Annotated in this window: 33 protein-coding genes (1 of these 33 cut by a window edge); 11 read left to right on the top strand and 22 right to left on the bottom strand. The window is 72.0% G+C overall.

Annotated features, from left to right (window positions below; translation table 11 throughout):
* Positions 1 to 271 precede the first annotated feature (271 nt).
* Both C7456_RS12410 and C7456_RS12405 read right to left on the bottom strand, forming a co-directional pair.
* On the bottom strand, positions 272 to 1,111 hold the full coding sequence (locus C7456_RS12410; RefSeq protein WP_139942860.1) for a hypothetical protein: 840 nt from the start codon (positions 1,109 to 1,111) through the stop codon (positions 272 to 274).
* A gap of 742 nt (positions 1,112 to 1,853) precedes the next feature.
* Positions 1,854 to 3,077 carry a DUF3667 domain-containing protein gene (locus C7456_RS12405; RefSeq protein WP_109724066.1) on the bottom strand — a complete coding sequence of 408 codons (1,224 nt, stop codon included), beginning with the start codon at positions 3,075 to 3,077 and terminating at the stop codon, positions 1,854 to 1,856.
* A gap of 105 nt (positions 3,078 to 3,182) precedes the next feature.
* Between C7456_RS12405 and C7456_RS12400 the strand changes: the two genes are divergently transcribed.
* Positions 3,183 to 4,604: an MATE family efflux transporter gene (locus tag C7456_RS12400; RefSeq protein WP_109724065.1), complete on the top strand. Its 1,422-nt coding sequence runs from the start codon at positions 3,183 to 3,185 to the stop codon at positions 4,602 to 4,604.
* 9 nt (positions 4,605 to 4,613) lie between these two features.
* Positions 4,614 to 6,494, top strand: coding sequence for a signal peptide peptidase SppA (gene sppA / locus C7456_RS12395; RefSeq protein ID WP_109724064.1), 1,881 nt, complete (start codon positions 4,614 to 4,616; stop codon positions 6,492 to 6,494).
* A gap of 20 nt (positions 6,495 to 6,514) precedes the next feature.
* Here sppA and C7456_RS12390 read toward each other — a convergent pair whose 3' ends face one another.
* The 6 genes from C7456_RS12390 to C7456_RS12365 all read right to left on the bottom strand — a co-directional run bounded on the left by C7456_RS12390 (position 6,515) and on the right by C7456_RS12365 (position 10,969).
* Positions 6,515 to 6,874 carry a VOC family protein gene (locus C7456_RS12390; protein WP_109724063.1) on the bottom strand — a complete coding sequence of 120 codons (360 nt, stop codon included), beginning with the start codon at positions 6,872 to 6,874 and terminating at the stop codon, positions 6,515 to 6,517.
* Positions 6,875 to 6,900: 26 nt separating this feature from the next.
* Positions 6,901 to 7,437, bottom strand: coding sequence for a hypothetical protein (locus C7456_RS12385; RefSeq protein WP_109724062.1), 537 nt, complete (start codon positions 7,435 to 7,437; stop codon positions 6,901 to 6,903).
* A 49-nt stretch (positions 7,438 to 7,486) separates the two neighbouring features.
* Positions 7,487 to 8,392: a helix-turn-helix transcriptional regulator gene (locus C7456_RS12380; RefSeq protein ID WP_109724061.1), complete on the bottom strand. Its 906-nt coding sequence runs from the start codon at positions 8,390 to 8,392 to the stop codon at positions 7,487 to 7,489.
* A gap of 36 nt (positions 8,393 to 8,428) precedes the next feature.
* Positions 8,429 to 9,250, bottom strand: coding sequence for an ABC transporter ATP-binding protein (locus C7456_RS12375; protein WP_109724060.1), 822 nt, complete (start codon positions 9,248 to 9,250; stop codon positions 8,429 to 8,431).
* A gap of 431 nt (positions 9,251 to 9,681) precedes the next feature.
* Positions 9,682 to 10,722 (bottom strand): oxidoreductase, encoded by a 1,041-nt coding sequence (locus C7456_RS12370; protein WP_109724059.1) that lies wholly within the window; start codon positions 10,720 to 10,722, stop codon positions 9,682 to 9,684.
* Between the two features lie 25 nt (positions 10,723 to 10,747).
* Positions 10,748 to 10,969, bottom strand: a complete 222-nt coding sequence (locus C7456_RS12365) for a hypothetical protein (RefSeq protein WP_109724058.1) — start codon at positions 10,967 to 10,969, stop codon at positions 10,748 to 10,750.
* A gap of 104 nt (positions 10,970 to 11,073) precedes the next feature.
* On the opposite strand from C7456_RS12365, the gene C7456_RS12360 reads away from it, so the two are divergent.
* The gene (locus C7456_RS12360; RefSeq protein ID WP_109724057.1) at positions 11,074 to 11,856 is read left to right on the top strand and encodes an SDR family oxidoreductase; all 783 of its coding nucleotides are present in this window, start codon (positions 11,074 to 11,076) and stop codon (positions 11,854 to 11,856) included.
* 483 nt (positions 11,857 to 12,339) lie between these two features.
* On the opposite strand, the gene C7456_RS12355 is transcribed toward C7456_RS12360, so the two are convergent.
* On the bottom strand, positions 12,340 to 12,975 hold the full coding sequence (locus tag C7456_RS12355) for a DUF4124 domain-containing protein (RefSeq protein WP_109724056.1): 636 nt from the start codon (positions 12,973 to 12,975) through the stop codon (positions 12,340 to 12,342).
* 39 nt (positions 12,976 to 13,014) lie between these two features.
* Positions 13,015 to 13,959 (bottom strand): DegV family protein, encoded by a 945-nt coding sequence (locus C7456_RS12350; protein WP_211306320.1) that lies wholly within the window; start codon positions 13,957 to 13,959, stop codon positions 13,015 to 13,017.
* 241 nt (positions 13,960 to 14,200) lie between these two features.
* On the opposite strand from C7456_RS12350, the gene C7456_RS12345 reads away from it, so the two are divergent.
* Positions 14,201 to 14,980 (top strand): AMP nucleosidase, encoded by a 780-nt coding sequence (locus tag C7456_RS12345; RefSeq protein ID WP_109724055.1) that lies wholly within the window; start codon positions 14,201 to 14,203, stop codon positions 14,978 to 14,980.
* A gap of 36 nt (positions 14,981 to 15,016) precedes the next feature.
* Here C7456_RS12345 and C7456_RS12340 read toward each other — a convergent pair whose 3' ends face one another.
* From C7456_RS12340 to C7456_RS12320, 5 genes are all read right to left on the bottom strand, one after another.
* Entirely contained in the window at positions 15,017 to 16,633 is a 1,617-nt protein-coding gene (locus tag C7456_RS12340) for a sulfotransferase (RefSeq protein ID WP_109724054.1), read from the bottom strand.
* Between the two features lie 87 nt (positions 16,634 to 16,720).
* On the bottom strand, positions 16,721 to 17,644 hold the full coding sequence (grxD, locus tag C7456_RS12335) for a Grx4 family monothiol glutaredoxin (RefSeq protein ID WP_109724053.1): 924 nt from the start codon (positions 17,642 to 17,644) through the stop codon (positions 16,721 to 16,723).
* Between the two features lie 230 nt (positions 17,645 to 17,874).
* Complete coding sequence (locus tag C7456_RS12330; protein WP_109724052.1) at positions 17,875 to 18,732, bottom strand: UDP-2,3-diacylglucosamine diphosphatase; 858 nt, start codon at positions 18,730 to 18,732, stop codon at positions 17,875 to 17,877.
* Between the two features lie 465 nt (positions 18,733 to 19,197).
* The gene (locus C7456_RS12325) at positions 19,198 to 19,800 is read right to left on the bottom strand and encodes an SGNH/GDSL hydrolase family protein (protein ID WP_109724051.1); all 603 of its coding nucleotides are present in this window, start codon (positions 19,798 to 19,800) and stop codon (positions 19,198 to 19,200) included.
* A gap of 11 nt (positions 19,801 to 19,811) precedes the next feature.
* On the bottom strand, positions 19,812 to 21,059 hold the full coding sequence (locus C7456_RS12320; protein ID WP_109724050.1) for an aminotransferase class I/II-fold pyridoxal phosphate-dependent enzyme: 1,248 nt from the start codon (positions 21,057 to 21,059) through the stop codon (positions 19,812 to 19,814).
* A gap of 854 nt (positions 21,060 to 21,913) precedes the next feature.
* On the opposite strand from C7456_RS12320, the gene rsgA reads away from it, so the two are divergent.
* The 5 genes from rsgA to C7456_RS12295 all read left to right on the top strand — a co-directional run bounded on the left by rsgA (position 21,914) and on the right by C7456_RS12295 (position 27,643).
* Positions 21,914 to 22,969 carry a ribosome small subunit-dependent GTPase A gene (rsgA, locus tag C7456_RS12315; RefSeq protein ID WP_109724049.1) on the top strand — a complete coding sequence of 352 codons (1,056 nt, stop codon included), beginning with the start codon at positions 21,914 to 21,916 and terminating at the stop codon, positions 22,967 to 22,969.
* A 69-nt stretch (positions 22,970 to 23,038) separates the two neighbouring features.
* Positions 23,039 to 23,518, top strand: coding sequence for a hypothetical protein (locus tag C7456_RS12310; RefSeq protein ID WP_109724048.1), 480 nt, complete (start codon positions 23,039 to 23,041; stop codon positions 23,516 to 23,518).
* Complete coding sequence (locus C7456_RS12305) at positions 23,515 to 24,789, top strand: peptidase MATCAP family protein (protein ID WP_109724047.1); 1,275 nt, start codon at positions 23,515 to 23,517, stop codon at positions 24,787 to 24,789. The genes C7456_RS12310 and C7456_RS12305 overlap by 4 nt, the downstream gene beginning before the upstream one ends.
* A gap of 87 nt (positions 24,790 to 24,876) precedes the next feature.
* Positions 24,877 to 27,171: an NADP-dependent malic enzyme gene (locus C7456_RS12300; RefSeq protein WP_109724046.1), complete on the top strand. Its 2,295-nt coding sequence runs from the start codon at positions 24,877 to 24,879 to the stop codon at positions 27,169 to 27,171.
* A gap of 172 nt (positions 27,172 to 27,343) precedes the next feature.
* The gene (locus tag C7456_RS12295; protein WP_109724045.1) at positions 27,344 to 27,643 is read left to right on the top strand and encodes a DUF6916 family protein; all 300 of its coding nucleotides are present in this window, start codon (positions 27,344 to 27,346) and stop codon (positions 27,641 to 27,643) included.
* On the opposite strand, the gene C7456_RS12290 is transcribed toward C7456_RS12295, so the two are convergent.
* The 4 genes from C7456_RS12290 to C7456_RS12275 are packed head-to-tail and all read right to left on the bottom strand — an operon-like array spanning position 27,636 to position 29,802.
* Entirely contained in the window at positions 27,636 to 28,196 is a 561-nt protein-coding gene (locus tag C7456_RS12290; RefSeq protein ID WP_245889857.1) for a GNAT family N-acetyltransferase, read from the bottom strand. The two genes, C7456_RS12295 and C7456_RS12290, sit on opposite strands and share 8 nt — an antisense overlap.
* Positions 28,193 to 28,726 (bottom strand): phage tail protein, encoded by a 534-nt coding sequence (locus tag C7456_RS12285; protein ID WP_109724044.1) that lies wholly within the window; start codon positions 28,724 to 28,726, stop codon positions 28,193 to 28,195. The genes C7456_RS12290 and C7456_RS12285 overlap by 4 nt, the downstream gene beginning before the upstream one ends.
* Before the next feature lie 30 nt (positions 28,727 to 28,756).
* Positions 28,757 to 29,287 carry a phage tail protein gene (locus C7456_RS12280; protein WP_109724043.1) on the bottom strand — a complete coding sequence of 177 codons (531 nt, stop codon included), beginning with the start codon at positions 29,285 to 29,287 and terminating at the stop codon, positions 28,757 to 28,759.
* A 14-nt stretch (positions 29,288 to 29,301) separates the two neighbouring features.
* The gene (locus C7456_RS12275) at positions 29,302 to 29,802 is read right to left on the bottom strand and encodes a phage tail protein (protein ID WP_109724042.1); all 501 of its coding nucleotides are present in this window, start codon (positions 29,800 to 29,802) and stop codon (positions 29,302 to 29,304) included.
* 289 nt (positions 29,803 to 30,091) lie between these two features.
* Here C7456_RS12275 and C7456_RS12270 point away from each other — a divergent pair, with 289 nt between their 5' ends.
* On the top strand, positions 30,092 to 36,196 hold the full coding sequence (locus C7456_RS12270) for a putative Ig domain-containing protein (RefSeq protein WP_109724041.1): 6,105 nt from the start codon (positions 30,092 to 30,094) through the stop codon (positions 36,194 to 36,196).
* Between the two features lie 170 nt (positions 36,197 to 36,366).
* On the top strand, positions 36,367 to 39,060 hold the full coding sequence (aceE, locus tag C7456_RS12265) for a pyruvate dehydrogenase (acetyl-transferring), homodimeric type (RefSeq protein WP_109724040.1): 2,694 nt from the start codon (positions 36,367 to 36,369) through the stop codon (positions 39,058 to 39,060).
* Positions 39,061 to 39,391: 331 nt separating this feature from the next.
* Here aceE and C7456_RS12260 read toward each other — a convergent pair whose 3' ends face one another.
* From C7456_RS12260 to C7456_RS12250, 3 genes are all read right to left on the bottom strand, one after another.
* On the bottom strand, positions 39,392 to 39,709 hold the full coding sequence (locus C7456_RS12260) for a hypothetical protein (protein ID WP_109724082.1): 318 nt from the start codon (positions 39,707 to 39,709) through the stop codon (positions 39,392 to 39,394).
* Between the two features lie 102 nt (positions 39,710 to 39,811).
* Positions 39,812 to 41,644: a family 43 glycosylhydrolase gene (locus tag C7456_RS12255; protein WP_109724039.1), complete on the bottom strand. Its 1,833-nt coding sequence runs from the start codon at positions 41,642 to 41,644 to the stop codon at positions 39,812 to 39,814.
* A 74-nt stretch (positions 41,645 to 41,718) separates the two neighbouring features.
* A protein-coding gene (locus C7456_RS12250; RefSeq protein WP_109724038.1) for an alpha/beta hydrolase-fold protein crosses the window boundary here: on the bottom strand, positions 41,719 to 42,386 show its end. Its footprint extends 952 nt past the window's final position; only the last 668 of its 1,620 coding nucleotides appear in the window; its start codon lies beyond the right edge, outside the window — the gene reads right to left on this strand; its stop codon occupies positions 41,719 to 41,721.

Below are 42,386 nucleotides of genomic sequence, written 5' to 3'. Positions count from 1 at the left end.
TCTTGCCGCGATCACCGATCAAGCGCTTCAGCATGTCGAGGACCAGCTCAATCAGCGGCCACGAAAGCGTTTACGCTATCGAACGCCTCAGGTGAGGTTCGAGGCATCCTTCAAACGCGGTGCACTTCGCGGTTGAATCCGCCTACAGAATCGGTATCGATCTGCGGGGTCAACAGCGCGGAGGTATTTCCTTCCAGCTGCTTCAGCCAGGCCTCCATGTCTGTCTGATAGGAAGCTACGGTGAGTGGCGAATATGTGCTGGTTGACATGATTATTTGGCTTCCCTGAGATAGGTAAACTGGCACACACCGGTCGGGCCCAGCTGGCTGTCGTCATTAGATTGCAAAGGCTCGTCGATGTTCAGAATATATGAGTCACCCACGCCTGGCAGATTCAAGTCGCTCCACATGGCAGCATCCATGATACTTACCACATAATATTTTCCATGGATCCTCATCGGCTCGTCCACGTTGTCAATAAGACTGCCCCAATAAGGCAGGGACTTGGTTAGCTCCTTGTCCTCGAAAAAGGCAATCAGGACATTGCGCTTGTTGGTCGTTTCATCGCGCCCCGTGCCGCAGTACGTGCCGCGGCTGCGCAATACATAGCCCCGGACTTGCGTGAACGTGGCACCCCATGTGAGCTGTGTCCATGTATAGGGGGCCATTTCCACCACCAGGGCATGGTGTTTCCTTTGCGCCTCGGCGTATTTGGCCACCAGCGTACGCTTTTTTGCCACCTTGTCCGGAGCCTGAATGTTGGGCGGCAACACGTTGGCGTCGTATATCTTCAGCGTCAGCGCTACCGGATCGCCCGGCACGGGCTGCCAGTCCAGCTTCTCGAAATAACCCTGGCCGCCATGCTTCTGTTCGAAGCTGTACTGGCAAAGCTGATGGCGCGTCATCGAGGCCACTCGATCCGCGACAAGCGCCTTGCGGAAGTGCTCGCACAGCCCCGGTTCCCTATCGACCACGTTGGTTGCTTTGGTGGCGGCCTGCGCCACACCCATGGTCCCCAGCAATGCTCCAAGAAGAGTGGCAGTTTTCCACCGCCATGCCTGCAGCTTACCCGAAGGAGGGACGGCAATTTCTTCTCTCAAATCGAGTTCCATTGGCGATCCTGCGTCATAGAGTGCGAGTCCTGAATCATGGTATTTCTCATGGCGGCACAGCCGCTGATAGCAGCCCGCAATTGCGCCATCAGCGGTCGACGCTAAGAGCCTGTTCACGACCTACCGTCGGTCCGGCTATTCCCTCTCCGTCATTCCTGCGAAAGCAGGAGGCGCTTTTCAACAGCCGAAGGGCTGGTCATCCAGTGACTCTCCCTCGAAAAGTCAACGCCGCTGGATCCCGGCTTTCGCTGGGATGACGTTTCATGGGGGGATGCATGGAGGTCGTGAACAGGCGCTAAGGAACCTGAGGCGCGTTGATTGGCGGCCAGGGCGAAGTAGCCAGGAAAAGCAGTCAGTATGCTGCTGGCACGCGCTGTCATTTCAGGCCGAAGGGCGCTGACCGTCCGTACGGATGCCCTCGAGCCATTCTGTCTGCGGTTGCATGCGGCCTTTGGGCTGCCGCGCGCGTCGTTTTCCACGAGCATGACTCTATCCCTGTCAATGGCGTCCTTTGATGTTCTATCTCGCTCCAACCCGGGAAGCCTGTCAACCCGCACGATATTGCGAATCACCCGCGGATGACCGCGGTTCTGGCCTGTGCGAGTCGTGGACTCGTGGAACCCCGGTTTAATTAGCTTCGATGTGTCCCGCGCAAGTGAAGGCCGACATATCAGCACGGCGCCGAACGACGCGACGAACTGCAGGTGCGCAAGAACTTACATGACTTTTTGTGCGCGGATGCTCAGTGGCCGGCGCCCAGCACCAGCGCCACCAGCAGCACCCCGGACAGCAGCCACACGTAGCACCAGCCCACGCACCAGTACTTGAGCAGGGTCATCGGCCAGCCCTGGCGGTAGATGCGCTTCTGCATCACCAGCAGGTAGGCCGGCATCCACAGCAGCAGCGCGGCCTGCACCAGGCCCAGCGGGTAGCCGACCCAGGCCGCGTGGGGCTTCAGCCAGGTCGACAGCATGCCGGCCAGCGCCACCAGCAGCAGGGCGAGGAACAGGAACGCATGGCTGTGCAGCGCCACGATCACGTGCTCCATGTAGAGGCGCCGGCGGAACACGTAGAACAGCTTCAGCAGCAGCGCGAACAGCGGGATCATCACCAGCATGCTCTGCGGCAGCACGCTGAAGAAGCCGGCGACCATGCGCTCGCGGGCTTCCTGGCGGATCCTGGGGTTGCTGGCGTGGAAGCCCGCCCGGAGGTTGCTCTTCAGGTGCTGCTCGAAGGCGGTCAGGCGCGCGTTGACGAAGCCGGGCAGCCAGGCCACATGCACCGGCTCGACCGGCAGCTCCGACCAGTCCCGGTCCCCGTCGTCGTCCTCCACGGCGGTTGGCGATGCCGACGACGCGCCGGCCACCGTCGAGGCCGCGGCCGGCGCGCTGGCGGCGGAGGCGGGCACCGGCGCGGCGCCCAGCTCGGCCAGCCGCTGGTCGGCGGCCTTGCGCAGGCTCTCCTCGGCGACGTGGATGCCCTTCGCCCCGCCCGGGGCCAGGCCCGCGGCGGTGCGGGCGATGCGCAGGCCGTCCAGCTGCCCGCGCAGGTCGTCGCGCACCTCCTGCGCCGTCCCGTCGTGGGCGAAGGGGTTTTCCTCCTGCACGACGGCGGCCGGGGCGCCCCGCGCGCCGGCGCGGTCCAGCACCGCGTTCGCCGCCAGGTGGAAGGCGAAGAAGGCCAGCAGGCACAGCACGAACATCAGCCGGAACGGCGCCACGTAGCGCTGCCGCCGGCCGGCGAAGTACTCCAGGGTGAGGAAGCCGGGCCTGAGCAGCAGCGGCGGCAGCGTGTGCAGGATGCGGCCGTCCACGTGCAGGAACATGTCCATGCCGTCTTCCAGCATGTGGTGCACCGGCTTGAGCACGCTGTGGATGGACTGCCCGCAGTGGTGGCAGAACTCGCCCTCCAGCGGCGTGCCGCAGTTGGCGCAGTGCACGGTCCTGGCTTCGGTCAGCTCGCTCATCCGCATCCCCTTTTCGAGCCGGCGATCTTGGCACAAGGCGCCGGCATGGGCAGCCGCGGCCGGCGGCTCGGCTAGAATGGAGCGCCCTGGAGTTGCCCAAGTCCCATGGCCCTGCTTCCCTCGATCGACCGCGCCCGCGTGGCACGCGAGGCCGGCGCCACCGTGCGCCTGGCGCTGCCGCTGGTGCTGGCGCAGCTCGCCGCGGTGGGCACCAACTTCGTCGACGCGGTGCTGTCCGGCCACGTCGGCGCGCACGTGCTCGGCGCGGTGGCGGTGGGCACCAACCTGTGGTCGCTGGCGATCGTCACCGGCATCGGCGTGATGATGTCGGTGCCGCCCTCGGTGGCGCAGCTGGACGGCGCGGGGCGCCGGCACGAGGTCGGCGCGGTGTTCCGCCAGGCGCTGTGGCTGGCGCTGGCGCTGGGCGTGCTGCTGTGGTTCGGCGTGCGCCACGCCGAGCCGCTGATCGAGCTGATCGGCGTGGCGCCCGGCCTGCGCCGCGACGTGGGCGAGTTCCTGCACGCGATCAGCTGGGGCGCGCCGGCGCTGACCTGCTACTTCGCGCTGCGCGGCCTCTCCGAGGGCCTGTCGCTGACCCGCCCGTCGATGGTGTTCAGCCTGGGCGGGCTGGCGGTGCTGGCGCCGCTGGGCTACGTGTTCATGTTCGGCAAGCTGGGCCTGCCGCCGCAGGGCGCGCGCGGCTGCGGCATCGCCACCGCCAGCGTGCTGTGGCTGGAGATGCTCGGCTTCGCCGCCTTCGTTCTGCGCCACCGCAGCTACCGCGGGCTGGACCTCGCCGCGCGCTTCGAGTGGCCGGACCTGCGCCGCATCGGCGCGCTGCTGCACGTGGGCCTGCCGATGGCGGTGACCCTGCTGGCCGAGGCCGGGCTGTTCGTCGCCACCGGCCTGCTGATCGCCACGCTGGGCGAGGACACCGTGGCCAGCCACCAGGTGGCGATCAACGTGGCCTCGCTGTTCTTCATGATCCCGCTGGGGCTGGCCATGGCGATCACCGTGCGCGTGGGCAACGCGGTGGGCCGCGGCGACGCGCGCGGCGTGCGCTACGCCGGCTTCTGCGGCATCGCGCTGACCCTGCTCACGCAGGCCGTCTCGGCCGCGCTGATGCTGGGGCTGCCGCACGCGATCGCCTCGCTGTACACGCGCGACGCCGGGGTGATCGCGCTGGCCGCGCGGCTGCTGCTGCTGGCCGGGCTGTTCCAGTTCTCCGACGGCATCCAGGTCGCCTCCAACGGCGCGCTGCGCGGCCTGAAGGACACCCGCGTGCCGATGGCGATCACCCTGTTCGCCTACTGGGGCGTGGGCATGCCGCTGGCCTGGTGGCTGGCGTTCCGCCACGGCCTGGGCGCGCGCGGCATGTGGATGGGGCTGATCGCCGGGCTGTCGGTGGCGGCGCTGCTGCTGTTCGCGCGCTTCTGGCGCAGCGCCTGGCGCCGCCGCTGGAAGGCGCCGGCCGCCGCGGACATGACCGCCTCCGCGGAAGCGGCTACCCTGTCCAGCCATTTCTGAGGGAACCGCATGAGCTACCCGCCGCCGCTGCATCGCCGTCCGAACGGCTTCTGGGCCTTCCTGCGCGTGCTTGGCCGCGGCATCAACGTGCTGCGGCTGGTGATCATCAACCTGGTGTTCTTCGGCGTGCTGTTCCTGCTGCTGCTGCTGGTGGCCGGCGGCATCGCCGGCAGCCGCCTGGCGCGCACGGTGGAGAACGGCAGCGTGCTGGTGCTCAGGCTGCAGGGCCAGCTGGTGGAGCAGTACAGCCTCGACCCGCTGCAGCGCACGTTCGCCAGCCTGTCCGGCAATCCGCCCAGGCAGGTGCAGCTGCGCGACCTGGTCGGCGCGATCGACGCGGCGGCGAAGGACCCGCGCATCAGCCGCATCCTGCTGCTGCCCGACGAGCTGCACGGCGGCGGCTTCGCCGCGCTGCGCGAGGCGGGCGCCGCGCTGGACCGCTTCCGCGCCGCCGGCAAGCCGGTGATCGCCTGGGGCGTGAACCTGGACCAGGGCCAGTACTACCTGGCCGCGCACGCCGACCGCATCCTGCTCGACCCGCAAGGCGGGCTGGTGATCACCGGCCTGGCCAACTACCGGCTGTTCTACAAGAACCTGCTCGACCGGCTCGGCGTGGACGTGCACCTGTTCCGCGTCGGCCAGTTCAAGAGCGCGGCCGAGCCGTTCGTGCTCGACCACGCCTCGCCGGAGGCCAAGCAGGCCGACAGCTACTGGATGGGCGGGCTGTGGGACGACTACCTCGCCGAGATCGCCCGGCTGCGCAAGCTGGACCCGGCCGCCGTGCGCGCCGACATCGACGGTCTGCCCGACCGCATCGCCGCCGCCCAGGGCGACCTGGCGAAGCTGGCGGTGGACGAGCGCCTGGTCGACGGCACCGCCACCCGCGCCGAGCTGGAGGCGATGCTGCGCAAGGAAGGCGTGCCGGCCGGCAAGGACGACGAGGGCTTCCGCCAGGTCGCCTTCGCGCGCTACGCCGCGAACGCCGGCAGCGACGGCGCGTTCGCGCCGGGCGTGGCGGTGGTGGTGGCCGAGGGCGAGATCAGCGGCGGCAAGCAGCCGCAGGGCAGCGTCGGCGGCGAGTCGACCGCGGCGCTGATCCGTGCCGCGCGCAACGACCGCCGCACCAAGGCGCTGGTGCTGCGGGTGAACTCGCCGGGCGGCGAGGTCTACGCCGCCGAGCAGATCCGCCGCGAGGTCGAGCTGACCCGCGCCGCCGGCATCCCGGTGGTGGTGTCGATGGGCGACGTGGCGGCCAGCGGCGGCTACTGGATCTCGATGAACGCCGACCGCATCTACGCCGAGCCCGACACCATCACCGGCTCGATCGGCATCTTCGGCATGTACTACACGGTACCGGGCACGCTGGACAAGCTGGGCGTGAGGAGCGACGGCGTGGGCACCGGCCCGCTGGCCGGCGCGTTCGACGTCACCCGGCCGCTGGACCCGAAGGTCGGCGCGCTGATCCAGGCGATCATCGACAAGGGCTACCGCGACTTCGTCGGCAACGTGGCCAGGGCGCGCGGCAAGGACTTCGCGGCGGTCGACGCGATCGCGCAGGGCCGCGTGTGGACCGGCCGGCAGGCGCTGGAGCGCGGCCTGGTCGACCGGCTCGGCGGCCTGCGCGACGCCATCGCCGACGCCGCCGCGCGCGCCGGCCTGGGCGCGCGCTACGGGGTGCGCTACGTGGAGCAGCCGCTGGGCGGCTTCCAGCAGTTCCTGGTCGGCATGAACCAGAACGCGCTGGTGCAGGCCGCGCAGGGCTACGGGTTGCGCCTGCCGGCCTGGGCCGGCCAGCTCGCCGACGCGATGGCGCCGGAATTGAGGCTGCTGCGCAACGCGGCCGCCGGCCGGCCCAACGTGTACGCCTACTGCTTCTGCGCGCCGCGCTGAGCGGCGCGCGGGGCGCGCCCTCAGCCCAGGCACACCGCCTCGACGTTGTTGCCGTCCGGGTCGAGCAGGAACGCGGCGTAGTAGTCCGGCGCGTAGTCGGCGCGCACGCCCGGCGCGCCATGGTCGCGGCCGCCGGCGCCCAGGCCGGCCGCGTGGAAGCGCTCCACCGCGGCGCGGTCGCCGGCGCGGAAGGCCACGTGCGTGGCCGCGCCGGACTTGCCGCCGCCGTACAGCCACAGCGCCGGCGCGTCCGGCGGGCCGAAGCCGGCGTAGCCGTCGCCGCGCGAGCACAGCACGTGGCCGAGCGGGGCCAGCGCCGCCTGGTAGAAGCGCACGCTGGCGTCGAGGTCGCGCACCTTGAGGCCGAGATGGTCGTACATGGTCGTCTCCTTGTCGGGGGATGGATTCAGCGCCGGCGCGCGCGCATCTCCAGCTGCGGCCGCCAGTGCGCGCCGTCGTCGTCGGAGATCTCGCCCAGCCAGCGGAAGCGGTCGGCGCGGATGTCGTGGAAGCTCCAGCGCATCGGCACGCCGGCGGCGGTGCGCCCCTCCTGCACGATGGCCTCGCCCCGCGCGCGGCCGACCTGGGTCACGTACAGGCCGAGCCGCGGGTCGACCCAGGTGATGCGCCACTGGTCCAGCGCCGGCTCGTACATGCGCAGCGTGGTGCCGTAGCGGTGCAGGTAGCCGGGCGGCAGCGTCTCCGGCGGCGTGCCGCGCGCCGGGGCGATCCACACGTCCTGCACCGCCAGCCCCTGCAGCACCCAGCCGAAGTGCCATTCGCCGGCCGAGGCGTGCGTGCCGCCGCCGGGCAGGTGGTCGAGCAGGTCGACGTCCCAGCTGCCGACGAAGCGGCCGTACAGCCGCAGCGCCTCGGCATGCCGCGGGTCGGGGCCGTCGGCGAGCAGGGCGGCGGCGAAGGGCGTGGGGTGCGGGTCGGGCATGGTCGCGTCGCGTGGTCGGCCGGCGGCGCCGGCCCCTTACGCGGCGACCCTAGCCGGCGCCGCGGCGGGGCGCTGTCGGAATCTTGCGCAATGCGCGCACCTGCGCCGCGCGCGCCTGCCGGCGCAGCGCCGAGGGCGCGCAGCCGTAGGCGCGGCGGAACGCCTCGGCGAAGTGGCTGGGCGTGGCGAAGCCCAGGTCCAGCGCGATCGCGGCCAGCGGCGCGGACGAGTCGAGCACCGCGTCCAGCGCGCGGACCAGCCGCACGCGCAGCAGGTAGCGGTGGATCGGCTCGCCCATCGTGGCGCGGAAGCCGCGGGCGAGGTGGAACGGCGAGGCGGCCACCTGCCGCGCCAGCGCGTCCAGCGACCAGTCGCGCTCCGGCTGCGCGGCGAGCCGCAGCGCCACCGCCTGCGCCTGCTCGCGCCGGCGCCGCCGCGCGCGCGGGCCGCGCGGCTCGTCGTGCGGCGCCTGCGGCCGGGCGTGGGCCAGCGCGGCGGCGAACAGGTCCAGCGCGCGCGTCTCGATCTCCAGCGTCGGGCCGCCGTGGCGCAGCGCGTGCCAGAGCAGGCCGCGCTGCAGCGCGGCGGCGGCCGGCAGCGACGCATGCGTGGCGCGGAAAGGATGGCGCTCGCGTTCCGCCGCCGGCGCGTCGAAGCGGGCGAGCAGCTCGCGCAGCAGCGGGTCCGCGGCCTCCAGGGTGAGGCAGTCGTCGCCGCCGGCCGGGTGGCTGACCCGGTAGCCCTCGTCCGCGTTGAAGAACAGCGCCTGTCCGGCGTGCGCCACCACCTCGGCGCCGCCCTCGTGGTGCTTGACGAACACGCCGCGCAGCGGCAGCGCCAGGCTGTCCCGGCCGGCGTGCTCCAGCGCGCCGCAGCCGGCGTGGTCCGGCGTGCAGCAGACGCAGGCGATGCGCAGCAGCGAGCCCTCGTGCAGCGGGTGGTGGCGCAGGGACATGCGCCTACGATAACCCCGCCGCGCGCGCCGTGCCGTTCAGTCGAGCGCGGCGGCGTACCAGTCGCCGCGCCGCTGCACGCTCACCGGCAGGCCGAAGGCCTCGGAAAGGTGCGCGGCGGCGAGCAGCTCGGCCTTGCCGCCCTCGCGCAGCAGGCGGCCGTCGCGCAGCAGCACCACGCGGCCGATCTCCGGCAGGATCTCCTCGATGTGGTGGGTGACCAGCAGCAGCGTGGTGCCGCCGCGCGCCAGCGCGCGCAGGCTCTCCAGGAAATGCCGGCGGGTGGCCAGGTCCAGCCCCGCGCAGGGCTCGTCCAGCAGCAGCGCGCGCGGGCGGTGCACCAGCGCGCGGGCGATCAGCACGCGCCGTGCCTCGCCGGTGGACAGCGCGGCCAGCGGGCGGTCGCGCAGGTGCGCGGCGCCCATGTGCGCGAGCGCCTCGCCGGCGCGGGCGCGCATCGCGGGCGTGACGCGGTGGTCCAGCCCGAGCGCGCGCGCGGCGAAGAAGCCGGCCAGCACGGCGTCGCCGGCGCTGAGCGCGGGATCGTCGGCGAAGTCCTGCTGCAGCGCCGGCGAGACGATGCCGAGCAGGCCGCGCAGCTCGGCCACGTGCCAGCGCTCGCGGCCGAACACGCGCACCGGCGCGCGGCGGTCGTCGCGGGCGAGCGGGTACAGCTCGCGCGCGAGCAGCCGCACCAGGGTGGACTTGCCCGAGCCGTTGGGGCCGAGGATGGCGGTGTGCTCGCCGGCCGCGATGCGCAGGCTGAGGCGGTCGAGCGCGAGGCGCCCGCCGCGCATCACGCTGGCTTCGTCCAGCTCCAGCAGCGGGGCGGCATCGGTGGCGGCGGTCGACGAATCCATGCGGCAACGATGCCGGCAAAGCGCGCGCTTGGCCAGAGCTTGTTCGCGCGCTCTCCGTGCCCCGCCGGAAGCCGTCCGCGCGCGGGCCAGGGAAGGGCGAAGGCGCGCGGGGAGGTGCGATGGATGGCGCCGGCTTTCTTTGAGGAGGGGACGCGGGTCCGCGACGGCGCGGCAAGCGGCCGAGGTTCCGGGCATCGCGGCCGCAGGCCGCTCCCGCGGGGGGGGCGCAAGCCTTGTGGGAGCGGCCCGCGGCCGCGATCGACCTACGCCATGCCCGCCAGGATCGTGCCCCGGCACCGGGTGGAAGAGCACGGCTTTGCCTGGCCAGAGAAGCACGGAGGGGGATGCCGCGAGCGCTGCCTCCACGTCCGCCCGCGCTCCATCCCGCCGGCCTTCCCGGCGCTCTTCCCCGGAAGATGCCGAACACGCGCTCAGGACGCCAGCGCGACGGTGCGGCGCTCGGCGCTGCTGCGCAGGGCCGCCTCGATCACGCGCAGCACGTCGCGCGCCTCCTCGGCGCGCACCGGCGGCGGCGCGCCGTCGCGCAGGCTGGCGGCGATGCCGCGGTAGTAGCTCTCGTAGCTGCCGCGTTCGTTGGACAGCGGCGCGCCGTGGCCCTGCGCGTCGACGAAGCGCGCCGCGTGCGCGGCCGGCTCCTCGCCCCAGCCCGGCATGCCGGGGCGGCGGCCGGCGCGCAGCGCCGCCTCCTGCCCGTCCAGCCCCTCGCGCAGGAAGCTGCCGCGCTCGCCGTGCACCGCGAGCTGCGGGCCGGGGCCGGCCATCAGCGAGGAGGCGCCCAGCCGCACGCGCCGCCGGCCGTAGTGCAGGCGCAGCTCGAAGCCGTCGGGCACGACGGCCTGCGCGCGCTGCGCGAACACGTCGGCCTCGACCGCCTCGGGCCGGCCGAACAGCAGCAGCGCCTGGTCGACCAGGTGCGCGCCCAGGTCGTACAGCACGCCGCTGGCCGGCTCCTCCGCGCGCTCGCGCCAGCCGGGCTTGATCTGCGGGCGGAAGCGGTCGAAGCGCGCCTCGTAGCTCGCCACCTCGCCGAGCCGGCCCTCGGCGAGCACGCGGCGCAGGGTGAGGAAGCCGCTGTCCCAGCGGCGGTTCTGGAACACGCTGAGCAGGCGGCCGTGCCGCGCGGCGAGGTCGATCAGCGCCTGCGCCTGCGCCGCGTCCACCGCCAGCGGCTTGTCCACCACCACGTGCTTGCCGGCTTCCAGCGCGCGCGCCGCCAGCGGGAAGTGGCTGGCGTTGGGCGTGGCGACCACCACCAGCTCGATCGCCGGGTCGGCGAGCAGCGCGCCGGCGTCGGGCAGCGCGCGCACGCCGGGCAGCTCGCGCCCGATCCGCTCGGCGCGGCTGCTGGCCACGGCGTCCAGCCGCAGCCGCGGCTCGGCCTGGATCAGCGGCGCGTGGAACACGGCGCCGGCGGTGCCGTAGCCGATCAGGCCGGTGGCGACGCGCGTCATGCGCGCTCCTCCCGCGGCCGGGCGGTCACTGCCCGGCCGCCTCGATCTGCTTGCGCTGCTGCGCGTCCTGCTGGTCGACCACCTTCTGCACGTCCCGGGCGCGCTGCTCGTCCTTCTTCAGGTCGTCCCACGGCGTGGCCACGCGCGCGGTGGTGGCCGCGGGGACCGGCGCGGCCTGCGGCTCGGGCGGCTTCTGCGAGCAGGCGGCGAGGGCGAGGACGCACGGCAGGACGGCGAGGGCTTTCATGGCGGGACTCCGCGGGCACGGCGGGGACGCCAGTCTGTCGCCGCCGGCGCGCGCGGGCAAGCCGCGGCTTGTTGGCGGGCGGTCGCGCTGGCTAAGCTCGGCGCATGCACAGCCGCATCGACACCTGGCAGCTCGACGGGCACACCGCGCTGATCACCGGCGCCAGCAAGGGCATCGGCTACGCCACCGCGCGCGAGCTGGCGGGGCTGGGCGCCGACCTGCTGCTGGTGGCGCGCGACGAGGACTACCTGGAGCAGGTGCGGCTGGAGCTGGCCGACGATTTTCCCGACGTCGAGGTGCTGGCCTTCGGCGCCGACCTCGCCGAGGCCGAGGACCGCCTGGCGGTGTTCGACTGGATCGCCGACCTGGGCGCGCCGCTCTCGCTGCTGGTCAACAACGCCGGCGGCAACCAGCCGATGGCCACGCTCGACTACGCGCCGGAGGAATACCGCGCGATCTTCGAGCACAACCTGTTCTCCGCCTACGAGATGTGCCGGCTGGCGCACCCGCAGCTGGTGCAGCACGCCAACGCGGCGATCGTCAACGTGGGCTCGGTGTCCGGCCTCACCCACGTGCGCACCGGTTCGCCCTACGGCATGAGCAAGGCCGCGCTGCACCAGCTCACCCGCAACCTCGCCGCGGAGTGGGCGGTGGACGGCATCCGCGTCAACGCGGTGGCGCCGTGGTACATCCGCACGCAGCGCTCGGAGCCGGCGCTGGCCGACCCGGACTACCTCGACGAGGTACTCGACCGCACGCCGCTCAAGCGCATCGGCGAGCCGGAGGAGGTGGCCGCGGCGATCGCCTTCCTGTGCCTGCCCGCGGCGAGCTACATCACCGGGCAGGTGCTGGCGGTGGACGGCGGCTTCCTCAACTACGGGTTCTAGCGGTCGCCGCCCGGCGCGGGAGCGACCCGCCGCCGATGTCCGCCGCCGCGCATCGTCGCCGGGAGATCGCCCGACGCCCGCATCGTCCGCGGCATCGCCGGCGCCATGTTCCGATCCGTCATTCCGGCGCAGGCCGGAATCCAGCAGCGATGCCGCCCGGGCGGGCCGTGTCGCCACAGATTCCGGCCTGCGCCGGAATGACGGCACGACAGGTGGCCGCAACCGGGTTGCCGGCGGCGTGCGTTGTCGATGGCCGCGCGCGTTTTCCACAGCGACTGTGGAAAGCCTCCGGACAAGCCTGTGGAAAGGTGGCGCAAGTGCGCGCGGGCGCGAGCGTTTCGACGGCGTGGCGAAGATCGCGCCAAGGCCCGCGCGGGTTGTCCACAGCCGCTGGGGAAAGCCTGGGAGCAAGCCTGTGGACAAGTGCGCGGCGGCCTTGCGCGGCGGGCACTTGGCCCGGATTGCGCAGTTCCTGCGCAGCGCTCAGCAGCCGCGCAGCTGCGCGGCGAGCTCGCGCTCGCGCGCCTCCAGCGGCGGCTTCTGGCTGTCGAAGGCGCGCTGCAGCTTGCGCTCGTTCTCGTCGTAGGCGTCGCGCAGCGCCTCGCAGGTCTCGGCCGGGCCCAGCTCGCGGCAGCGGTCCTGCACCCAGACGTAGTTGTTGGCGACCAGGGCGGAGCTGACCCGGCCGCGGTTGGCCTCCGGCGCGGACATGCCGGCGGCGCCGCGGTCGGGCCCGTAGACCTGCGACAGCGACTGCTGGAACGCGCCCAGCACGCCGAGCGGGGCCTGGTAGGGCGCCGGGTTGCCGTTGCCGCTCAGGTAGCTCTTGCCGTCGGTGGCGCGCACGCAGCTGTACAGCGTCGGCAAGGGGGCCGGTGGCGGCGGCGGCTCGGGCGGCGCCGCGGCGGCGGGCGGCGGCGCGGGCGCCGGGGCCGTGGCGACCGGGGGCGGCGCCGGCGCCGCGTCGTCGAGCCGCACGGTCTCCTGCCGCTGGCCCGGCGCGCAGGGATGGTCCTGGTAGCTCACGCCGCCGTGGGCCGCGGTGCACTTGAACACCGTCGAGGCCGCGGCCGGCGGGCCGCAGCAGCACAGCAACAGCAGGAGCGGCAGCCGGCGCATGGCGGGCATTGTATGCCGCGGGCCGCGCACCGGCGCGCGTCAGAACTCGACCGCGTGCTCCTCGGCGGCGAAGCCCACGGTGACCGCGCCCTCGCCGACGTTGACCATGCCGGTGATGCTCATCGGCGCCTCCAACAGCCGCACGCCGGTGGCCTCGCAGGCCTCGCGCAGGCCGGCGTAGCCGGGCAGGCCGGGCAGCTCGGACAGGTCGCCGCCGTAGCTCACGCACACCGCCGGCACCAGCAGGCCGGCGCGCACGCGCTGGGCGACGTAGCCGAACAGCGTCTCGGCGCCGTGCTCGAAGCCGCGCACCTTGCCGACCGGGCCGGTCTCGCCGCGGTAGCCGCGCAGCAGCGGCTTGATGTCCAGCGCCGAGCCGAGCACCGCGCTGAACAGGCCCACGCTGCGGTCGCCCTTCTTCTTGGCGCGGGCGCGCAGGTAGTACAGGTCGCGCGGCAGCATGTAGCCGTAGCTGTTGTTGGCGACGTAGGTGAGCCGCTCGCGGATCGCGGCGGGCTGCTCGTCGGCCTGGATCAGCCGCACCGCCTCCACCACCGCCGGCGCCGAGCCGGCGAACAGGCTGCGCGTGTCGACCACGCGCATCAGGAAGGGACCGGGCACGCCGGCCTTCTCGCGCACCTCGCGGTAGTGCTTGAGGATGGCGAAGCTGGCCTTGATGACGTGCTCGTTGATCGGGCTGCGCGTGGCGGTGATGGTGAGGCAGAACACGCAGTCCTGCTCCAGCACCAGCTTCTCCAGGAACAGCCGCTGCACGTCCTCCACCGAGCACGGCTCGGTTTCCGCCGAGTGGCTGCGGCTGCCCAGCTTGAGGTCGAGGAAGCGTCTGATCTCGGCGGGGTTGCGGTCGTCCTTGAACAGCGCGTTGTCCACGCGCACGGCGATCGGCATCACCGCGATGCCGTGCTCCTGCAGGAACGCCTGCGGCAGGTCGCAGGAAGCGTCGATGGCCACACTCATGCGCATGTCGTCATCCCCTCTCGGATCGCGCACGGAACATAGCATGCGCGGCCGTGCCGTGACCCCGGTCGTGCGGCATGGGTTCCCGCCTGCTGCCGGCGTGCCCGCGCCGGCCCGGAGCGGCCGCGGCCGGGCGGCCTTCAGCCGCCAGCCCGTAGAATGGCTTGGGTTCCGATGGGCATTTCGCCGGCGTGGCGTCGCCGGTAACTGCGCGCACCGGGGGCGGTGCGCGATGCAAGGAAACACCATGAAAAGCAAAGAGGAGATCGTCACCAACTGGCTGCCGCGCTACACCGGCACGCCGCTGGAGGCCTTCGGCCAGCACGTCCTGCTGACCAATTTCGGCCACTACGTGGAAATGTTCGCGCAATGGCACGGCGTCGAGGTGCAGGGGCGCGACCGCCCGATGCCCAACGCCACCGCCGACGGCATCACCCTGATCAACTTCGGCATGGGCAGCCCGAACGCGGCCACCGTGATGGACCTGCTCGGCGCGATCCGGCCGAAGGCCGCGCTGTTCCTGGGCAAGTGCGGCGGGGTGAAGAAGAAGAACCAGATCGGCGACCTGATCCTGCCGATCGCGGCGATCCGCGGCGAGGGCACCAGCAACGACTACCTGCCGCCGGAGGTGCCGGCGCTGCCGGCGTTCCAGCTGCAGCGCGGCGTCTCCACCATGATCCGCGACCTCGGCTACGACTACTGGACCGGCACGGTGTACACCACCAACCGCCGCGTGTGGGAGCACGACGATGCGTTCAAGGACTACCTGCGCCGCACCCGCTGCATGGCGGTGGACATGGAGACGGCGACCATCTTCGCCGCCGGCTTCGCCAACCGCATCCCCTGCGGCGCGCTGCTGCTGGTGTCCGACCAGCCGATGATCCCGGAGGGGGTGAAGACCGAGCTGAGCGACCGCAGCGTCACCGCGCAGTTCGTCGAGCGGCACATCCGCATCGGCATCGAGGCGCTGCGGCTGGTGCGCCGCAACGGGCGCAGCGTGAAGCACCTGCGCTTCGAGGACGAGTAACGGCTGTCGGCGAGGCGCTCCTGGCCGGCCGGGGCATCAGGCTCCCGCCGGCAACATTCCGGCCGCGCGGAGCCGCGCGCGCAGGGGATCGAGCCTGTCGCCATAGCGTCCACTGCGCGCGGTATCACGGCGCAACGGCTGTCGCACCTGAGCCGAACTTATCGTGAGGACGGTACGGGGCGTCTGATAGTAGGCAAGACAGGCGTCATCGAAGGGAAGTCCGCAGAAATCCAGCAGGCGGCGGATCTGCGCCTCGGGATCGGTTTGCAGCGCCTCGTAGCTGTGGTCGAAGTACCTGCGGGGGAATTGCCGTTGCCAAAGGTCGCTGAGGCGCTCGTAGCCGGCGTAGTAATCCACCATGTCATCCAGGTCATAGCTGAAATGCACCCCGGTCGCGAACAGCTGGCGATAGCAGGCAAAGCAGGTCTCCAGCGGATCGCGGCGCGAATTCACCACGCAGGCCCCGGGGAGCATCGCCAGCGCCGCACCGACGAAAGCCCAGTTGCTCACGTTCTTGTCGGTGAAGCGGGGGCGCCGCCTTCGCCAGTGGCGGGTGCGCTCCAGATATGCTTCACCCATGCGTCGCCAGTCCTCGGCGGTCGCCGCTGGGACCCAGCGGGGGAAGGGCAGGCCGCGGCGTTTCGATTCCTCGTCCAGAATCGTGGGGAGCACCTGGATCTCGTCGCCTCCCTCGACCTGCGGATGCGACGCGAGGATCTGCTCGGTCAGCGTGGACCCGGAGCGTGGCAGGCACACCACGAAGATGACCTCCTTGCCCAGCGTGGCGTCGAGGTGGGCGGGCAGCGGGCGGGCGAAGGCATCCGCGATCGCATCCACGCGGGCGCGCTCCTCCTTGCGGTCCCAGTACACATGCCGCCGCTTCAACGCATTTGCTTCGCAAATCACGTCGAATGCCGCCGGATAGTCGGCCTGGTCCTCCAGCGCCTTGGCCAGGGTGAAACCGAGCAGGATGCGTGTGGCATCGGGTGTCCCGGGCCGATGGAACAGTTCTCGCAGTTGCGCGGTGTCGCTGTCGCTGAACGGCTCGGTCTTCAGGTTGCCCAGCGCAAACCAGGCGTCGGCGGAGTCGGGCTGCCGACGCAGGGTGTCGCGCAGCATCGCCACGGCCGCGGACGTGTGGCCCAGGTTGGTCAGCACTGTCGCCAGAGCGTTGCGTGCCTTGACATATCCCGGCTCGACGTCCACCGCGCGTTGCAGGGCGTCGCAGGCCTGTTCCATGCGGGAGGATATCTGGAGCGCCCGTCCGAGGTTGTACCAGGCGGTGGCGTCACGGGGCGAAAGTTCGCAAGCGCGTTGCAGGTATGCCAGACCCGCCTCGCTCTGGCCGATTTCGAACAGCGCGCCGCCCAAGCTCATGTTGATCGCGGCATCGTCGGGACGGATGGCGAGCGCATGGCGCAGGTGACCGATGGCCTTGGGTCGGTTGCCGCGCCTCAAGGCGGCGATTCCCGACAGCCGATGGATCTCGGCTCCTTCGGGCGCCAGCGCCAGGGCGTCGTCCAACAGCCGTTCGGCGAGCGCGGCCTGATCGAGGCTCAGCGCTATGCTTGCTTCGCGAAGCAGCCGGATGGCTGCCGGGGGCAGGTCGAGGTCGTTTTCACGTGTCGACGGTGGTGCGGGATGTGCGGTCATGGCCAACGGTTCCTGGCAGGCGGCCGAGGGTGAAGCGCCTGCTCCATGCGCGGCGGCCTGCCGAGGGCCGAGGTATACCGGCGCCGCTCAATGGTGCGGCGGATCCTGGGCGATCTGTGCAGACCAGGCCTCCATGCCGCCCGCGACGTTGTACACCTGACTGAAGCCGTGCGCGGCGAAGCGTTCGGCCACCCCCTGGCTGGAAATGCCACGCTGGCAGATGAAGGCCAGGGGAGTGTCCTTGGGAAGGGAAGCAAGGCTTTCATAGCCCTCGTCTTCGAGCACGCGCGCCTGCGGCAGCGGCGCGGCCTGGGCGCGGCCCGCGGCGGGGCGCACGTCCACCAGCACCACGCTGCCGTCGGCCAGGCGCTGCCGCAGCTCCTGCACGCTGAGCGACTTCACCTCCTGCGCGCCGGGGAACTTCAGGCTCAGGCCCTCGCCCTGCACGGTGGAGACCCAGTCGATCACGATGCCCCTGGCGCGCTGCGCGCTGCCGGGGTCGAAGTGCACCTCGATGCCGTTGCTGGCCGCCACGATGTCGTGGTCGCCGGCCGGGGCGAGCTGGAAGCCGGCGCTGTGGTCCGGGCCGATCTCCAGGTGCAGCGCCAGGCCCTGCGCATCGGCGGTGCCCTGGCGGATCGCCTCGGCGGCCCGGTCGGTGATGGTGATCTCCGGCGGCGTGCGGTCCGGCGCGGCGGCGCCGAACAGCGCGTGCAGCTCGCCGCTGGCGTACATCTGCCGGATGATGTCGGCGCCGCCGACCAGCTCGCCCTCCACGTACAGCTGCGGGATGGTCGGCCAGTCGCCGTAGGCCTTGATGCCCTCGCGAAGCTCCGGGTCCTCCAGCACGTTCACCGTGTGGTAGTCCTCCAGCAGCTCGTTGAGCGTGTTGGTGGCCGCGGCGGAAAAGCCGCACATGGGCTGGTGCCGCGTGCCCTTCATGAACAGCACCACGCGGTGGCTCCTGAGCAGGGATTCGATGCGTTCGCGGGTGGCGCTGTCGAGGGACATGGGGAACTCCGGCTGGGAAGGCGCATTGTAGCGGGGATATGCCGCCGGGGGCCGGGGGTTCAAGGGGAGGGGCGGGGGACGAGGGCGCGTCGCGAGGGCGCGGGTCCGTGCGTGGCGACCCTGGCTTTTGGCGCGGTCGCAAGCGAGCCGCCGCGGGCGGTTTTGCGCCCTCGCCACTCGCCCCTCATCCCTTGCTGCTCATCCCCCGCCTCCGCTGCGCGCCCCCCGCCTCAGGCCGCCGGCCGCAGCTCGCTCAGGTCCGGGCGGCGGCGCGCCAGCGGCGCCAGCGCGAGCGCCGCGGCGGGCGAGGGCAGCAGCACCTCGCGGCTGGCGCGGCCCAGCGCGGCCGGCTGCTCGCACCAGTGCAGCAGCTCCATCGCGCCGGTGTGGTCCTCGACCAGCGCGGTGCAGTGCTCCACCCAGTCGCCGTCGTTGAGGTAGAGCGTGCCGTCGATCGCGCGCACGCGGCCGTAGTGGATGTGGCCGCAGATGTGGCCGTCCAGCCCCTGCTCGCGCGCGGCGGCGGCCACGCGCTCCTCGTAGGCGTGGATGTAGGCCAGCGCGCGGCCGACGTGCGACTTCACGATGATCGACAGCGGCAGGTAGGGCAGCGCCAGCCGCCGGCGCCAGGCGTTGACCCGGCGGTTGCTCCAGCACACCAGCCGGTGCAGCGCCTCGCCCAGGTGCAGCATCCAGCCGCGGCCGATCCGCTCCGGGTCGTACTCGTCGCCGTGGCTGACCCGGTAGCGGCGCCCGTCGGCGCCCTCGTGCACCGCGTCCAGCGCGATCCTCACCCCGCACAGGCTCTGCCCGGCCAGGCCGCGCATCGGCGCGTCGTGGTTGCCGGGGATGTAGGTGACCTCGACGCCGCGGCGGGCCATGTCGAGGATCTCGGCGAGCACCGCGCCGTGGTCGGGATGCCACCAGCGGCGGCGCGCCAGCGCCTCCATGTCGATGATGTCGCCGACCAGGTACAGCCGCTCGCAGCGCAGCTTGCGCAGGAAGTCGAGCAGGTAGCCGGCCTGGCAGTCGGGCGTGCCCAGGTGCACGTCGGAGATGAAGGCGCTGCGGCAGGTGAGGGTGGCCATGGCGTCGCTCCCGGTGGTTTGCCCGGGACGCCAGTCTGCGCGGCGAACATCGCTGCGCGATGGCGGGCAGGTTGCAGCGCGGTTGCCGCGCGGGCTCCCGGGGCCTGCTCAATCCTTCGGGAAGAGCGCCAGACAGTCCTGCGGAATTGAAGCACGGGCGGGTGTGGAGGCAGCGCTCGCCGTGCTTCCATCGCTTCTCGCGCTTCTTCAGCCAAGCAAAGACGCATTCGACGGCGGGCATGGCATCGGGGGCATGGGCGGTCCTGCGTCGGGTTGATCGCGGCCGGAGGCCGCTCCCACAAGGCTTGCGAGGCCCCTGTGGGAGCGGCCTCCGGCCGCGATGCTCGGACCCTCGCCACTTCCGCCATGCTGCGCCGTTGCGGACCGGCATCCATCCCCTTCGCTCCTCCCTGGTCCGCGCACAGACGGCTTCCGTGGGCGCACGGGGAGATCGTGAACAGGCTCTCAGGAGTGCAGCGCTTCCAGCGCGGCGGGGAGGATCGCCGCCGTCCACAGCGCGTACTGCGCGGCATCGGGATGCAGGCCATCGTCGGCGACCAGCTCCGGGTGCCGGCGGGAGATGCCGGTGACGTCGACGTAGCGGCTGCCGGCGTGCGCCGCCTGCCCGCGGGCGAGCGCGTTGAAGGTATCCAGCTCGGCGGCGATCCGCGCCGCGTCGCGGCCGCCCTCGCGGGCGAAGCGGGTGACCCCCCAGTCGGGGATCGACACCACCAGCACGCGCTGCGGCCGGTCGCCGGCCAGCGCGACGGCGCGCGCGTGCAGCGCGGCGAACTGCCCGCGGTATTCGTCCGCGCCGCGGCCGCGGTACTGGTTGTTGACGCCGATCAGCAGGCTGACCAGGTCGTAGGGTGGCGCGAAGGTCTCCCGCTCCATCGCGGCGGCCAGCTCGTCGGTGGTCCAGCCGGTGGCGGCGACGATCCGCGGCTCGTCCATGGCGAGACCTTGCTCGCGCAGTCGCGCGGCGAGCTGCGCGGGCCAGCGCGCCCCGGCCGGCACCGCCTCGCCGATGGTGTAGGAGTCGCCGAGCGCGAGATGGCGCAGGGCCACGCGCCGGACGCTCAGGCGACGGCGGCCGCGGCGCGGCGCGGCTGCCCGGCCGCCATCCGCTCCAGCACGCGCTCCATCCGCACGAACACCTCGCGCAGCTGCTCCGGCGGTGGCAGCAGGGTCAGGCGCAGGTGGCGGCTGGCCGGCACGTTGAAGCTCGAGCCGGGCACCACCAGCACGTGCTCCTCCTCCAGCAGGCGCAGCGCGAAGGCGTTGTCGTCGAACGTGGCGATGCGGTCGGCGCGCACCGAGGGGAAGGCGTACAGCGCGCCGGCCGGCGGCACCAGGTCGAGGTAGTCGCTGGCGGCCACGCCCTCGATCACCTTGCGGCGCGCCTCGTGCAGGCGGCCGCCGGGCGCGGTCAGCGCGTGGATGGTGGGCGCGCTTTCCAGCGCCGGCATCACCGCCCACTGCGCGGTGACGTTGGCGCACAGGCGCAGCGCGGCGAGCAGCTGCAGCGCGTCGCGGTAGTCGCGGCTGCGCGCGGGGTCGCCGGACAGGCTCATCCAGCCCACGCGGTAGCCGCAGGCGCGATGCACCTTGGACAGGCCGCCGAAGCTCAAGGCGGGCAGCTCGCCGGCGACCGCGGCGAGCGGCTGGAACACGGCGCCGTCGTAGAGGATCTCGTCGTAGATCTCGTCGCACAGCAGCAGCAGCCGGTGGCGCGCCGCCACCGCCACCAGCCGTTCGAGCAGGCCGCGCGGGTACACCGCGCCGGTCGGGTTGTTCGGGTTGATCAGCACCAGCGCGCGGGTGCGCGGGGTGACCAGCGCCTCGATCTCGTCCGGGTCGGGCAGGTGGGCGTTCTCGGCCAGGCAGCGGTAGTAGCGCGGCGTGCCGTCGTTGAGGATGGTGGCGGCGCTCCACAGCGGGTAGTCGGGGCTGGGCAGCAGCACCTCGTCGCCCGGCTGCAGCAGGGCGCGCAGGGCCAGGTCGATCAGCTCGCTGACGCCGTTGCCGATGAAGATGCGCTCCACCTCCACGCCCTGCGCGCCGCGCGCGCGCTGCTGCGCGGCGATCGCCTCGCGGGCCGCTTCCAGGCCCTGCTCGTGGCCGTAGGCCTCGCTGTCGCCGAGGTGCGCGGCGATCGCCTCGCGCAGGTGCGCGGGGGTGGCGAAGCCGTAGCGGCCGGGGTTGCCGATGTTGAGCTTGATGATGTCGAGGCCGGCAGCCTCCAGCTCGCGCGCCCGCCGGGTGAGCGCGCCGCGGATTTCGTAGCGCACGTCCGCCAGGTGCGCGCTGGGTCTGATCGGGGCCAACGTCTTGCGTCCTTCTTAGGAACGGCCGTTCTCGGCGGCCGGCCGGGCCATGCTAGCAGCGTCATGGGGGCCGCGCGAGGCGCGCGGCGGCGCGGTTTCGGGCGGTTGGCGGGCGCTGGTGTGGTCTGGATGGGGGCGGTTGCCTGGGGCTCGTTTGGGTGTCGGGTGGCGTTCGGGAGGGTTGGTTTTGGGGGGGTGTGTCGGTTTGGCTGGGTCTGCCTTCAGTGGGGCTTTCGGTGTCTGCCGGCGGGGCTTGCCGCGGCTGGGTCGCCTGCGGCGGGTTTCGGTCGCCTGCCGGCGACCGAGCTACTTTTCTTTGCGGGCCCAAAGAAAAGTAGCCCAAAGAAACGGCCTCGATGAGCCCGCCGGGACTACCAGCCCGCTATGTCGAGGAAGCTGGATCAACGGGGCGCCTCCCGATCTACGGTGCGGCCACCCCGCGACCGCTCGGGAACCGGGGCACAGGGTGTCGCACCACATGCGGTTGGGTTGTGGATGGGTGCGTGCGGCAGCTCGATGCCCCTGAGTGCAGCGTTCTGTCTCTCTTGCTTCGGTTCCCGAGCGGTCGCGGGGTGGCCGCGCCGGCTCCTCTGGAAGCCGCAAGCTGGCAAGGCAAGGCGCAGCCGTGCAGGCTCTTTCCTTTCCCCGGGCTCATCCAGGCCGTTTCTTTCGGTTCCCTTTCTTTGGGCCAGCAAAGCTAAGGGAACTCGCTGGCCGGCAGGCCAGCGAAACCCGCCGTAGGCGTCCCACTCGCGGAAGCGCGCATCGAGCCGAGTCCACGGCAGCAAAAAAACCGACGGGGAGTGGGAATCCGGGAAATCCCCCGATCCACCCCGCACAGGCATAATCGCCCCATGAGCGATGCCGAGACGATCGAACGCCTGCGCCGCATCGGCTGGCGCGGCCAGGCATTGCCGGCCGGCGGCCGCCGGCTGGCGCGCGTGGTGGCGCAGCACCGCGCCGGCTACGAGCTCAACGACGGCAAGCACGGCTTCGGCGCGCAGCCGGCCGGGCATTTCCTCAAGCGCGGGCTGGACCCGGCCGAGCGCCCGGCGGTGGGCGACTTCGTCGAGTACGAGGACGGCCGCCCGCCGCACATCCTCGCCGTGCAGCCGCGCCGCAGCGTGCTCTCGCGCGCGGCGGCGGGCGAGCGCTACGAGCGGCAGACCATCGCCACCAACATCGACTACGTGCTGGTGCTCACCGGGCTGGACGGCGACTTCAACCCGGCGCGGATCGAGCGCTACCTCTCGCTGATCGAGGGCTCCGGCGCGCAGCCGGTGGTGCTGCTGAGCAAGCTCGACCTCGCCGCCGACGCCGACGCGCGCCTGGCCGAGCTGCGCGCGCGCCTGCCCGCCGGCATGCCGGTGCACGCGATCAACGGCAAGGACCCGGCCAGCGTGGCGGTGCTGGCGCAGTACCTCCAGCCCGGCGACAGCGCGGTGCTGGTGGGCAGCTCCGGCGCCGGCAAGTCCACCCTCACCAACACCCTGCTCGGCGAGCAGCGGATGGCCACCGGCGCGGTGCGCGGGCACGACGGCCGCGGCCGCCACACCACCACCCACCGCGCGCTGCTGCCGCTGCCCTCGGGCGGCTGCCTGATCGACACGCCGGGCATGCGCGAGCTCAAGCTCACCGGCGAGGAGGACCTGGACCTGTTCGCCGACATCGACGCGCTGGCCGAGCGCTGCCGCTTCGCCGACTGCGGCCACGGCAGCGAGCCGGGCTGCGCGGTGCAGGCCGCGCTGGACAGCGGCGAGCTGTCGCCCGAACGCTGGCGCAGCTACCTCAAGCTGCGCGACGAGCGCGAGGAGCAGGCGGCCACGCTGGAGGCGAAGCTGCGCCGCCAGCGCGGCGGCCGCCCGCTGGACCGCCCGCACGGCCACCGCCACTCGCGCGAGCGCGAATAGCCGCCGCGGCTTGCGGCGCGCGGCCCGGCAGGCGTTACCATCGGCGCGTCACGGCCGGGGGATGCAGGCATGCAGCGGCTTTCGTCGCCTTCCACGTTCTTCTACAAGCGCGTGTTTCCGGTGCTCTGGTTCGGCCTGCTGGCGGTGTTCGCCGCGGTCTGGGCCGGCGGCGCGGCGGCCGGGCGCGGGGAGGTCCCGTGGATCGCCCTGCTGGCGCCGCTGGGCATGATGGCGTTCGGCTTCGTGCTGTTCCGGCGCCTGCTGGCCGACCTGGCCGACGAGGTGTGGCTGGACGGCCGGCAGCTGGTGGTGAAGCAGCGCGGCGAGCAGTCGCGCATCGACCTGGGCGAGGTCATCAACGTCAACGCCACCACGATGACCAACCCGCCGCGCATCACGCTGATGCTGCGCCACGAGTCGGCGCGGTTCGGCAAGACGGTGAGCTTCGTGCCGGCGGGGCCGCGCGGCTTCCTCGCCGCCTTCAGGCCCCATCCCGTCGCCGTCGACCTGATCCACCGCATCGACGCCCTGCGCCAGGGGGCGGCGTGAGCACGGCCGGCGCCGGCGTCCCCGCCGGCCTGCGCCGCTACGCCGAGCTCGACCAGCGCCTGCTGGCCGCGGTGAAGGGCATCAACATCCTGCCCACCGTGGCCTGGCCGGCCTCGCTGGAGCGCCGGATGATCGCGGCCTACGACCGCGGTCGCTACGTGCTGCCCGAGGTGGGGTACGCGCGCCCCGACCTGGCCGCCGTGCGCGCCGAGCTGGCGGCGATCGAGCGCGAGGCGGGGCGCGAGGACCCGCTGGGCGACTACCTCGCCCGCTCCGCCGAATCCTGGCGCATCGCCGCGCAGATGCTGGAGGCGGTGGGCAGCGCCGGCGTCACCGCGCCGTCGATCGCGCTGTACGGCCGGCCCGGCGACGCCATCCCCGGCAGCGCGCGCAGCAACCTCGACGCGGCGCGCTACTTCGTGGCGCTGTCGGACGAGCTGGGCTCGGACCGGCTGGCCGACGACGTCGACGAGAGCATCCCGGCCGACGTCCTGCGCGACGAGCTGGCGCGCACGCTCGACGGCTTCTTCGGCGCGGGCGCGATCCGCGTGGAGGTCGACCCGGAGCTCACCGCCAAGGCCGCCGCCGGCGCCACCCGCATCCGCCTGCGCGGCGGCACCGCCTTCAGCGGCTACGACCGCCACCAGCTGCTGGCGCACGAGGCCTTCGTGCATTCGCTCACCGCGCTCAACGGCCGCGCGCAGCCGCTGCTGGCCTCGCTGGCGCGCACCTCGCCGCGGGTCACCGCCACGCAGGAAGGGCTGGCGGTGTTCGCCGAGCTGATGTCCGGCGCGATCGACATCGCGCGCCTGAAGCGCATCAGCCTGCGCATCCTGGCGATCGACATGGCGCTGGAGGGCGCGGACTTCGTCGAGGTGTACCGGTTCTTCCGCGAGCGCGGGCAGAACGCGGCCGACAGCTTCCACTCGGCCCAGCGCGTGTTCCGCGGCGTGCCGCTGACCGGCGGCGCGGCCTTCGCCAAGGACAACGTGTACCTGTCCGGCCTGCTCACCGTGCACACCTTCTTCCGCTGGGCGTTCAAGCAGCGGCGCATGGACCTGCTGCGCTGCCTGTTCGCCGGCAAGCTGGCGCTGCACGACGTGGTCAGCCTGGAGCCGCACTTCGCCTCCGGCGCGATCGCGCCGCCGCGCTGGCTGCCGCCGTGGATGCAGCACGCGCACGGCCTGGCCGGCAAGCTGGCCTTCTCGGTGTTCATCAACGGCATCCAGATGGAGCGAGTGCAGCTGGGCGAGCTGACGCTCAGCCTGTAGCCGGCGCCGGCACTGCCGGCGGCGGGTGCTACCATGCGCGCTCCGCGGAACGCCGCGGCCCTGTTTCCCGACCGATCGCTCCATTCCATGTCCAGCATCCCCGAGGAACTAGCGCAGGCGGCGCTCGAGTACCACCGCCATCCCCGTCCCGGCAAGATCAAGGTCGCCCCGACCAAGGCGCTGGTGACCCAGCGCGACCTGGCGCTGGCCTATTCGCCGGGCGTCGCGGCGGCCTGCGAGGCGATCGTCGCCGACGCCAACGCGGCCAGCGAGGTCACCGCGCGCGCCAACCTGGTGGCGGTGATCACCAACGGCACCGCGGTGCTGGGCCTGGGCGACATCGGCCCGCTCGCCGGCAAGCCGGTGATGGAGGGCAAGGGCGTGCTGTTCCAGAAGTTCGCCGGCATCGACGTGTTCGACATCGAGCTGGCCGAGCGCGACCCGGACAAGCTGGTGGACATCATCGCCGCGATGGAGCCCACCTTCGGCGGCATCAACCTGGAGGACATCAAGGCGCCGGAGTGCTTCATCGTCGAGCGCAAGCTGCGCGAGCGGATGCGGATCCCGGTGTTCCACGACGACCAGCACGGCACCGCGATCATCGTCGGCGCCGCGGTGCTCAACGCGCTGGAGGTGGTGGGCAAGCGGATCGAGGACGTCAGGCTGGCCACCGCCGGCGCCGGCGCGGCCGGCATCGCCTGCCTGGACATGCTGGTGGCGCTGGGCCTGAAGCCGGAGAACATCCTGGCCTACGACCGCGAGGGCGTGCTCTACGCCGGCCGCGAGCACATGGACCCGGACAAGCAGCGCTACGCGCGCGACACGCCCAAGCGCACGCTGGCCGAGATCGTCGAGGGCGCGGACGTGTTCCTGGGCCTGTCGGCCGGCGGCATCCTCAAGCCCGAGATGGTCGCCAGCATGGCCGAGCGCCCGATCATCCTGGCGCTGGCCAACCCGACCCCGGAGATCCTGCCCGAGGCGGCGCTGAAGGTGCGGCCGGACTGCATCGTCGCCACCGGCCGCTCGGACTATCCGAACCAGGTCAACAACGCGCTGTGCTTCCCGTACATCTTCCGCGGCGCGCTGGACGTGGGCGCCACCACCATCAACGAGGCGATGAAGCTGGCCTGCGTGCGCGCCATCGCCGAGCTGGCGCGGATGGAGGCCGGCGACCTGGCCGGCGCCTACGGCGGCGACGCGCCCACCTTCGGCCCCGAGTACCTGATCCCGCGCCCGTTCGACCCGCGCCTGCTGGTGATGCTGGCGCCGGCGGTGGCGCAGGCGGCGATGGACTCGGGCGTGGCCACGCGCCCGATCGCGGACATGGATGCCTACAAGGAGAAGCTCGGCCAGTTCATCTACCGCACCGGCCTGCTGATGAAGCCGGTGTACGAGCGCGCCCGCGCCGACTTGAAGCGCGTGGTCTACGCCGAGGGCGAGGAGGAGACCGTGCTGCGCGCGGTGCAGACGGTGGTCGACGAGCGGCTGGCCTACCCGATCCTGATCGGCCGCCCCGACGTGATCCAGACCCGCATCCAGCGCCTGGGCCTGCGCATGCGCGAGGGCGCGGACTTCGAGCTCACCAACATCAACGACGACCCGCGCTTCAACGAGTACTGGCAGCAGTACCACGCGCTCACCGAGCGCCGCGGCGTGACCCCGGCGGCGGCGAAGAACCTGATGCGCTCGCGGCCCACGCTGATCGCCGCGCTGATGGTCGAGCGCGGCGAGGCCGACGCGATGATCTGCGGCCTGGTCGGCCGCTACCACAAGAAGCTCGGCTACCTGCGCAGCGTGTTCGGGCTGGACCCGGGCGTGCAGTGCACCTCGGCGATGACCGGGGTGATCAACGACAAGGGCGCCTGGTTCTTCCTAGACACCCACGTGCAGGTGGACCCCACCGCCGAGCAGATCGCCGAGGCCACGCTGCAGGCCAGCTACCGCCTCAAGCTGTTCGGCATCGAACCGAAGGTGGCGCTGCTGTCGCACTCCAACTACGGCAGCCACGACAACCCCAGCGCGGCGAAGATGCGCAAGGCGTGGCAGATCCTGCGCGCGCGCTACCCGAAGCTGGAGATGGACGGCGAGATGCAGGCCGACACCGCCTGGGACGAGGCGCTGCGCCAGCGCATGTTCCCGCACACCACCCTGAGCGGCCGCGCCAACCTGTTCGTGATGCCGAACCTGGACGCGGCCAACATCGCCTACAACATGGTGCGGGTGATGACCGACGGCGTGGCGATCGGGCCGATCCTGATGGGCGTGGACAAGCCCGCGCACATCCTCACCCCGGCCTCCACCGTGCGCCGCGTGGTCAACATGACCGCGATCGCCGCGGTGGACGCGCAGATCCGCCAGGCGCAGAGCGAACGGCGCGGTTGAGCGGCGGCGCCGGCGCGGGCCGCCCCCCGCGCCGGCAATGCGCCGGAGTGCGACGAGGCATGGCCCGGCGCCGCGCGCACGCGGCTCCGGCCGCACCTGCGGAGAGAGCGCGGCGCCGGCGCCGTCTGTGCGACACTCCGTCCCCAACCATTGAGGGCGTAGGGGCGACGCGATGCAATTCCTGGGCTTGGATGCGTTTGCGGGGCTGGTCGGCGAGACGTTCACCGTGGCGCTGGACCACGACGGCCATGCGCCCTTCGCGCTGGTCGAGGCGCAGCCGCTGCCGATGAGGCACGCCGCCCCCGGCCAGCTGCGCGCGCCGTTCTCGCTGCTGTTCCGGCACGAGGCGGCGATCGTCTTCCCGCAGAAGATCTACCAGATGAAGCACGCCGCGCTGGGCGAGTTCGGCATCTTCCTCGTGCCGATCGCGCGCGACCGCGACGGGTTCATCTACCAGGCGGTGTTCAACTGACCCTTTCCGCCGCCGGCCAGCGCATGCGCAGGTGCTGGCCGGACCCGCCCTCGACGGCGAAGCCCAGCCGCTCGTAGAGCCGGCGGGCGGCGGCGTTGCGCCGCTCCACGTGCAGCGTCACCGCCTCCAGGCCGTCGCGCAGCGCCGTCTCCTGCACCAGCCGCAGCAGCGCGGAGCCGATGCCGCGGCCGCGCGATGCGCCGAGCAGCGCGATGTCGATCACCAGCGCCTCGCGCTCGCCACGATGCAGGTAGAGGCGGCCGACGGGGCGGCCTTCCCATTCGACGACCAGGTAATCGGCCGGCCGGTAGTGCGCGGCGTAATGCCGGTGCTGCAGCGCGAACTGGCTGTCCAGGAAGGACCGGCGCGCCTCGTCGGGCCACGCCACCGCGGCCAGTTCGGCCGCGCGCACGTCGCCGTAGAGCGCGCGCAGGAACGGCAGGTCTTCGTCGCGCGCATCGCGCCAGCCCAGGCCGGCCGGCAGGTCGTTCCCCGGCGCGGGCAGCCAGGCCGCCCGCGCGGCGGGGAAGGCCAATGCCTCGGCTGCGCTCACGGGCGCTGGGGAAAGACCCCCGCCAGCGAGATGCAGAAGTTCAGCGCCAGGTACGGCTGCCGGTTCTCGTGCGGCTGGTTGCCGCCCGTCATGCCGATCGTCTGGGACGGCAGGGTGGTGTTGACCGCGTTGTTGCTGGTGAGCATCGCCGCCGACTCGGGGGTGATGATGGCGTCGCCGGCGGCCGGGATGCCGGCGCGATTGGCGGCCACCGGCTGGTTGTAGATGCGGGCCCCATGGGTATGCATCGGCATTTCGTCGGACTGCAGCGTGACGCTGGCGGAGCCGAAGGTCTCGCCCACCGTGCGCGGCGACAGCCCGGGCCCCTGGCCCTGGCCGCTTGCCGCGTTGCCCGCGAAGTTCGGCAGGGCGTAGGTGGTCTGGCCGTTGCCGCCGAACTGGACGCCCAGCAGCGAGAACAGCGCCGTGTTCTGCTGGATGGGCATGATCTGCCCCTGGCACATGGCCCAGTTGTAGGGGGCGAAGTTGAAGCCGTAGATCTGGATCTCGCCAATGAAGGGATCGCTCATGATGTGGTCCTCGTAATCGATCGACGGCCGTCAGTTCTGCGACGGATAGACGCCGGCCCAGGCGATGCAGAAGCGCGCGGTCAGCGTAGGCATGGTGTTGTCGTGAGGCTGGTTGCCTCCCGCGGAGCCGACGGCCGTCGGCGCCAGGTCGCCGCTGGCGATGCCCGAGGTGCTGTTCGTGTACAGCGTGTCCCCGCTGACCGAGCCGAGCTGGAGCGTGGAGGATGGCGTGACGGAACTTGCCGCCGCGTCCACGGCGTAGAAGGCGTGGCCGTGGGCCGGCATCTGGCTGGGGAGCAGCGTGACCGTCTCGGTGCCGGCCATCTGGCCCAGCACGTAGGTCGACAGGCCCGTTCCCGCGCCCTGGTGGACCGGCACGCGGCCGCGCAGGTCGGGCAGCGCGAACGTGGTCGCGCCGTCGCCGCCGTAGGTGGTGCCGAGCAGGGTGAACAGCACCTCGTACTCGGCGATGGAAAGCAAGCGGCCGTCGCAGTCGAACCAGCCGTTCGGCGCGAAGGTGTAGGGGAACAGGCGGATCTCGCCCACGTAGGGTTCGCTCATGGCAAGGTCTCCGGTCAGTTCCGCGAGGGAAAGAGGCCCTGCAGCGCGATGCAGAAGTTCAGCACCGTGTATGGCTGCAGGTTCGGGTGCGGCAGGGTCTGGCCCGCGTTGTCGAGCACGTTGAGCGGGACCTGCGAACCGCCGGAGCTGCCATAGATCTTCAGCGAGCCGGGAGCGCCGAGCACGCCGCTGCCGGGAATGCGCGAGGTGCCCGCGGCGGTGTTCGCGTTGAAGGTGTGGCTGTGCGCGGGGATCTGTCCGGTCAGCAGGGTGACGTTCTCGACGCCGCCGGCCTCACCGACGTTCGTGCCGTTGCTGGAGCCCACCGGAGTGCGGCTGCGCAGGTCGGGCAGCGCGAAGTTGGTCGTGCCGTTGCCGCCGTAATACGTGCCCAGCAGCGAGAACAGCGCCTGGTTCTGGTTGATGGGCAGCAGCTGGCCATTGCACAGCGCGAAATATTTGGGCGCGAAGTTGAACGCCACGGGCATGATCTGCCCGAGAAAGGGCTGCGACATAGGTTTTCCCCCTGGTTGTGCCGGCGAGCGTTTCCCCCTGGCCGGCGCACTCTTGCGCATCCCCGGCAGCTTGACAAGCACTTTGTGATCGGGATCACAATGCCGCGCTCTCCGCCCCCGGGCGGGCGGCTGCTTCAGGGGAAGGTGCGGGACCGCCGGACCAGGCTTGCGGTCAGGCGGCAAAGGGGTTCCAGTACCGCGGCTGCTCGTTCACGAGCCACGGACGGCTTTCACATACATGCGCCGCCAGGCGCCGTCCGTCGGGAAGGCGGGCAACAGGGGACAAGTCATGTGGCATCCGGAGTCGAAGCATCGCGGTGCGGTGCGCCATGGGCTCGGCCGTAGGGCATTCGGCCGATGGGTAGCGTTCCTGTTGCTGTGCGCCACGCTGGCCGTGCCGGGCCTGTCGCACGCGGCGTGCACGGCATATACGCCGCCCAATGCTTCCGCCGGATCGCCGATGGCGCCCGGAACGACGATCACCATGGATGTCACGTCGTGCAGTTCCGGCTTCGGCATCGGCGACATCACGTCGCCGGCAGGCCACGGCACGGCGACGGTCACCAACCACGCGGCCGCCCAGATCAGCTACAACAACAGCGGCGACGGCGCCACGACGGACACGTTCCAGTATGACGATGGCTCGGGCAGCAACACCGTCACCGTGACGGTGCACATCGCCCCGTCGACCTCGACGATCGTCCTCTCGCCCTCGACGATGCCCTCGGGCACCGTGGCCATCGCCTATCCCGCGACGACGCTGAGCGCCTCCGGCGGCACCGGGCCGTACACCTTCGCCGTCAGCAGCGGCGCCCTGCCTCCCGGCCTGACGCTCGGCGGCGACACCATCTCCGGCACGCCCACCACGCAGGGCAGCTATTCGTTCTCGATCACGGCGACCGACAGCACCAGCGCGACCGGCACGGCGAGCTACTCGATCGTGATCGGGCCGGCGAGCGTCAACATCACCAATACGCCTGCCAACGCGGTCATCAGCCAGCCGTACAGCTTCACCCTGACCGCGTCCGGCGGGACCCCGCCGTACACCTATGCGCTGGATGGCGGCACGACGCTTCCGAACGGCCTGACGCTGTCGAGCAACGGCACGATCAGCGGCACGCCCACCGCGCTGGGCACGACGAACTTCACGGTGCGCGTCACCGACAGCAGCTCGCCGACGCCGTTCTTCTCGGCCAACAACCTCTCGATCACCGTGCAGAACCTGCCGCCCCCGGTCGCCAACCCGGTGAGCGCCACGGTGGCCTACGGCAGCACCAACAACCCGATCACCCTCGACATCACCGGCGGGGCGCCGGCCTCCGTCGCGGTCGTCACCCAGGCCACGCACGGCACGGCCATCGCCAGCGGCACCTCGATCGCCTACACGCCCGCGCCGGGCTACGCCGGCCCGGACAGCTTCACGTACAGGGCCACCAACGGCGGCGGCACCTCGGCCCCGGCCACGGCGACGATCACCGTCTCGCCGCCGAGCATCGTCTACGCGCCGGCCAGCCCGCTGACGGCGACCGTCGGCGCGGCCTACAGCCAATCCCTCGCGGGCGCCAGCGGCGGCGCGGCGCCGTACACCTACGCGCTCGCGTCCGGCAGCCTGCCCGCGGGCGTCACGCTGGCCAGCGACGGCACGTTGTCGGGCACGCCCACGGCGAACGGCAACTTCAGCTTCACGGTAAGGGCCACCGACAGCAGCACCGGCACCGGACCGTTCAGCGCGACCAGCGGTCCGCTGACGCTCACCGTGAACACGCCGGTCATCGTCTACGCGCCGGCCAATCCGCCGGCGGCGACGGTGGGCGTCGCCTACAGCCAGTCGCTGGCCAGCGCCGGCGGCGGCACGGCGCCGTACACCTACGCGCTCGCCTCCGGCAGCCTGCCGCCGGGCATCACGCTGGCCAGCAACGGCACGCTGTCGGGCACGGCCATCGCGGGCGGCACGTTCAACTTCACCGTGACGGCCACCGACAGCAGCGGCGGCACCGGGCCGTTCAGCGCGATCAGCGGCCCGCTGGCGCTGAGCGTGAACGCGCCGACCATCGAGATCGCACCGGCCGTGCTGGCGAACCCGAGCGTGGGCGCGGCGTATTCGCAGAGCGTGACGGCCTCCGGCGGCATCGGTCCGTATACCTATGCGGTCACCGCCGGCGCGCTGCCGCCCGGCCTGACCATGAGCGGCGCCGGCGCCATCACCGGCACGCCCACCGGCGCCGGCACCTACAGCTTCACCATCACCGCGACCGACGGCAGCGGCGGCGCGGGCCCCTACACCGGCAGCCACGCATACACCATCAGCGTGGGCGCGCCCGCGATGACGCTCACGCCCGCATCCGGCACGACCCTCGACGGCACGGCCGGCTCGCCGGTGAGCGCCACGTTCGCCGCCGGCAACGGCACGGCGCCGTACAGCTACGCGATCAGCGCAGGTGCGCTGCCGCCGGGCGTGACGCTGTCGTCCGCGGGCGTGCTGTCCGGCACGCCCACGGCGGCGGGCAACTTCAACTTTACGGTGCAGGCCACCGACAGCTCGACCGGCACGGGGGCGCCCTTCAGCGTATCGGGCAGCTACACCCTCGACGTGGCGGCGCCGACCATCACGCTGTCGCCGGGCACCTTGCCGGCGCCGGCGGTGGGCAACGCCTACAGCCAGACGATCACCGCGTCCGAAGGCCATCCGGCCACCTTCACCTACAACGTGAGCTCCGGCCTGCTGCCGGCGGGCCTGGTCCTGTCGCCCGCGGGCGTGCTGTCCGGCACGCCCACGGCCGCGGGCAGCTTCAATTTCACGGTCACCGCGACCGACGGCGGCGGCTTCACCGGCAGCCAGGCGTACAGCCTGGTAGTGGGCGCCGGCACCGTGGTGCTCGACCCGGGCACGCTGCCCAACGCCACGGCGGAGGCGTCCTACACGCACACCTTCGCTGCCAGCGGCGGCACGGCGCCATACACCTACTCGCTCACCGCGGGCGCGTTGCCGGCGGGCCTGGCGCTCTCGTCCGGCGGCGTGCTGTCCGGCACGCCCACGGCGGCGGGCACCTACAACTTCACCGTGCGGGCGACCGACAGCAGCACCGGCACCGGCGCGCCGTTCTCGGCCAGCCAGGCGTACACGCTCACCGTGGGCGCGCCGGCCATCACCCTCGCCCCGGCCACGCTGCCGGCCGGCACCGGCGGCAGCGCCTACAGCCAGACGCTGGGCGCGAGCGGCGGCAACGGCAGCTACACCTACAGCCTCTCGGCAGGCGCGCTGCCGCCCGGGATCGCCCTGAGCAGCAGCGGCGTCGTGTCCGGCACGCCGACCACGGCGGGCGCCTACAACTTCACCGTCACCGCGACCGACGGCTTCGGTTTCACCGGCAGCCAGGCCTATGCGTTCACCGTGAACGCGCCGGCCATCACCGTCGCGCCGGCCACGCTGCCGGCGGGCACGGGCGGCGTCGCCTACAGCCAGGCGCTGAGCGCGAGCGGCGGCAACGGCGGCTACACCTACAGCCTCTCGGCGGGCACCCTGCCATCCGGCCTCGCCTTGAGCAGCACGGGCACCGTGTCCGGCACGCCGACCACGGCGGGCACCTACAACTTCACCGTCACCGCGACCGACGGCTTTGGTTTCACCGGCAGCCAGGCCTATGCGTTCACCGTGAACGCGCCGGCCATCACCGTCGCGCCGGCCACGCTGCCGGCGGGCACGGGCGGCGTCGCCTACAGCCAGGCGCTGAGCGCGAGCGGCGGCAACGGCGGCTACACCTACAGCCTCTCGGCGGGCACCCTGCCGTCCGGCCTCGCCTTGAGCAGCACGGGCACCGTGTCCGGCACGCCGACCACGGCGGGCACCTACGATTTCACCGTCACCGCGACCGATGGCTTCGGCTTCACCGGCAGCCAGGCTTACACGTTCACCGTGAACGCGCCGGCCATCACCCTCGCCCCGGCCACGCTGCCGGCGGGCACGGGCGGCGTCGCCTACAGCCAGGCGCTGAGCGCGAGCGGCGGCAACGGCGGCTATACCTACAGCCTGGCGTCGGGCGCCCTGCCGCCGGGCATCGCGCTCAGCAGCTCCGGCCAGATCAGCGGCACGCCGAGCACGGCCGGCAACTTCAGCTTCACCGTCAAGGCGACCGACGGCTTCGGCTTCGCCGGCAGCCAGGCCTACACGCTCGACGTGGACGCGCCGGCCATCACCCTCGCGCCGGCCACGCTGCCGGGCGGCCAGGTCGCCGTCGCCTACAGCCAGGCGCTGAGCGCGAGCGGCGGCAGCGGCGGCTACACCTACAGCCTGGTCGCCGGCGCGCTGCCGCCGGGTCTTGCGCTGAGCAGCGCGGGCCACCTGTCGGGCACGCCAAGCGCGGCGGGCAGCTTCAGCTTCACCGTGAAGGCGACGGACGGCCTGGGCTTCAGCGGCAGCCAGGCGTATTCGCTGGGCATCGGCCAGCCCGTGCCGGTCGTGGTGAACGACACTGCCACCACCGCGGCCAATGCGCCGGCGACCATCGCGGTCACCGCCAACGACACCGGCCCGATCGCCAGCGTCGCCGTGGCGCAGGCGCCCGCGCACGGCAGCGCGGCCGTCAGCGGCCTCGACGTGGTGTACACGCCGGCCGACAATTTCTTCGGCAGCGACAGCTTCACCTATACCGCCACCGGCCCCGGCGGCACGTCGGCGCCGGCCACGGTCACCGTCACGGTGACGCCGCTGGCGGTGCCGGTGGCGGCGGCGCAGTCCGTGGCCGTGCTGGGCGGCAAGTCGGTGACCATCCACGCGACCCAGGGCGCCACGGGCGCGCCGTACACGGCAGTGGCGATCGTCGCCGCGCCGGCCACGGGCGTGGCGAAGGTGAGCGGCAGCGACATCGTCTACACCGCGCCGCTCGATGCGTCCGGCACGGTGGGGCTGGACTACACGCTGTCCAACCCGTTCGGCACCTCGCAGCCGGCGCACGTGGCCATCACCGTGAACCCGGTGCCGCTGCCCGCGGCGCTCAGCGCCAGCGTGGTGGCCGGGCGCACGGTGCAGGTCGACCTGACCGCCACGGCGCGGGGCGGCCCGTTCACCGGCGCGGCGCTCGTCGCCGTTTCGCCGTCCAACGCGGGCAGCGCCAGCATCCACGGCACGGCCTCGGGCTACACGCTCGACTTCTCCGCCAACAGCGCCTTCAGCGGCCAGGCGCAGGTGAGCTACACGCTCAGCAACGCATACGCCACCTCGGCGGCGGCCACCGTCACCATCAGCGTGACCGGGCGCAGCGATCCGTCGAAGGACGCCGAGGTCCTCGGCGTGCTCGCGGCGCAGGCGGACGCCGCGCGACGGCTGGCGCTGGGGCAGATCGACAATTTCCAGCGGCGCCTGGAGACGCTGCACAGCGGCGCGGCGTCCGGCGGGTTCACCAACGGCATCAGCCTGAGCTCTGCCGGCGCGCGCCAGAACCGCGACCCGCTGACGGGACTGCGCGGCCCCACCGACGAGTGGAACCGCCGCTACCTGGTGCAGCCGCAGGAGCCGCCGGCGAGCGGGGAGGGCCCGGCCGGCGCCCGGAACCCGGGCGGCTGGTCGGCATGGACCGGCGGCGCCGTGAACTTCGGCAAGACGCAGCCGGGCGCGAGCGACAACGGCATCGACTTCACCACCTCGGGCATCAGCATGGGCGCGGACCGCGCCTTCGGCGACCGGCTCGCCCTCGGCGCCGGCGTGGGCTACGGCCACGACGCCTCCGACGTCGGCCGCCACGGCAGCCGCAGCTCGGTGGACAGCTACAGCGCCGCCGTCTACGGCAGCTACCGGCCGGCGCCGCTGGTGTACGTCGACGCGCTGGCCGGCTACCAGTGGCTGTCCTTCGACGCGCGCCGCTACGTCACGGACGACGGCAACACGGTGCACGGCAGCCGCGACGGCACGCAGCTGTTCGCCTCGCTGGCGGTGGGATACGAGCACCGCACGCAGGACGGCATGCTGGTCTCGCCCTACGGCCGCTTCGACTTCGCGCGCGCCAGCCTCGACGGCTACACCGAGCACGGCGACGACATCTACGCGCTGCGCTACGACGGCCAGACCGTGAAGACCAGCACCGGCGTGCTCGGCCTGCGCGCGCAATGGCTGGCCAAGCGCGACTACGGCGTATGGATGCCGCAGCTGCGGGTGGAGTTCCGCCACGACTTCCAGGGCGCGAGCACGGCGGCGATGCGCTACGCGGACCTGCTCGGCGGGCCGCTCTACCGCGCCTCGCTGGACAACACCTCGCGCAACCACACGCTGGTGGGCGCGGGCGTGATGCTGCAGACGCTGCGCAACCTGTCGGTGCGCCTGGAGTACCAGAACCTGCTGGACAACAGCACGCGCGACAACCAGTCCATCCAACTGGGCGTGGAGAAGAAGTTCGATCCGTGACGCGACGGGGCGGTCCCGGTCCACCGGGGCCGCCCATGCGGGGGCGTACAGTCCCGATCCAATTGGCGGGCCATGGCGCCGGAGCTAAACTCGGAGGGTTCCCGCCTTCCTTGCCCGGAGGCGTCCACCTGTTGCTGCGCATACCCCGGCGCCGCGGAGAAAAGCTCCCCATGGACCAGCTCGACGACATCCTCAACCAGGACATCGACCCCACCGAAACCCAGGAATGGGTCGAATCGCTCAACGCGGTCATCAACCACGACGGCACCGAGCGCGCGCACTTCCTGCTGGAGAGGATGGTCGACTCCACCCGCCGCGCGGGCGGCTACCTGCCGTTCGACCCCACCACCGAGTACGTCAACACCATCGCCCCCGCCAACGAGGCCAAGAGCCCGGGCGACGCGGCGATGGAGTGGCGCATCCGCACGCTGATCCGCTGGAACGCGATGGCGATGGTGGTGCGCGCCAACCGCAAGCCGGGCGAGCTGGGCGGCCACATCGCCAGCTTCGCCTCCTCGGCCACGCTGTACGACGTGGGCTTCAACCACTTCTGGCGCGCGCCCAGCGCCGAGCATCCGGGCGACCTGGTGTTCCACCAGGGCCACTCCAGCCCGGGCATCTACGCGCGCTCGTTCCTGGAGGGGCGCATCGGCGAGGAGCAGCTGGACCTGTTCCGCATGGAGGTGGCCGGCCACGGCCGCGGCCTGTCCTCCTACCCGCATCCGTGGCTGATGCCGGACTACTGGCAGGTGCCCACGGTGTCGATGGGCCTGGGGCCGATCCAGGCGATCTACCAGGCGCAGTTCTGGAAGTACCTGGAGCACCGCGGCCTTTGCCCCAAGACCGACCGCAAGATCTGGTGCTTCATGGGCGACGGCGAGACCGACGAGCCGGAGTCGCTGGGCGCGATCTCGCTGGCCGGCCGCGAGGGCCTGGACAACCTGATCTTCGTGATCAACTGCAACCTGCAGCGCCTGGACGGCCCGGTGCGCGGCAACGGCAAGATCATCCAGGAGCTGGAGGGCGTGTTCCGCGGCGCCGGCTGGAACGCCATCAAGGTGATCTGGGGCAGCTACTGGGACCCGCTGCTGGCGCGCGACACCAAGGGCGTGCTGCGCAAGCTGATGATGGAGACCGTCGACGGCGAGTACCAGGCGTGCAAGGCCTTCGGCGGCGCGTACACGCGCGAGCACTTCTTCGGCAAGTACCCGGAGACGCGCGAGATGGTCGCCAACCTGTCCGACGACGACATCTGGCGCCTCAACCGCGGCGGCCACGACCCGCACAAGGTGTACGCGGCCTACCACGCGGCGGTGAACACCAAGGGCATGCCCACGGTGATCCTGGCCAAGACGGTGAAGGGCTACGGCATGGGCGCGGCCGGCGAGTCGCAGAACCCCACGCACCAGCAGAAGAAGCTGGACGACGACGCGGTGCGCCACTTCCGCGACCGCTTCAACATCCCGGTGCCGGACGACAAGCTGGCCGACGTGCCGTACTACCACCCCGGCAAGAACTCGCCGGAGGTGGAGTACATGATCGAGCGCCGCCGCGCGCTGGGCGGCTTCCTGCCGCAGCGCCGGCGCAGGACCGACGTGAAGCTGAAGGCGCCGGACCTGTCCGCCTTCGCGCAGATCACCAGCGGCAGCGGCGAGCGCGAGATCTCCACCACCATGGCGCTGGTGCGCGGCATGAACCTGCTGCTGCGCGACAAGCAGATCGGCGAGCGCGTGGTGCCGATCGTCGCCGACGAGGCGCGCACCTTCGGCATGGAGGGCATGTTCCGCCAGATCGGCATCTACGCGCCGTTCGGCCAGAAGTACCGCCCGCAGGACGCCGACCAGCTCCTGTACTACCGCGAGGACCAGAAGGGCCAGGTGCTGCAGGAAGGCATCAGCGAGGCCGGCGGCATGGCCGCGTGGATGGCCGCGGCCACCAGCTACAGCATCAGCAACCAGCCGATGCTGCCGTTCTTCATCTACTACTCGATGTTCGGCTTCCAGCGCATCGGCGACCTGGCCTGGGCCGCCGGCGACATGCGCTCGCGCGGCTTCCTGATCGGCGGCACCTCCGGCCGCACCACGCTCAACGGCGAGGGCCTGCAGCACGAGGACGGCCACTCGCACCTGCTGGCCGGCGCGATCCCCAACGTGCGCGCCTACGACCCGACCTTCTCCTACGAGGTGGCGGTGATCCTGCAGGACGGCACGCGCCGCATGCTGGAGGAGCAGGAGGACGTCTACTACTACATCACCGTGATGAACGAGAACTACGTCCATCCGGACATGCCCAAGGGCGTGGAGGAAGGCATCATCAAGGGGATGTACCTGCTCAAGGACGCCGGCAAGCCGAAGAAGGGCGAGCCGCGCGTGCAGCTGCTGGGCTCGGGCACCATCCTGCGCGAGGTGATCGCCGCCGCCGGGCTGCTGGAGAAGGACTTCGGCGTCAGCGCCGACATCTGGTCCTGCCCCAGCTTCAGCGAGCTGCGCCGCGACGGCTTCGACGCCGAGCGCTGGAACCGCCTGCACCCGGAGGCGGAGCAGCGCGTGCCCTACGTCACCGGCCTGCTGCAGGGCCGCCAGGGCCCGGCGATCGCCGCCACCGACTACGTGCGCGAGTACGCCGACCAGATCCGCGCCTTCCTGCCCGACGGCATGCGCTACACCGTGCTCGGCACCGACGGCTACGGCCGCTCGGACACGCGCCAGCACCTGCGCCAGTTCTTCGAGGTGGACCGCTACTGGATCGCCCACGCCGCGCTGGCCGCGCTGGCCAAGGACGGCAAGGTCAACGCCAAGGACGTGGCGCGCGCGATCAAGGAGTACAAGCTCGACCCGGAGAAGCCCAACCCGCTGACCGTGTAAGGGCCCCGCCGGGTCGATCGCGGCCGGAGGCCGCTCCCCCAGAGGTTTCGCAAGCTCCGTGGGAGCGGCCTGCGGCCACGACGCGCGAACCATCGCCACTCCTCGCTCCGCGGGGCCGGCGCCATCCATGGCGCCTCCCCGCGTCCCTTCGTCCCCGCTCGGCCTGCGCGCAGGCAGCCCTCGGCGCGGGACACGCGGAGATCATGGACAGGCCCGCCGCGCGGCAGAGACGACGAACCCGCCTCGCCGGCGGGTTCGTCGCTTTTCCGGAGGGGAAGCGCCGCGGGGCGGACGGGCGGGAAGGACGCCGCCGGCCCCGCGAGGCGGGACCTCATTCCTCGTCGTCGCGGAACAGCCGGCGCAGCAGCAGGAAGGCGCCCACGGTGCCGGCGACGATGGCCGCGGTGGCCACCGGGTGCCGCTGCACGTGGCGGCGCGCGCGGCGGTACTGGTAGTTGGCCTCGTCGGCCATGTCCTCGGCCAGGCGCACCAGCCGGCGGCGGTAGTCGCCGCCGTGGCCGAAGCGCCGCGCCGCGCGGCGGCCGCGCTCGGCCAGCTCGCCGGCGGCGTCCGAAGCGCTTTCGGCGTAGTCGCGCACGCGCTCGCGCGCGCCGTCGAAATGACGCTCGAGTTCGCGGATTCTGCTCATGTCGGGATTCTCCTTGGCACCGGGCGGCAAGCGTGCCGCCAGCGGCGTGAGCGCCGCGTGGATGGCGCCGCCGCGCGGCGCGGGCACGGGGCCCGCGGCCGGTTAGGGCGACAGCGTCAGCGTCCGGGACAGCGGCGACACGCCGCGCTCGTCGAACGCCTCCACCGCCACCACGTAGCGCACGCCCTTGTTCAGCGAGCGCAGCTCCAGCGTGGTCGGGTGGTCGGCGAACACCTGGTAGGTCTCGTGCAGGCGGTCGGCGGCCAGGCCCCAGCGCACGTTGTAGCCCACCGCGCCGGGCACCGGCTTCCAGGTGATGGTGGCGTCGCGGGCGTCCTTGCCGCGGGCGGCCGAGAGCAGCTCGGGCGCGGCCGGCGCGGGGCCGTCGGCGTTGCCGAACACGCGCAGGTCGGAGATCGCCAGGTGCCTCGCGCCGACGTGGCCGTGCACGTAGCGCACGTAGCGGATGCGCGCGGGCCGGTCCAGCTCGACGTAGGCGTTGGGGCGGTCGCGGGTCTCGCGCGAGAGGTCGGCCAGCGTGCTCCAGTGCGCGCCGTCGGCCGAGCCTTCGAGCTTGAACTGCGCCACGATGTCCGGCGCGTCGCCGTAGCGGCCGGCCTGGTAGTCGGCGAAGTTCACCTGCACCGCGCGCACCGTGCGCGGGCCGCCGAGGTCGAGGGTGAGCGTCTGGCCGGGCGCGTCGCTGGCCGCCACCCAGTAGCTGCGCACGTCCTCGTCGGTGGCCAGCTCCGGGCCGTGGCCGGGCAGTGCGCTGGAGGCGCTGGCGGGCTTGCGCCAGGACAGCAGCATCCAGCCGGTGAAGGTGCTCTCGCCGGGCCCGAGCCTGTGGTCGGGCATGCGCTGCGGGAAGTCGCCGAAGCGCGTGTCCACCCACATCTGGCCGTCCTCGTGGAAGCCGGCGGGGAACAGGTCGATGCGCCGCTCGAAGCGCCAGTTCACCGCCACCCACATGGTGCCGGCGTTCCAGTCGTTGCCGTAGGCGTCCTCGAAGGTGGAGCCGTGGCCGGCGCCCACCACGAAGCCGCCGGGCTTGTAGCCCACCGGGTTGTACGGCGCGTAGCGGAACGGCCCCAGCGGCGCGTCGGCGGTGTACACGCCGGTGGCGTAGACGTTGTACTCGGTGCCGGGCGCGGCGTACTGCAGATAGTAGGTGCCGCGGTGCTTGTTCATCCAGGCGCCCTCGACGTAGGGCACGGTCCTGTCGTCGGTGTGGTCCGGGCCGAAGCGCTCCCAGCCATGCCGGTCCGGGTGCAGGGCGAGCAGCGGCCGCGGCTTGCCGAGGAAGCGCACGCGCTTGCCCTCGCCCTCGGCCGTCCGGTCGAGCGCCAGGTCCACGCCGATGCCGTACAGCGGGAACACGTTGGACGAGCCCCAGTAGAGGTACACCTTGCCGTCGTCGTCGCGGAACAGGCCCGGGTCCCACGGGCCGGGCGGCTGGTCGCCCGGCTTCATCTCCGCCTCGTGGCCGGCGGGCGTGGCGCCGGGGATCGGCGGCAGCAGGCGCGTCCAGAAGTCCCAGCGGCCATGGTCGGGGTCGGTGGAATAGAGCAGCGGCCTGGGCTCCATCGCCGCCTGCATCAGGAACAGCTTGTCGTCCGCCACCAGCGTCGCCGGCGCCACCGGGCCGTCGAAGGGCCAGCGGTCGGGCTTCACGAAGGTCCAGTGCACCAGGTCGTCCGAGCGCCAGTAGCCGTCGGCCAGGGTCTGGAACAGGTAGTAGGCGCCGCGGTAGCGGACGAAGGCGGGGTCCGCGCCGGTGCGGTACGAGACGCCCTCGTTCATCTGCTCGTAGTTGTAGCGGTAGTCGATGTCGATCGGGTTGGCCCAGGTGCGGCCGGGCGCGCCGTTCGCGGCGGCGGCCGCGCATGCGAGGCCCAGCGTGGCGGCGGCCGCGAGGCGGGAGATGGCGGGCATGGCGATCGGTCCGGGTGCGTGGCGGGGCGGGGGCGCGGCGAGGCGGGGCGATCCGCCTCGCCCGGCGCATGGCGTCAGTAGATCCAGTTCGTTGGCGCGTCCTTCGGGGCGTGTTCCTCGATGAAGCCGGTCATCGTGCCGTAGAGCACGTCGCCGCGCGGTCCCCAGCAGTGCGGCGCCATCGGCTGGTAGGTGACGGTGCCCGCGAAGGCCGGGTCGCGCGCGGACTTGAGGAAGGCGTCCATCGCCCGCACGCCCATGTTGAGGTTGTAGGTGTCCATGTCGCCGACGTAGATGTGCAGCTTGTCGGCCACCTGCGGGCCCAGCGTGGACCAATGCGTTTCGAGGAGATGGCGCAGGTCGAAATGCTGCTTCCAGTAGGCGGCGACGGCGTGGTCGATGACGCCGGTGCGCTTGTCCCACAGGCGCTGCGGATAGCCGTCCGCGCCGACCGGGCCGAAGGCGGCCTCCCAGATGTCCCACTGGCCGCCGGAGCGGTCGTGGTCGCCCACCGCCAGCTCGTACCAGTTCTCGTCCTTCATCATCGCCTTGATGTTGCCGTCCGGCTGGCGCATGTCCACGCGCTCGACCTTCATCCAGCCCTTGTCGATCCAGTAGGCGTTGGCGTCGTCGTAGATGTTCACCACCTGGTGGTGGCGAAAGTCCAGCGCATCCGGGCACAGCGCGAAGCTGCCGCCGTAGAACGCGGGATGGAACAGCTGCTGCGCCACCGCGATCCAGC

It is taken from the genome of Fulvimonas soli (genome assembly GCF_003148905.1).
In the GTDB taxonomy this organism is placed as follows: domain Bacteria; phylum Pseudomonadota; class Gammaproteobacteria; order Xanthomonadales; family Rhodanobacteraceae; genus Fulvimonas; species Fulvimonas soli.
The sequence above is the reverse complement of the archived record's forward strand: the minus strand, read 5'-3'. Positions and strand labels throughout refer to the sequence as shown.

Bases quoted from the DNA above. Each gene is read 5' to 3' on its own strand.
- C7456_RS12410 (WP_139942860.1), bottom strand. From the start codon at position 1,111: ATGGAACTCGATTTGAGAGAAGAAATTGCCGTCCCTCCTTCGGGTAAG.
- C7456_RS12405 (WP_109724066.1), bottom strand. From the start codon at position 3,077: ATGAGCGAGCTGACCGAAGCCAGGACCGTGCACTGCGCCAACTGCGGC.
- C7456_RS12400 (WP_109724065.1), top strand. From the start codon at position 3,183: ATGGCCCTGCTTCCCTCGATCGACCGCGCCCGCGTGGCACGCGAGGCC.
- sppA (WP_109724064.1), top strand. From the start codon at position 4,614: ATGAGCTACCCGCCGCCGCTGCATCGCCGTCCGAACGGCTTCTGGGCC.
- C7456_RS12390 (WP_109724063.1), bottom strand. From the start codon at position 6,874: ATGTACGACCATCTCGGCCTCAAGGTGCGCGACCTCGACGCCAGCGTG.
- C7456_RS12385 (WP_109724062.1), bottom strand. From the start codon at position 7,437: ATGCCCGACCCGCACCCCACGCCCTTCGCCGCCGCCCTGCTCGCCGAC.
- C7456_RS12380 (WP_109724061.1), bottom strand. From the start codon at position 8,392: ATGTCCCTGCGCCACCACCCGCTGCACGAGGGCTCGCTGCTGCGCATC.
- C7456_RS12375 (WP_109724060.1), bottom strand. From the start codon at position 9,250: ATGGATTCGTCGACCGCCGCCACCGATGCCGCCCCGCTGCTGGAGCTG.
- C7456_RS12370 (WP_109724059.1), bottom strand. From the start codon at position 10,722: ATGACGCGCGTCGCCACCGGCCTGATCGGCTACGGCACCGCCGGCGCC.
- C7456_RS12365 (WP_109724058.1), bottom strand. From the start codon at position 10,969: ATGAAAGCCCTCGCCGTCCTGCCGTGCGTCCTCGCCCTCGCCGCCTGC.
- C7456_RS12360 (WP_109724057.1), top strand. From the start codon at position 11,074: ATGCACAGCCGCATCGACACCTGGCAGCTCGACGGGCACACCGCGCTG.
- C7456_RS12355 (WP_109724056.1), bottom strand. From the start codon at position 12,975: ATGCGCCGGCTGCCGCTCCTGCTGTTGCTGTGCTGCTGCGGCCCGCCG.
- C7456_RS12350 (WP_211306320.1), bottom strand. From the start codon at position 13,959: ATGCGCATGAGTGTGGCCATCGACGCTTCCTGCGACCTGCCGCAGGCG.
- C7456_RS12345 (WP_109724055.1), top strand. From the start codon at position 14,201: ATGAAAAGCAAAGAGGAGATCGTCACCAACTGGCTGCCGCGCTACACC.
- C7456_RS12340 (WP_109724054.1), bottom strand. From the start codon at position 16,633: ATGACCGCACATCCCGCACCACCGTCGACACGTGAAAACGACCTCGAC.
- grxD (WP_109724053.1), bottom strand. From the start codon at position 17,644: ATGTCCCTCGACAGCGCCACCCGCGAACGCATCGAATCCCTGCTCAGG.
- C7456_RS12330 (WP_109724052.1), bottom strand. From the start codon at position 18,732: ATGGCCACCCTCACCTGCCGCAGCGCCTTCATCTCCGACGTGCACCTG.
- rsgA (WP_109724049.1), top strand. From the start codon at position 21,914: ATGAGCGATGCCGAGACGATCGAACGCCTGCGCCGCATCGGCTGGCGC.
- C7456_RS12310 (WP_109724048.1), top strand. From the start codon at position 23,039: ATGCAGCGGCTTTCGTCGCCTTCCACGTTCTTCTACAAGCGCGTGTTT.
- C7456_RS12300 (WP_109724046.1), top strand. From the start codon at position 24,877: ATGTCCAGCATCCCCGAGGAACTAGCGCAGGCGGCGCTCGAGTACCAC.
- C7456_RS12295 (WP_109724045.1), top strand. From the start codon at position 27,344: ATGCAATTCCTGGGCTTGGATGCGTTTGCGGGGCTGGTCGGCGAGACG.
- C7456_RS12285 (WP_109724044.1), bottom strand. From the start codon at position 28,726: ATGAGCGATCCCTTCATTGGCGAGATCCAGATCTACGGCTTCAACTTC.
- C7456_RS12280 (WP_109724043.1), bottom strand. From the start codon at position 29,287: ATGAGCGAACCCTACGTGGGCGAGATCCGCCTGTTCCCCTACACCTTC.
- C7456_RS12275 (WP_109724042.1), bottom strand. From the start codon at position 29,802: ATGTCGCAGCCCTTTCTCGGGCAGATCATGCCCGTGGCGTTCAACTTC.
- C7456_RS12270 (WP_109724041.1), top strand. From the start codon at position 30,092: ATGTGGCATCCGGAGTCGAAGCATCGCGGTGCGGTGCGCCATGGGCTC.
- aceE (WP_109724040.1), top strand. From the start codon at position 36,367: ATGGACCAGCTCGACGACATCCTCAACCAGGACATCGACCCCACCGAA.
- C7456_RS12260 (WP_109724082.1), bottom strand. From the start codon at position 39,709: ATGAGCAGAATCCGCGAACTCGAGCGTCATTTCGACGGCGCGCGCGAG.
- C7456_RS12255 (WP_109724039.1), bottom strand. From the start codon at position 41,644: ATGCCCGCCATCTCCCGCCTCGCGGCCGCCGCCACGCTGGGCCTCGCA.